Origin of the sequence: Neorhodopirellula pilleata, assembly GCF_007859915.1 — a bacterium.
Lineage (GTDB): Bacteria > Planctomycetota > Planctomycetia > Pirellulales > Pirellulaceae > Rhodopirellula > Rhodopirellula pilleata.
Map to the genome: position 1 here is coordinate 230685 of NZ_SJPM01000005.1, position 57671 is coordinate 288355.

Annotated in this window: 42 protein-coding genes and 1 tRNA gene (2 of these 43 cut by a window edge); 17 read left to right on the top strand and 26 right to left on the bottom strand. The window is 55.2% G+C overall.

Annotation, left to right across the window (positions count from 1 at the left end; translation table 11 throughout):
• On the top strand, nucleotides 1-644 hold the 3' end of the coding sequence (locus Pla100_RS13645; protein ID WP_197167922.1) for a LamG-like jellyroll fold domain-containing protein. 26800 nt of this gene lie to the left of the window's left edge; only the last 644 of its 27444 coding nucleotides appear in the window; the start codon falls outside the window, past its left edge; its stop codon occupies nucleotides 642-644.
• Entirely contained in the window at nucleotides 641-2611 is a 1971-nt protein-coding gene (locus Pla100_RS13650) for a hypothetical protein (RefSeq protein WP_146578266.1), read from the top strand. Before Pla100_RS13645 ends, Pla100_RS13650 begins: the two co-directional genes overlap by 4 nt.
• Before the next feature lie 138 nt (nucleotides 2612-2749).
• On the opposite strand, the gene Pla100_RS13655 is transcribed toward Pla100_RS13650, so the two are convergent.
• Complete coding sequence (locus Pla100_RS13655; RefSeq protein WP_146578267.1) at nucleotides 2750-3346, bottom strand: RNA polymerase sigma factor; 597 nt, start codon at nucleotides 3344-3346, stop codon at nucleotides 2750-2752.
• 133 nt (nucleotides 3347-3479) lie between these two features.
• On the opposite strand from Pla100_RS13655, the gene Pla100_RS13660 reads away from it, so the two are divergent.
• The 7 genes from Pla100_RS13660 to Pla100_RS13690 all read left to right on the top strand — a co-directional run bounded on the left by Pla100_RS13660 (nucleotide 3480) and on the right by Pla100_RS13690 (nucleotide 17758).
• The gene (locus tag Pla100_RS13660; protein ID WP_146578268.1) at nucleotides 3480-6755 is read left to right on the top strand and encodes a protein kinase domain-containing protein; all 3276 of its coding nucleotides are present in this window, start codon (nucleotides 3480-3482) and stop codon (nucleotides 6753-6755) included.
• Entirely contained in the window at nucleotides 6745-8274 is a 1530-nt protein-coding gene (locus tag Pla100_RS13665) for a serine/threonine protein kinase (RefSeq protein WP_146578269.1), read from the top strand. Before Pla100_RS13660 ends, Pla100_RS13665 begins: the two co-directional genes overlap by 11 nt.
• Nucleotides 8275-8417: 143 nt before the next feature.
• Nucleotides 8418-9764, top strand: a complete 1347-nt coding sequence (locus Pla100_RS13670) for a DUF1501 domain-containing protein (RefSeq protein ID WP_146578270.1) — start codon at nucleotides 8418-8420, stop codon at nucleotides 9762-9764.
• Nucleotides 9761-12346 (top strand): DUF1549 domain-containing protein, encoded by a 2586-nt coding sequence (locus Pla100_RS13675; protein ID WP_146578271.1) that lies wholly within the window; start codon nucleotides 9761-9763, stop codon nucleotides 12344-12346. The genes Pla100_RS13670 and Pla100_RS13675 overlap by 4 nt, the downstream gene beginning before the upstream one ends.
• A complete protein-coding gene (locus tag Pla100_RS13680) occupies nucleotides 12346-14493 on the top strand; it encodes a hypothetical protein (RefSeq protein ID WP_146578272.1) in 2148 nt (715 codons plus the stop codon). The genes Pla100_RS13675 and Pla100_RS13680 overlap by 1 nt, the downstream gene beginning before the upstream one ends.
• 101 nt (nucleotides 14494-14594) lie before the next feature.
• Entirely contained in the window at nucleotides 14595-17204 is a 2610-nt protein-coding gene (locus tag Pla100_RS13685) for a WD40 repeat domain-containing protein (RefSeq protein ID WP_231603035.1), read from the top strand.
• Nucleotides 17201-17758, top strand: coding sequence for a transposase (locus Pla100_RS13690; RefSeq protein ID WP_146578274.1), 558 nt, complete (start codon nucleotides 17201-17203; stop codon nucleotides 17756-17758). The genes Pla100_RS13685 and Pla100_RS13690 overlap by 4 nt, the downstream gene beginning before the upstream one ends.
• A 32-nt stretch (nucleotides 17759-17790) precedes the next feature.
• On the opposite strand, the gene Pla100_RS32420 is transcribed toward Pla100_RS13690, so the two are convergent.
• The 7 genes from Pla100_RS32420 to Pla100_RS13715 all read right to left on the bottom strand — a co-directional run bounded on the left by Pla100_RS32420 (nucleotide 17791) and on the right by Pla100_RS13715 (nucleotide 24770).
• Nucleotides 17791-18861, bottom strand: coding sequence for a DNA cytosine methyltransferase (locus Pla100_RS32420; RefSeq protein WP_146578275.1), 1071 nt, complete (start codon nucleotides 18859-18861; stop codon nucleotides 17791-17793).
• The gene (locus Pla100_RS13700; RefSeq protein WP_146578276.1) at nucleotides 18862-19593 is read right to left on the bottom strand and encodes an MAE_28990/MAE_18760 family HEPN-like nuclease; all 732 of its coding nucleotides are present in this window, start codon (nucleotides 19591-19593) and stop codon (nucleotides 18862-18864) included.
• Nucleotide 19594: 1 nt separating this feature from the next.
• Nucleotides 19595-20680, bottom strand: coding sequence for a DUF262 domain-containing protein (locus tag Pla100_RS13705; protein WP_146578277.1), 1086 nt, complete (start codon nucleotides 20678-20680; stop codon nucleotides 19595-19597).
• Nucleotides 20681-21232: 552 nt separating this feature from the next.
• On the bottom strand, nucleotides 21233-21445 hold the full coding sequence (locus tag Pla100_RS30770; RefSeq protein ID WP_197167925.1) for a hypothetical protein: 213 nt from the start codon (nucleotides 21443-21445) through the stop codon (nucleotides 21233-21235).
• Nucleotides 21446-21802: 357 nt separating this feature from the next.
• The gene (locus Pla100_RS32180) at nucleotides 21803-21928 is read right to left on the bottom strand and encodes a hypothetical protein (protein ID WP_261344794.1); all 126 of its coding nucleotides are present in this window, start codon (nucleotides 21926-21928) and stop codon (nucleotides 21803-21805) included.
• 668 nt (nucleotides 21929-22596) lie between these two features.
• Nucleotides 22597-24255: a LamG-like jellyroll fold domain-containing protein gene (locus Pla100_RS13710; protein WP_146578278.1), complete on the bottom strand. Its 1659-nt coding sequence runs from the start codon at nucleotides 24253-24255 to the stop codon at nucleotides 22597-22599.
• Nucleotides 24252-24770 carry a sigma-70 family RNA polymerase sigma factor gene (locus tag Pla100_RS13715; protein WP_146578279.1) on the bottom strand — a complete coding sequence of 173 codons (519 nt, stop codon included), beginning with the start codon at nucleotides 24768-24770 and terminating at the stop codon, nucleotides 24252-24254. Before Pla100_RS13715 ends, Pla100_RS13710 begins: the two co-directional genes overlap by 4 nt.
• 681 nt (nucleotides 24771-25451) lie before the next feature.
• On the opposite strand from Pla100_RS13715, the gene Pla100_RS13720 reads away from it, so the two are divergent.
• Nucleotides 25452-26741 carry a DUF1559 domain-containing protein gene (locus Pla100_RS13720; protein ID WP_146578280.1) on the top strand — a complete coding sequence of 430 codons (1290 nt, stop codon included), beginning with the start codon at nucleotides 25452-25454 and terminating at the stop codon, nucleotides 26739-26741.
• Between the two features lie 581 nt (nucleotides 26742-27322).
• On the opposite strand, the gene Pla100_RS13725 is transcribed toward Pla100_RS13720, so the two are convergent.
• The 3 genes from Pla100_RS13725 to Pla100_RS13740 form a co-directional block, all read right to left on the bottom strand.
• The gene (locus Pla100_RS13725; protein WP_146578281.1) at nucleotides 27323-28315 is read right to left on the bottom strand and encodes a c-type cytochrome; all 993 of its coding nucleotides are present in this window, start codon (nucleotides 28313-28315) and stop codon (nucleotides 27323-27325) included.
• Between the two features lie 339 nt (nucleotides 28316-28654).
• Nucleotides 28655-29608, bottom strand: a complete 954-nt coding sequence (locus Pla100_RS13730; RefSeq protein WP_231603037.1) for an alpha/beta hydrolase — start codon at nucleotides 29606-29608, stop codon at nucleotides 28655-28657.
• A gap of 445 nt (nucleotides 29609-30053) precedes the next feature.
• Nucleotides 30054-32300, bottom strand: coding sequence for a carboxy terminal-processing peptidase (locus Pla100_RS13740; protein WP_146578283.1), 2247 nt, complete (start codon nucleotides 32298-32300; stop codon nucleotides 30054-30056).
• A 292-nt stretch (nucleotides 32301-32592) separates the two neighbouring features.
• Here Pla100_RS13740 and Pla100_RS13745 point away from each other — a divergent pair, with 292 nt between their 5' ends.
• Nucleotides 32593-34551, top strand: a complete 1959-nt coding sequence (locus Pla100_RS13745) for a BBP7 family outer membrane beta-barrel protein (protein ID WP_197167928.1) — start codon at nucleotides 32593-32595, stop codon at nucleotides 34549-34551.
• Here the strand turns inward: Pla100_RS13745 and hisG are convergent, their stop codons facing one another.
• Genes hisG through Pla100_RS13760 form a run of 3 tightly spaced genes read right to left on the bottom strand, consistent with a single transcriptional unit; the run spans nucleotide 34552 to nucleotide 36818 of the window.
• Complete coding sequence (gene hisG / locus Pla100_RS13750; RefSeq protein ID WP_146578285.1) at nucleotides 34552-35412, bottom strand: ATP phosphoribosyltransferase; 861 nt, start codon at nucleotides 35410-35412, stop codon at nucleotides 34552-34554.
• A 40-nt stretch (nucleotides 35413-35452) separates the two neighbouring features.
• Nucleotides 35453-35914, bottom strand: a complete 462-nt coding sequence (gene hisE / locus Pla100_RS13755) for a phosphoribosyl-ATP diphosphatase (RefSeq protein ID WP_146578286.1) — start codon at nucleotides 35912-35914, stop codon at nucleotides 35453-35455.
• 10 nt (nucleotides 35915-35924) lie between these two features.
• Complete coding sequence (locus Pla100_RS13760) at nucleotides 35925-36818, bottom strand: RDD family protein (protein ID WP_146578287.1); 894 nt, start codon at nucleotides 36816-36818, stop codon at nucleotides 35925-35927.
• 151 nt (nucleotides 36819-36969) lie between these two features.
• On the opposite strand from Pla100_RS13760, the gene Pla100_RS13765 reads away from it, so the two are divergent.
• Nucleotides 36970-37053 (top strand) — tRNA-Leu (locus Pla100_RS13765).
• Between the two features lie 61 nt (nucleotides 37054-37114).
• Here Pla100_RS13765 and Pla100_RS13770 read toward each other — a convergent pair.
• Nucleotides 37115-37582 (bottom strand): bis(5'-nucleosyl)-tetraphosphatase, encoded by a 468-nt coding sequence (locus tag Pla100_RS13770; protein WP_261344795.1) that lies wholly within the window; start codon nucleotides 37580-37582, stop codon nucleotides 37115-37117.
• A 69-nt stretch (nucleotides 37583-37651) separates the two neighbouring features.
• Here Pla100_RS13770 and Pla100_RS13775 point away from each other — a divergent pair, with 69 nt between their 5' ends.
• The 3 genes from Pla100_RS13775 to glnD all read left to right on the top strand — a co-directional run bounded on the left by Pla100_RS13775 (nucleotide 37652) and on the right by glnD (nucleotide 41438).
• Nucleotides 37652-38281: a cob(I)yrinic acid a,c-diamide adenosyltransferase gene (locus Pla100_RS13775; RefSeq protein ID WP_146578288.1), complete on the top strand. Its 630-nt coding sequence runs from the start codon at nucleotides 37652-37654 to the stop codon at nucleotides 38279-38281.
• Nucleotides 38282-38394: 113 nt separating this feature from the next.
• Nucleotides 38395-38733 carry a P-II family nitrogen regulator gene (locus Pla100_RS13780; protein ID WP_146578289.1) on the top strand — a complete coding sequence of 113 codons (339 nt, stop codon included), beginning with the start codon at nucleotides 38395-38397 and terminating at the stop codon, nucleotides 38731-38733.
• Nucleotides 38734-38768: 35 nt separating this feature from the next.
• On the top strand, nucleotides 38769-41438 hold the full coding sequence (gene glnD / locus Pla100_RS13785) for a [protein-PII] uridylyltransferase (protein ID WP_146578290.1): 2670 nt from the start codon (nucleotides 38769-38771) through the stop codon (nucleotides 41436-41438).
• 461 nt (nucleotides 41439-41899) lie between these two features.
• On the opposite strand, the gene Pla100_RS13790 is transcribed toward glnD, so the two are convergent.
• From Pla100_RS13790 to Pla100_RS13830, 9 genes are all read right to left on the bottom strand, one after another.
• Nucleotides 41900-43930: a c-type cytochrome domain-containing protein gene (locus Pla100_RS13790; protein WP_231603038.1), complete on the bottom strand. Its 2031-nt coding sequence runs from the start codon at nucleotides 43928-43930 to the stop codon at nucleotides 41900-41902.
• A gap of 52 nt (nucleotides 43931-43982) precedes the next feature.
• A complete protein-coding gene (locus Pla100_RS13795) occupies nucleotides 43983-46541 on the bottom strand; it encodes a DUF1549 domain-containing protein (protein ID WP_146578291.1) in 2559 nt (852 codons plus the stop codon).
• The gene (locus tag Pla100_RS13800) at nucleotides 46538-49018 is read right to left on the bottom strand and encodes a PPC domain-containing protein (protein WP_197167929.1); all 2481 of its coding nucleotides are present in this window, start codon (nucleotides 49016-49018) and stop codon (nucleotides 46538-46540) included. Before Pla100_RS13800 ends, Pla100_RS13795 begins: the two co-directional genes overlap by 4 nt.
• Before the next feature lie 199 nt (nucleotides 49019-49217).
• Complete coding sequence (locus Pla100_RS13805; RefSeq protein ID WP_146578292.1) at nucleotides 49218-50537, bottom strand: DUF1501 domain-containing protein; 1320 nt, start codon at nucleotides 50535-50537, stop codon at nucleotides 49218-49220.
• 395 nt (nucleotides 50538-50932) lie between these two features.
• Complete coding sequence (locus Pla100_RS13810) at nucleotides 50933-51388, bottom strand: hypothetical protein (RefSeq protein ID WP_146578293.1); 456 nt, start codon at nucleotides 51386-51388, stop codon at nucleotides 50933-50935.
• A gap of 3 nt (nucleotides 51389-51391) precedes the next feature.
• Complete coding sequence (locus tag Pla100_RS13815) at nucleotides 51392-51838, bottom strand: acyl-CoA thioesterase (RefSeq protein WP_231603039.1); 447 nt, start codon at nucleotides 51836-51838, stop codon at nucleotides 51392-51394.
• Nucleotides 51839-51845: 7 nt separating this feature from the next.
• Nucleotides 51846-52124, bottom strand: coding sequence for a 30S ribosomal protein S18 (rpsR, locus tag Pla100_RS31600; RefSeq protein WP_231603040.1), 279 nt, complete (start codon nucleotides 52122-52124; stop codon nucleotides 51846-51848).
• A gap of 145 nt (nucleotides 52125-52269) precedes the next feature.
• A complete protein-coding gene (locus tag Pla100_RS13825) occupies nucleotides 52270-54156 on the bottom strand; it encodes a caspase family protein (RefSeq protein WP_146578294.1) in 1887 nt (628 codons plus the stop codon).
• Between the two features lie 296 nt (nucleotides 54157-54452).
• Nucleotides 54453-54764, bottom strand: coding sequence for a hypothetical protein (locus tag Pla100_RS13830; protein ID WP_231603041.1), 312 nt, complete (start codon nucleotides 54762-54764; stop codon nucleotides 54453-54455).
• Between the two features lie 159 nt (nucleotides 54765-54923).
• On the opposite strand from Pla100_RS13830, the gene Pla100_RS13835 reads away from it, so the two are divergent.
• Both Pla100_RS13835 and thiD read left to right on the top strand, forming a co-directional pair.
• Nucleotides 54924-55715 (top strand): sensor histidine kinase, encoded by a 792-nt coding sequence (locus Pla100_RS13835; protein WP_146578295.1) that lies wholly within the window; start codon nucleotides 54924-54926, stop codon nucleotides 55713-55715.
• A gap of 1 nt (nucleotide 55716) precedes the next feature.
• A complete protein-coding gene (gene thiD, locus Pla100_RS13840; RefSeq protein ID WP_146578296.1) occupies nucleotides 55717-56586 on the top strand; it encodes a bifunctional hydroxymethylpyrimidine kinase/phosphomethylpyrimidine kinase in 870 nt (289 codons plus the stop codon).
• Nucleotides 56587-56746: 160 nt separating this feature from the next.
• Here the strand turns inward: thiD and Pla100_RS13845 are convergent, their stop codons facing one another.
• Nucleotides 56747-57286: a hypothetical protein gene (locus Pla100_RS13845; RefSeq protein WP_146578297.1), complete on the bottom strand. Its 540-nt coding sequence runs from the start codon at nucleotides 57284-57286 to the stop codon at nucleotides 56747-56749.
• A gap of 86 nt (nucleotides 57287-57372) precedes the next feature.
• Nucleotides 57373-57671, bottom strand: the 3' portion of a protein-coding gene (locus Pla100_RS13850) for a PDZ domain-containing protein (RefSeq protein ID WP_197167930.1). It continues 67 nt past the right edge of the window; only the last 299 of its 366 coding nucleotides appear in the window; the start codon falls outside the window, past its right edge; it ends in the stop codon at nucleotides 57373-57375.

Here is a 57671-nt window from a genome sequence, read left to right on the forward strand (position 1 = left end):
TCGGCAACGGAACCTTGCACGTGATCGCAAGATTCGAAGACACGATCTTGCAAATCACGGGGATGAATTGGACCAACCCGTTGAACCCGTACGACGTCGACGCGTCTGGAAATGTCTCGGCCCTTGATGCGTTGAAGATTATCAATCGGCTCAACGACAACGAAGACATCGCCGGCGAAGAAGTGACGTTGGTCGATCCGGCGTTGTTGGCTGTGTTCGGTCTGGAGTTCTACGACACGTCGGGTGACGGGAACTTGACGGCATTGGATGCATTGCGGGTGATCAATGAACTCAACCGGATCGCCCCCGGCGGCGAAGAGTCGTTGATCGCCGAGTCCGAACCGATTGGCGTCCTCACTAATCGTACCCCGACTATTAGTGCCTCCGCGATCAATGTGATCGCTGATACGGCGTTGATGATCGTGGACACGCCAGCGGAACCGATGTTGTTTGCAGCGACGCGTGACGTGACGGAGGCGGATTTGTGGTCCGAACCGATGTTGAAGACCGGTGGTGCGATCACCGCGAGCGAGAGCGAGGCGTTGGATTGGGTGGAGTTACCAGACTCTGAACCGAACGAATCGCAAGCATCGATGGTGGACGAAGCGCTCGCGGATTGGTTCCTCGACGGAGAGTTGTCATGAATGATTTCGCCCCCGTAGGCTGGGTGAAGGCGCTTCGCCGCACACCCGGCATGCTGTTTCAATCGGCGCGTACTCGTTGGAATTGCCGGGTCTCCGCCGAAGCGGCTGCGACCCAGCCTACGCTGGCTGCGTGGGTTGTTAGCTTCGCTGCGATCTTGATGGCTTGGATGTTGGCCGGTTCTCCCGTAGGCTGGGTGAAGGCGCTTCGCCGCACACCCGGCAGGCTGTTTCAATCGGCGCGTACTCGTTGGAATTGCCGGGTCTCCGCCGAAGCGGCTGCGACCCAGCCTACGTTGGGTGCGTGCGTTGTTAGCTTCGCCACAACCTTGATGGTGTGGATGTTGGCTTGTTCTCCCGTAGGCTGGGTGAAGGCGCTTCGCCGCACACCCGGCAGGCTGTTTCAATCATCGCGTACTCGTTGGAATTGCCGGGTCTCCGCCGAAGCGGCTGCGACCCAGCCTACGTTGGGTGCGTGCGTTGTTAGCTTCGCAGCGGTCTTGATGGCGTGGATGCTGGCTTGTTCTCCCGTAGGCTGGGTGAAGGCGCTTCGCCGCACACCCGGCATGCTGTTTCAATCGGCGCGTTCTCATTGGAATTGCCGGGTCTCCGCCGAAGCGGCTGCGACCCAGCCTACGTTGGCTGCGTGCGTTGTTAGCTTCGCTGCGATTTTGATGGTGTGGATGCCGGCCGGTTCTCCCGTAGGCTGGGTGAAGGCGCTTCGCCGCACACCCGGCAAGCTGTTTCAATCGGCGCGTTCACGTTGGAATTGCCGGGTCTCCGCCGAAGCGGCTGCGACCCAGCCTACGTTGGCTGCGTGCGTTGTTAGCTTTGCTACGATCTTGATGGCTTGGATGCTGGCCGGTTCTCCCGTAGGCTGGGTGAAGGCGCTTCGCCGCACACCCGGCAGGCCTTTCCAATCATCGCGTTCACGTTCGAATTGCCGGGTCTCCGCCGAAGCGGCTGCGACCCAGCCTACGCTGGCTGCGGGGGTTGTTAGCTTCGGTGCGATTTTGATGGCGTGGATGTTGGCCGGTTCTCCCGTAGGCTGGGTGAAGGCGCTTCGCCGCACACCCGGCAGGCTGTTTCAATCGGCGCGTTCTCGTTGGAATTGCCGGGTCTCCGCCGAAGCGGCTGCGACCCAGCCTACGTTGGGTGCGTGTGTTGTTAGCTTCGCTGCGATTTTGATGGCGTGGATGTTGGCTTGTTCTCCCGTAGGCTGGGTGAAGGCGCTTCGCCGCACACCCGGCAGGCTGTTTCAATCGGCGCGTTCTCGTTGGAATTGCCGGGTCTCCGCCGAAGCGGCTGCGACCCAGCCTACGTTGGCTGCGTGCGTTGTTAGCTTCGCTACGATCTTGATGGCTTGGATGCCGGCCGGTTCTGCGGACGCGGCGTTCGTGATTCAATTCGATCCCAGCCAAACGACCGTACAAAGTAACGGCAGCGACCAAGTCTTCACGATTGATGTTTTAGTGACGCACGATGGTTTGGCAGGCCCGTCGGTGTTTTCCGGATTCACGTTTCGATTAAACGATCCCGGCACAGATTTAAGCTATTCCAACGCCGGAGAAGCGGATTTCGCGTTCACCCAAGCTCCGATAATCGATCTGTCCCACAACACCAATCTGTACTCACTCGGAGCGGCATCAAACAATACCGAGTACACCGTCATAAGCGGTCAAACCAAACGCTTGATGTCGGTTGATTTCCTGTTAAAAGGTTCGGTAGATAGCGGCACATTTGCGTTGGATTTAACCTTGGTCGATGCCAAACGCGGCACGGCCAACACGGGCGGAATGGTGGACATCTCTTCGTTCACCACCGTGATGGACGGCTTGTTCACGGTCAACAACGCCATCGCGGTACCGGAGCCCGGCACGCTCGGGGTTTTGGTGATCTTTGGGGTTGCCATGATGGGGTCTCGGCGCAAGCGGCTGGTGAATTACTCGGCACCAAAACCCGACGCGTGAGTTTTGAGCTTGCACTTTCTTCGTAACCCGCTGCGTAAGCGAGGGATCATTGATATGGACTCATCCCTCGCTTACGCAGCGGGTTACGATTAAATCAACACGCAGTGGCGTCGGGCTACGCGTTAGTTCAACAGCCCGTTACAGACCGATGAAATCACGCAATCTTGCAAGTACGCGAAACTTGGCTTGGCGGATCGCACCGGTCGTCATGTTGAGGCGTTTGCTGATCTCGTCGACGGGCATGTCTTCGACTGCCGACAGCCAGAATGCTTGCCAAGTGTGTGGTTCGAAATCACCTTTAATGATCTCGGCCGCACGACGAACGACTTCGCCTTCGGCGGTCTCGTCGATGATAACCTCGTCGTCGTTGATCCAGTCCGGGACCTGCGCCAAAAATCCATTCGCCGATGACCCACCGCGCGCTTGAATGGTTTCATTGAGACGCTTGAAATGACCCGCGATGGCGTTGCGGGTGATCGTCCACAACCAACCCCGAAAACTGTCACCTTCCCGACCGAAATTCGCCCGGTCGAATCCGACACAGACCGCTCGAAATACCTCTTGGGTGACATCCACCACGTCACTCTGTTGCAGCCCCGCCTTACGACACCAGTAGTGAATCAGCGGCGTGTACAAATGAACGAATTGGTGCCAACTGTCCGACTTACCCCGTTTCATGTCCTCGAGCAATCCGAAGGAGGTCGAATAGTCGGACGGTGAGTTGGATGAGGGCATTCGAACCAGCCGAGCAAGTCAAAAAAGAGCGTTTCAACGGACGTGTAGCGGTATTAGCTTACCCAAATCGGGGTGATGGTGTAAGCTATCAGTCTGTCCAAGTCCCCATGATTCCTTCAGGACCATTGATACATTGAATGATCCGAAACGTGGCGACGGTGATCCGATCGTCGATCGTATTGACGAGTCGCTCGAAGTCACTTCGGACGACGCGATTTCCCACGAGATGGGCTCCAAACTCTTCACTGAGGGAAGTGGAGTCTCGCCACTGACGAAAACGATCCAGGTTTCATCGGATCAGCGAAAAAACCGCCGATCCATCGGACAAACCGTCGGAAATTACGAGGTTCTGGAGTTCCTGGGCCAGGGAGGCATGGGAACCGTTTTCCGAGCCCGACATCTGAAGCTCGGCAAGGAAGTGGCGTTGAAGCTGATCCGTCAGCGCGCCCTGACTAGCGAAGTGGCCCTGGCGAGATTTGATCGCGAGTTGCGCGCCGTCGGAAGACTCGATCATCCCAACATCGTTCGCGCGTTGGACGCTGGTGAATTCCAAGACGTAACGTTTCTCTCCATGGAGTTGCTTCGTGGAGTCGATTTGGATGAAGTGACCGGTGAGTCGGGCACGCTCGATTTGGCGGATGCCTGCGAGGTTATTCGGCAAACCGCGATCGGGTTGAAGTACGTTCACGATCAAGGGCTAATCCACCGCGACATCAAGCCCTCCAACCTGATGCTCTGTCGCGATTCGGTCAATCGAGTCTGCGTCAAGATCATGGACTTGGGACTCGCGCTCATTCAAGCGGAACCGGAAGACGATCGATTAACCGGCGAAGGCATGGCGATCGGAACGTTTCGTTATATGTCCGTCGAACAGGCCCGCAATACTCGGTCGGTCGATCATCGCGCCGATATCTATTCACTTGGTGCCACGCTCTACCGACTTCTGTGCGGGACGCCGCCCTATTCGAAAGAGCAGTTTGAAACTCACACCCAGTTGCTGATGGCGTTGATGTCCGGTGTGGTTCCTGATTTCAAGGACAAGGCTCCGGATCTTCCGGCGGAACTCACCTCGCTGATCGCACGCATGCTCGCATCCGAACCAGGGCAGCGACCTCAGGATCTATCCGAAGTGATCGAGATCCTTGCGCCGTTCTCTCAGTCCCATCAATTGGACACGCTTCTGGATCACAGCCTTCGGCAGCGATCCGTCGACACCGGTCAAAGGAGTCGTGAGGAAGCAAGTGCCTTCGATTTGATCGAGAAACTGGTAGGTCCTCGCATGGATGATGCGGATCAATCGGAAATCAGCTTCGATGCCGAGTCGAGCAACATCGAGATCCTGCACCAACGCGTCCGTCGCATTTGGATCGACGGGGTGCTCGGCCGGACGAAAGATCATACCCATCTTTTTTCGATCAACCGTGAAGTCGTCAGCGAATGCGTTGACAGCCCTTGGGATGGGATTGCCGAAAACCCGCTGCGAGGAGTCGATACTCAAGATTCGATCGATCGTTTGTTCAAGCACGCCGAACGGTCGCTGCTGATCTTGGGAGACGCGGGCGCGGGAAAATCAACGACCATGCTGGAGCTGACGGAGTCTTTGCTGACTCAGTCGGCACGGAGTCGGTTTTCAACCGTCCCTGTGCTGTTGCATCTTTCATCGTGGTCGCCTCGGATCGGTTCCTTGGAACAATGGATCATCAATGAACTGATCGCCAAGTATCAGATTCCCAAACGAATCGGACAAGAATTCATTGATGAGAATCGACTCATCTTGTTACTCGACGGTCTCGATGAAGTTCGCCCCGCCGATCAACGTGCTTGTATCGAATCGATCAACCAGTTCATGGCGCAGTCGACACCGTCGGGATTGGTTGTTTGTTCACGGTACAGCGACTACGTCGCAATCGGACATCGACTTCGCTTGCACGATGCGATTCGTCTTCAACCGTTGACCGCCGAACAGATCGCGGCATCGATCTCGGGGTCGACCGGCGAACGAGGGGCATTGATGACCGCCTTGGCGAAACACCCCTCGTTATTAGAACTGGCAAGTTCACCACTCATGCTCAACATGATGAAGGTGAGCTTCGATAACACCAGCAAGGAGTCGATGGAAAGTTTCGGCACCATTGAGAGTGCCCGCGAACATCTTTTCAATACCTACATTGACGAAGCCTTTCGTGGAGAAAAATCATCCACGGCAAGGTTCACGAAGGACGAAACGCTTTCTTGGTTGTCGTGGATTGCCAAACAGATGCAGACGCGAAACATGACCATGTTTCAGGTCGGCGAAATTCAAGCGGATTGGTTGCCGACGATTTCCCAACGTCTGAGTTATTTGCTCGCTTTGGGGCTCAGCCTGGGAACCGTATCGGGCGTCGTTACCATGTATTTTTGGTATCGGTTGATGCCCATCATGGATACCGCAGAATCCACACCGCTGCATTCCTTGCTATGGCTCATGCTGCAATTGCCGGTGTGGTGGACGCAAGTTTGCTTCTTGGACCTTTTCGTCTTCTCCAGTCGATTGCCCCAAGGTTGGTGGAAACGTTCTTTCAGCGGTTTGGCGAAAACGCTCGTTTATTGGGCTCTTTGGATGCTTTGGCCGATCGTTGGTGGTGTTACCGGGGTCTGGACGACCGGATGGACCGTTGCGAACGTGCTCCTGGGCGTGCTGACCGGCGCGTCGGTCGGCATATTGGGGCGTCGTAAACGAGTCACCGTCGACGTCGATGTGGCGCAATCGTTGGGCATTTCTGCCTCGGGAACGTTCCAAGGTTGGGCCGTCGGTTATGCGGTGGGTTTTTGTGTTTATGCGACCTACGCGGTCTTGTATTCGCTTTATCTTTTGGAAGAGCCCCCGGCCTGGTTTCCCTATTTTTGGCAAAACGAAGAGGAATGGTGCGTAAGCGTGACTTGGCCTCTTGCATTCAGTTCGGTTGGCTTGGTCGCCGGAGGATTGGTGCCTCGTTTGAGCCGAGAGAAAACCTCGGCCGATCAAAGTGTCCGCATCTATTTTCGCAACCTCTTGATCGCAGGTTGTTTTTCGATGCTCGCCGTTTTCGTGGTCGGAATGTTCGACCTGCAGTATTGGCTATCGTTGCCTGAGAACACGCTTGAATTTTCGCTTTGGGAAAGGGCGATGTTGATGTCAGGCGGATGTGTTTATGCCTCGTTCTATATGGCTTTGTGCTTTGGCGGATTGGACCTGCTCGTTCATTCGCTGTCCCGAATCGTGTTGAGCATCGATGGTATGCTTCCCCGAAATCTTTCTGAGTTTATGAAACACTCGACCCGCCTCGGTTTACTTCGTCGGGCAGGCGGTGCCCACATCTTCGGACACCGTCTGTTGCAGGAGTACTTCGCCGAGAAAGAGAATGACGTGAATTCGTTCCATGGCTCATGAACGACATGCCAATTGCGGGCAATCGAACTTCAAACAGTGCCTACTGACTTGCTTGATGACCGCGAGTGAATCGCGTCTCGAAGATGCCGATCGTTGTGAAGTATGCCAAGTTACTTGCGAACAACTCGATCAAGAGATCCGCCGGGTTGGGGCACAGCTCGCGTCCGCCAGGGCGGAAGAACATGACGCTGATGTGAATGTTGCCATCGATCGAAACCTAACGGCCACTAGCATGTCGAACGGGATCTCGGTCGGGGCGGCGACAAACAGCGAATTGAGGCCCTTCACGTTTCCTGAAATAAACGGTTACCAACTACGTCAATTACTCGGCGACGATGGGTCCAAGGCAATCTACCTGGCAACTCACCATCGATTGCAAAAAGACGTTGCCGTTTGCATCCTTCCGGAAAGATTGATCGGCGATCCTGTGACCGCCTTTCGATTCGACCTCGACATCAAGAAACTGGCGGCCCTTGAGCATCCGTCGTTGGCCACCGTACTGGACGTCGGTTTCGTCAACGGAGATCGGTTTGTCGTGACCGAGTGGGTCGACGGAGTCGATCTGGAAACACTGATTCAAGACTTTCCCCTCGAGGTCCCCGATGTTTGCGAGATCGGTCGGCAGGTTGCATGCGTCATGGCCGAAGCACATCAACAATCACTCATTCACGGTAGGCTTCATGCGGCCAACATTGTCCTTACATCGGATCCTTTGGGCTGTCCTTTGATTCGGATTTTGGACCTTGGTTTAATACCTTGTCCAATTGGCGTTGACGAACGAACTGACATCATTTCGTTGGGGCATTTTCTTGCGTATGCCTTGACTGGATCGGTTCCCGATTTGCAAGGCGAAGTCAAATGGGAAGCGGAAGCACTGGACGTGCCATCGGACTTGTCCGACCATATCGAACGAATGATGACTGGCTCCCCTGGTCGATGCCCTGCGTCCATGGCGGAGGTCGCTGAATCGCTGGCTCCATTTGCCAGAGGGCATGACCTCCGTCGGATTCAGTTGAGCCATGCCCCGAAAGTGCGCCGATCGCTAACGAAAAAAACGCCAGCGATTTCGTTCGTAGACCAACCGGTAACAGAACGAACCGCTGAAGGAATCAACGAGGTGCCTCGAGCCCAAGCGTTCGCTGAAGCGGGGCAAATCAATCGAATGATCGGTGTGTTCATTGGGATTGTCCTGTTCTTGTCGATCGGCCTCGTGATCGCTGGCGCCACGCTTTGGTCGTACACCGACGGTGGTTACGTCTCGATCAAGCCAGATACGTCGATCCTTGGCACCCCCGTTAGCGGAGTTCTTACGGTTCTTCGCGATGGCGAACGGGTTGAGTCCGTCGAGCTCAACGCAACCACGCTCGCCGTCCCCCGGTGGTATCGCGCGGGCGAGTTCGAAGTGTCGTTTGAGTTCACCGGATCTCCGACTTCCCAGGTTGATTGGGAGCCGAAGCGATTCATTCTTCGCCGCGGCAAGAACGCTGTGATTTCGCTGCGTCAATCGATCGAGGAATAGGCATCGTAACGACTCTCTCCAGAAAGGTTGCGTGGAATCACCTAGTGCGGCTATAATGTGACTCCACACGCCGCTCGTGTCGGTGGATTTCACCCGCCCGAGTCCTACCCCATCATCCCACCTGCCTACCCCACGGCCTGATCATGTTGACGATCAAGGGTCCCTCGAGCCGTTATTGCGATGGACGCAATCGACGTAGTTTTTTGAAGATCGGCGGATTATCGTTCGGCACCGGCGGTCTCTCGCTGGCCGATTTGTACCGCGCCGAGGCTTCGTCACGATCCCCGCGATCACACAAATCGGTGATCAACATTTTCTTGGCTGGCGGTCCACCGCATCAGGACATGTGGGACATCAAGACCGAAGCCCCCAGCGAAGTGCGTGGCGAATTCCAACCGATCAACACCAACGTCCCTGGCATTCAGATCGGCGAGGTGTTCCCAAAGCTCGCCGGATTGATGGACAAGTCGGTGGTCATCCGCAGCGTCGTCGGTTGCCGCGGCGGGCACGACGGTTTGCAATGCTTGACCGGGTGGGACAACACTTCACTGAAGAGCTTAGGCGGTCGTCCTTCTATCGGGTCCGCCGCCGCGAAGGTGTACGGCCCGGTCGATCCGTCGGTGCCTCCCTTTGTCGGGCTTGCCGCGCCGACTCGACATGTCCCGTGGTCGGATTCAGGGCAGGCCGGATTCCTTGGATCGGCGTATTCGCCCTTCAAGCCCGATGGACCGGGCATGCAGAACATGACACTGAAAGGAATTTCGTTTGATCGATTGCAAGATCGTCGCCGGTTATTGAGCGAACTGGACACGATGCGACGAGACATCGACGTTACCGGCGCGATGGAAGGCATGGACGCGTTCGGCCAACGGGCACTCGATGTGTTAACGAGCAGCAAGTTGGTCGACGCGTTGGATCTGTCCAAAGAAGACCCAAAAACTGTCGCTCAGTACGGAGATGGAAAACCGTACAACTATCAATTCGACGGTGCACCGACTTGTAACGATCAATTGCTCGTGGCTCGTCGTTTGGTCGAATCCGGCGTCCGCGTTGTTAGTCTCAGTTACGGACGTTGGGACAGTCACAGCAAAAACTTTGATCTGGTTCGTGATCACGGATCGAAACTAGACCAGTGCTTGAGCGCCTTGGTCAATGACCTGGACCAGCGGGGCATGCTCGATGACGTCGCGATCGTTGTTTGGGGTGAGTTCGGACGAACTCCTACGATCAACGCCAACGCCGGACGCGATCACTGGACAAAAGTGAGTTGTGCTTGGTTGGCGGGTGGCGGATTGAAAACCGGCCAAGTGATCGGCGCGACCAACCGCATGGGAGAGGAAGCCGTCGAGCGTCCGGTCACCATGCAAGAGATCGTCGCGACCTTGTATCACACCTTGGGCATCGACACCCACTCCACCACCATCGCCGATCCGACGGGGCGGCCTCAGTTCCTCGTCGACAGTGATCCGATCGCCGAGTTGGTCGCATGAACGCAGCCGAACTGAAACACGTTCCCCGTCGTCGGATCGTTCGCACGTACTTGGCATTTGCCTCGCTGCTTTTTTGCATGTCGACGAACTTGGTTGCTGAAAACACACCCGCCGACAAGGGTCCCTCAACCGTGGACGCCACGCTGCGGATCGACAACATCGGCGATGGTGCGGCCACCGAGCTTGTCGGAACAGACGCACGATTGCAACTGATCGTTTCGCGATCCGATGCCGGCGGACTGACCACCGACTGGACACGCCGAGTCAAATTCAACACGACTCCCGACGGTTTGGTTTCAATCGATTCCACCGGCTTGGTCACTCCACTTGCCGATGGAATCGTGACGGTGCAAGCGACCGCAGACAATGGTGTCACGGCAACTTCCAAGCTGACGGTGTCCGGCACCGGACGGGAACAACCGGTCAGCTTCGTCGGGCAAGTCGTTCCGATCTTTACCAAGTTGGGATGCAACGGCGGCGGATGTCACGGCAAGATCTCCGGACAAAACGGGTTTCGGCTGTCATTGCTCGGGTTCGAAGCGGAAGAAGATCACAAACGCTTGATCGCGGAATCTCGCGCCCGACGCGTTTCCTTGGCTGCACCGGATCGAAGTCTGTTGCTGATGAAAACGATCAACGCGATGCCCCACGGTGGCGGAGCGAGGACCGATCGCGATTCACATGAATATCGTGTCATGCGTCGCTGGATCGCCCAAGGCATGAAGTTTGATCAAGGCGAAATCCGTTCGGTCAGTTCGATTCGATGCTTTCCGGAAGTCCGACGGATGGCGGCCGGTAGCGAGCAACAACTCGCCGTGATCGCGACTTATAGCGACGGCACCGTCGAAGACGTCACTCGCGCGGCCGTTTATGAATCCAACGATCTCCAGATGGCGGAAGTCGACGAGACGGGTCTCGTTCGGTGCGGGGAAATGGTCGGCGACGTCGCCGTCATGGCGCGGTACCAAGGGCATGTGAGCGTGTTCCTCGCTGAAGTCCCGCTGCATTCAGATCGACGATCGGCACCGGACATGCCGAACAAGCTGGTTTCGATCCAAGGGGATGCGAATACGCCGCAAGCAACAAATGTGGTGGATCGTTTTGTTCAGAAGAAGCTTGATTCGCTTGGCATTCCCGCATCGCCGCCTTGCGATGACGCGACGTTTGTGCGCCGCATCACACTCGATCTAACCGGCCGTCTCCCCACGCTCGAGGAAACCGATACGTTCCTTTCTAACGAGGCATCGGACAAACGTGCCCGCAAGATCGACGAGCTCTTGACCAGTGATGATTACGCGTCCTTCTTTGCTCGAAAATGGAGCGTGATCCTACGCAATCGACGCGCCGGCGGTCCACTGCAAACCTCGAACATGTTGTTTCATCATTGGTTGAAGGAGTCGTTGCGTACCAACAAGCCTTACGACCAGTTTGTCGATGAGTTACTCACCGCCAGTGGCTCGTTATTTAGCAATCCCGCCACCGCGTGGTTGTCGCAGGTCACCGACCAAAACGAACGGGTCGAAGACATCAGCCAATTATTCTTGGGCCAGCGCATTCAATGCGCCCGTTGTCACCATCATCCTTACGAGAAATGGAGTCAGGAGGACTATGCCCGAATGTCGGCGTTCTTTTCAACGATCGCAAAAAAGACCGATGGCGTGGACGTGACGTTTGTCACCCGAATCGCAACCCCGTCGGCCAACCATCCCAAAACAGGTCAGTCGGTCGCACCTGCCGGGCTCGATTCCGAACCGATTCAGCCCGACGTGGCGGCCGATCCTCGGCGGGCACTGAGTGAATGGGTGACGTCGCCGGACAACCCATTTTTTGCCAAAGCACTCGTCAACCGCTATTGGAAACACTTCATGGGGCGTGGATTGGTCGAACCCGAAGACGATTTGCGGGTCACCAATCCGCCCTCGAATCCCGAATTGATGGATGCGATGGCGGCGGCATTGGTTGAGTCGAAGTACGATCTGAAATCGTTGATCCGCTTGATTTGCAATTCGGCGGCGTATTCCGCATCCTCCGATGCCGTGGCCGACAACTTGATCGACCGCCGTAGTCATTCACGTTACTATCCCAAACGTTTGCAAGCCGAAACGTTATTGGATTCGATCGACTCCGTCACCGGCGCAACCACGACCTTCGCCGGAATGCCGACTGGAACGCGCGCGGTGGAATTGCCCGACACTGGGTTCGATTCGTATTTCTTGTCCGTGTTTGGACAGCCCGACTCAAAGACCGCCTGCGAGTGCGAGCGTTCGTCGGACGCGAATTTGGCCCAGAGCCTGCACCTGCTCAACTCGGAACAGATGCAAATGAAACTGACCCATGAGCAAGGCCGAGCCGCCATGCTTGCGTCCGACACTTCTCGACCGACCGAAGCCAAGATCGCCGAGCTTTACAAACTCGCTTTGAGTCGCAAGCCGACGGACACGGAACTCCAATCGACACTGAGTTACTTGGAATCGCCTGCGAATCAGGAATCACCTGATTCGAAAGAGCCTCATCCCCGAGAACGCTGGGAAGATTTGATCTGGGCGCTGGTCAATTCGAAAGAGTTCTTGTTTAACCACTGATGTCCCACCGACCCAAGATTAATCGAGTCGAATCGCAACCCGAGCGATCGCGACACGTTCACGGCGTGCTCGTCGCGGCGCTGTCCCTGTTTTGGGGTGGCGGCGATGCGCTCGCGCAACTGCCTGTCATCGGACTGCGATCACTCTCCCAGTCGTTCTTTGCTCCAGGCGAAACTTACGAAGTCTCGATCGCCGAGGGCGCCAACACAGATGAGGTTCGCGAACTTCTAGTATCACATCCGGGGATCACCGCAACGTTGGTCAACGGCGAGCCCAGACCGTTCACCGGCAATGACATGTCACGTTACGGTAACTTTCGCGTTAGCATCGCGGCGGATGTTCCTGAAGGGCGATACGAAGCCAGCGCGGTCGGCCGTTTCGGAATCTCGAATCCACGGTCCATCGTCGTTCAAAATGCTGTTCGCATTGTTCCCACAGTGGGAAATACCGCGACGACTGCGACTTCCATCGAAGCCGGACCGATCTATTGTCGTCGCACTTCGCCTCAGCAACGGGATTACTATTCCTTCGTCGCGGTTCCCGGCAAGCAGTACGCGTTGCGTTTGATCGCACAAGCGGTGGATTCCCAACTGATCGGTGCGGTTTCAATTCTCGATGTCGCTGGGCGGACGCTCGACAGCGCGATTGGAAGCGATCATTCTGACTTGCAGATGACTTTAACGGCCACCGATAGTCGTCCGCTAACCATCGCGGTGCATGATGCGTTATACCGAGGCGGCGCAGCCTACCAATACGGCATCCAATTGGTCGAAGGTGATGCGACGCAGAATGCATTGCAAACCGAGGATCCTAAATCGGTCAGTGTTGAAAAGCGTGATCCCACTTGGGTCGAAGAATCCGGCTCGCCGATTCCGCTTGAAGTTCCCGCCTTGGTCGAGGCGACTTTCGATTCTGCCGATGACGTTGATCAATACACGTGCCAACTTTTTAAGAATCAGCCGGTCCACATCGAAATCGTTTCGGATCGGATGGGCGAGCCGACCGACGCCCGATTGATCATCGACCGATCGGTCGCCAATGCATCGGGGGTGCCAACGTGGCAGCGGATCGCGACTTTCGACGACGGTCCCAATCTTTCGGACTCCGTTGTTCGGCTTGGCACAGGCGACCCCATCACCACCTTTCAACCTCCCGAAGATGGTGAATATCGAATCACCGTCTTCGATTCGGACACAGGCCAATCACTCGGCAACCGTCAACGCTACCAACTCGCGATCGGTCCGCCCCGAAGTGATTGGCAGCTTCTGGCCTACCAAATCTACCCGCACAAAGACGCCAAGACCTCTCAGCCTTCGGGATCGCATTTGGCCCGAGCCGGTGCGACGACGATTCGAGTGTTTGTCAATCGCCATTCGATGTCGGGGCCGATCCGGGTCTCAATCCCCGAATTGCTTCCCGGGCTTTCGTGTCGTCCGGCTTGGATTGCGGGAAACCAAAACCGGACGGACTTGGTGATCACGGCATCGGATCAGGCCCCGACGCAATACGGCTCGATCAAGATTGTCGGCGAGGCATCCCGGGATGGGCAAAACGAATCCGGCACCGCACGTGTCGCGACGGTCGTCTGGCCACAAGACGGTTATCGCACCGCCGCGCTCACTCGATTAACCGATCAATTCATGATCGCGTCATCGGAATGGGATACCGACCCGATCAGCATTCATGCCGGTGGCGACGAGACCGTCGTCGCGAAGAAGGGAACCAAGGTCACTGTACCCATCAAGGTGACGCGCCGCGAAGGCGGGGCCGACGTCATCGTCTTGAGGGCTCAAGGATTGCCACCCGGTGTAGCCGCCGGTGACCTGACGATCGCCAAAGATAAATCAGAAGCCGAATGGACGATCGACGTTAAAAACGATGCCTTCGTCGGGACCTATACATTCTGGGGCCAAAGCGAAACGAAGGTCAAGTTTTCCGTCAATCCACAAGCACTGGTGCGCGAGACAGAGTACCGCGACGCCTTGAAAACCTTGCGCAGCAATCCAGAACGGTCCAATGATCATGCCCAGATTGACAAAGAAATTGCCGAGGCGGAAAAGCGAATTGAGGCAATCAAGAAACAAGTCGCTGCCAAAGATTTGACGGTCTACGTCGCATCACCACCGATCACGCTCGAAGTGCAGTGAGCGAACGGTCGTAACGAATGCATTCACACGGGCTCCCATCATCCCTCCTTCCCACCCCGCCCAGCGCCATGATGCGTGAATTATCGCTAACGATCGGTTTGATGTTCTGCTGTTTTGGAACGAACGCAGTAGCCGAGCAAACGAACGCAACCCAATCGATCAGCTATACCCGTGACATCTCGCCAATTTTGCAGCGTAATTGCGTCGCCTGCCACCGCACCAAACAGGCCGAAGGTGGATTATCGCTCGAGACGCATCAAGCGATCGCGTCGGGTGGCGACAGCGGTTCGCTTGTGGTGGCCAATCATCCCGACGCCAGCTTGTTGTTCTTAAGAGCCACCGATGACGTCGAGCCGATGCCCCCGGACGACAACACGGTCGGTGCGAAGCGATTGACGCAGGAGGAACTCTCGCTGATTCGAACTTGGATCTCCCAAGGTGCGAACCTCGACGGCATGTCGGTCGACGACACGATCGATTGGCAACCGATCCCAGAGTCGATCCGCAGCAGCTACGCGTTGGCGACCTCGCCGAACAATCGACATCTCGCCATTGGGCATGCCAATCGAGTCGAATTCGTCGACGCCGCATCGGGACAAGTCGAGACCGTGTTGGTTGACGAGAACCTGCCACAATCAGGGACCGCTGACCTGGACGTCGTCCAGGCAATCGCATTCTCACCCTCGGGCGACCGCATCGCCACGGGCGGCTTCCGAACCGTGCGGATTTGGAAACGGGAAAACACTCAACCCGCCGTTCCACCCGCGTTTCGCCGCAGTTGCGGTCCCACCGCCCTCAGTCCGGATCGTTCGTCCGTCGCGATCGTCAATTCGATTGGTGACATCGAGGTCTGGGACATCGACGGACAAGGATCTCGCTACACGATCCCGAGCGTTGGCGTGGTGACCGACATCGATTGGTCAAGCGCGGAACGCATACTCGTTGGATATCAAAGTGGCGATATCAGCGTTCATGCGACGGCCGACGGAACGGCCACGAAACAACTGAGTTTGGACCATCCCGTCGTCACTGTCGTGCAAACCGGTCAGGACGACTTCATCGCTTCGCTCGGCACGGACGGTCGCGTTCGATTATTCAAAGGTGGTCAACCGCATCCTTCCCAAGCTTTGGCGTCCATCCAAGAGGTCACATCGATCGCGTTTTTGGCGGATGGGACTCTCGTTGTTGGCACGGCTTCAGGTGTTGCCAAGCTTGCGGATCTAAGATCGGATCGAATCTTACGCGATCTTACGCACGGGTCACGCATTGGTGCGTTGACATGCAACGGCACCTGCAAGGTAATCGCCACCGGCGGCATCGATGGGATTACAAAACTATGGAACGTTGACGACGGGAAGTTACTACAGACGCTCAGCGGCGACGCCGATTCACAGCAACGGATCGCTGCATTGGAACAAGACATTCGACGCGAGCAATCCTGGATTCAAACGTTGGAAGGCAAAACCAAAGAGCTCAATCAGTTACTCGAGAAGGAAACGGCGGCGTTTGCCAAAGTAACCGAGGCTCACGAGAAGGCGACTAAGGAACTCGAGTCCGCCAAAACCGCCAAGGCCGCAGTGATCGAAAAGGGTGAGGATCCAGCCGGAATCGAGAAGGAGGTCGAAAAGAAAACGGCCGAAGCGACCCAACGGGAACAAGCCTGGAACACCGCCAAAAAGGCACTCGATCGAGTGTCGGAGAGTTTGCCGAAACATCACGACAAACTTCGCAAGCTCAACAATCGCTTGGTCGACCTGAAGCATCGGCTCGCTATGCTGACCGATCACATAAGCCACCATTCCGCTGTTTCGTCAATCTCCTTTGCCGACGGCGACGCCGCCGTGTTCGTCGTTGATGTTGAAGGTCGCGTGAGAAGTTATCAGGTCGTCGACGGCAAGCCGCTCGACCGGCATTCGCTTCCATCGGCAACCGAGTACGGCGACATCGGCACCACGTATTTTCTCGATGCGCATCGGATGGTGATTCATCACGACTCCGGACCACCTTCGATGATCGATCGGCGGCAACGTTGGGTGCTAGAGCGAACGATTGGTGGTCCCGGATCGGACTTGATATCCGACCGCGTTGCGTCGCTCGACTTTCGTGGCGATGGCCAATCAATCGCGATCGGCAGTGGCACGCCAAGTCGTCAAGGACAAGTCTTGATCGTCGCCACGTCAACGGGCGACGTTATGAGGCAATTCAACGATCTTCACAGCGATTCGGTTTTGTGTGTGCGTTTCTCTCCCGACGGTCGACGACTTGCGACGGCATCGGCTGACAAGACGATACGGCTGATCGATGTTTCATCCAAGGAGATCGTGGGAGCACTCGATGGGCACACTCACCATGTACTGTCGCTCGCTTGGAAAGAGGATGGTCGGACGATCGCCAGCGGAAGTGCCGACAGCACGATCAAGGTATGGGACGCCGAGACCGGGCAACAAAGGCGCAGCATCAGCGGGTTCGGCGATGAAGTCACCGCAGTAGAATTTTTGGCCGACGGTTCGCGAGTGGCCAGTGCTTGCGCCGATGGTCGTGTACGTGTTCACGACACCAACAATGGCGGATCGATCGCAACGGCATCCGCCCCCAACGATTTTCTATTCACGATCGGCATCAGTGCCGACGCAAACTGCGTGTTCGCCACCGGGCAAACCGGCATTGTCCACCAGTGGCATACCGAAGGTCTCCAACCTGCGGGCCAATGATAACCCGATTGAGGAACAAAGATGGCAATCATTATCATCTGGTTTTGCCGCCCTTGGTCGATGGTGAAATGAGTCGATTCATGGGTTGGGTGGGCGGAACTCATACGATGCGTTACCACGCCCATTACCACACCAGTGGGCTTGGGCACGTCTATCAACAGCGGTACAAGAGCTTCCCGATTCAAGATGATGACCACTTCTTCGTCGTTTGCCGCTACGTTGAACGCAATGCCTTGCGTGCTGGACTGGTCCAACGTGCCGAACACTGGCGGTGGGGCTCACTGTGGCGCTGGCTTCAGAGTCCAGAGCCGAACCCCAAGTTGCTGTCACCCTGGCCACTTGCGAGATTGCCACGATGGGTACAACGAGTCAACGAACCTCTCAGCGAAAACGAACTCGATGCCGTTCGCTTATCGGCCCAGCGTGGGCGTCCACTGGGCGACGACGGATGGGTCGAGACCATCGCAAGACGGCTCAACCTGGAGTCAACCATGCGTCCTCGTGGTCGCCAGAAGGTTCGAGTTCCGCAACCAAGCACCAACAAAGAGACCTGACCCATTTGGCTTCATCCAACGCCGTTCACCGTTCACCGTTCATTTGAATCTTTGTTATAAGACGACCTGATGTTCATTCGCTGGTATTCAGTGACATGAGTTACGAAAGTTGTCCCGATCGCTAACCCAAGTCGTACTGGAACTGCATTACCAATGAGCCTCCCCATGACATTGAAAACAACCTTCTCTCCTCTCGGTAAAAAGCGATATGTCTTAGGAAACGTCTGAAGCATTGCGGCTTCGCGAAGTGTAATTGCGCGATCCTGTTCAGGATGTCCGAATCTTCCATTGCCATAACCGAAACATTGCGTTGTAATAGTTGGTGCTTGATCACCCCAACTCATTCGCCCATAAACACTTGGGTATGTTTCGCCCGAATCTTCTCTGTGGCAATAGGCACGAAGAGATTTGGGCCAGTCGCGCCAAGTGCCGCCTGGCCGTGATGCGCGAATTCGCTTAAGGTTTATCGGGCTCAGCCTGCATGCATGGTGCATTGCGTCGTTCGGATCAGCCTCACCAGCCTCCAGTTTCGGAAGCTTTGAGATTGTTGCCTTCACTGTTGGGCAACGAATTGAGCGAGCTTTCCGCAGTTCGATTGCCCCTAATCGTGATGCAAGTAAAACCAGTCGCTTTCGTGTTTGGGGCACGGAGTGATCGCGACAATCAACTATTGAATACCAGATTGAGTATTCCTTAAGCACCGAAAGAAAATCTGAAAATACGCAATGCCGAGTCAGTTCCGCAACATTCTCCATTGTGACTAGCTCAGGATTTGTCTCAGCGACGATCCTCGCGAAATGGCGCACTAGCTCCCACTTGTCATCTGATTTGTTTTTTCGGCTGGATCTACTGTAAGTCGAAAACGGCTGACACGGTGCGCAGCCAGCCAGGAGCGAGATCTCGTCAGATCGCCAATGACTCTTAATGTCTTCGGCAGTCAATGTTGAAACGTCTTGATTTACGAATACTGCCTCATTATTGGCTTCGTACGCGAATCTACATGACTCATCAATGTCGTAGCCAGCAACTACATTGATGCCTGCCTTTGCCAAGCCATGGGTTAGGCCACCGACACCGCAGAACAAGTCTACGCAAGATATCACTTAAGCACCCCCAACTGGTCTAAGGGTAGCGTCAAGATAACAGCCGTCATTCACGTACTGCTTGAACGACTGAACGACCTGCCGCAGATAATCTACAGTCCTTTGCTTAAGCTCTTTTAAGTCTGTAACAGTAACATTTTCGCCAGATTGCTCGAAGGAAATCGCTCCATGTGCTAACTTGTTTCGCAAGTCCTTAACGAATGCAAGTGCATTTTTGTCGTCTCGGAAATGGCGTTTCACTGCCGTAGCGACGGATGGTGTTATGTTCAACGTGCATCCGATTCGTTCACTGATTGCTTCTATAGCTGCCACGTCCCAGTTACCGCCGCCACCCTTTTCGATTTCCCATTCCACCACGGGCTGGTTTTGCAGCAAAAGTTCGCAAAATGCCCATGCGCTTTCGAATCTGTTGTCCTGGTTCAGAATTACGTGTGTTCGCGCTGACGTACGAACCCATTCCCTTCGAATCGTGGTGTCTAGTTGCCCTGGACTCCATGAGTTGCCGTCTGCCGTCGCCTTTGCTACTGCGGTTACACACCAAGTCGCAGTGGCCTCGACTAAATTGTAGAGCTGGAGATAGACAGACGCGAAAAGCATCTTCTGTTGTTGAGCAGTAATCACCGAGCCTCCAATTTCCGGTGGGCCCGTTTGCGACTGGCGGTTCAATGCTTCTAGTAGTTCAATGTAAGCATCAATTTCCTGTATGCGTTCTTCAAATGGTTGAGTGTCCATACTATCTTCCCAACAACCGGTCGCGAACATATTCTAGCCGCTCAGTCAAACGCTTCTTAGCGTTTGATCCTCCTGATTTGCTATACTCCTTAAATGCTTCTCCATTGATCCAGGACGAGACATCAGGCGGATTGGATTTTATTTTCGGTTCTGTAGTTATCGCCAAATAACTGCCTACAGCTAGTGCCTCGAACCGCGTGTACCTAGTTTCAGTGGCACTAGCCGTCTTTCGAAATCCGTATGGAAATGCCTTCTCGACAAACTTCATGGTTTGTCGAAAGCGATCCTTGTATACGGTGATTTTTCTCTTTGTCTTGAATACTTCGTTCATTTGCTTTGCATAGGAGAACAAGAACGCCGCAGGCCTGTCCTTATATCCGATGAAGTCATTCGCATAACCATCAGAGTAAGCGAAGAATCGAGTTACCATCTCTTCGTGTTTACGAAGGCTAACGGACTTGGCTGGTACAGGAGCGAGCGTTACAAACAGTTCATCTTTCGCGAGTTCAATGACAAGATCGAGAAATGGCCCCGAAAGTGCCCCGCGACGAACCTCTGCTTTGTTGGCTATTTTGCTGCCGGTATTGATGCGTTCAAAGATATCAAACCGCGCCTGTTCGTCAGCGTGCTCATTGAGAATAATCCCGCGAATGGATCGATTCTTAATTTTCAGCTGCCGAGACTCTGGTAGATTTTTGAATACTAAGCCTTGTAGCTCGGTCAATTCCGTTAGCTCACCAATTCTAAGTTCGCTTTTCACAAACTGCTGAATAGTTCGCAGGCGTTGAGAGCCATCCACAATTTCCAGTTTTCCGTCCCCTCTCTCCCAGAAGAAAAGAAAAGGGATTGGAAGCCCCATAAGTAACGATTCTACGAACCTTGATTTTCTCTCGTCTTCCCAAGTGTCCTCACGTTGATAACCGGGAATTTCGAACTCTTTCTTATCCATTTTCAGTGCGAGAAGTTCGACCGAGTAATCCGTAAGGTAGTACTCGATACGCTTAGACTGTTCAACAATCTGGTCCTCAGCCCTTGCGACCTGTTCAACAAGCTCTGTGCTCTCCAGTCCTTCTTCGGTTTCTGTCATCGTACCGACCGCCTAATCCATTTTTGCCAATTGCCGTTTCATCTCTTGACTTTTACGTCACGAGATTGTACGAGACGCCCCGTCCCTTCGCAACATCAGTGCTTGCTTGTTGGTTACTCCTAAATCCTGGAGGCGTCGGGTCTTTGTGAACAAAGGAAGTTCTATCGCCTGGACAGAGTTTGCATTGGTCAAACTCTTTCGACGCGAGGTGCTGGCGGACCTGTTCGTCTGATGCGGATGGTGGGCAGGCTTGGTAGTCGCGGACAAGCTGCCAGGCGGGTTCGTTATCGAGCCTTTGCTTGCGGTCGGAAACGCTTCGCTCGGAATCAGGTTCGGGTTTCGGGGTTGCCTCGAGTCTTGAGAAGGAAAGAAAGGCTCGCGCCGGGGTGAGGTTAGGTTTTCAAGAGTGACTGAGTTATCGTACTGTCGAGACGAAATCATCGGGAGCCTCCTGCACGAATCGATTTTGGCAGATCGGTCGAGATCGTCTGACTTGTTCCGCGAATCGATGAAGTGGATGGCCGAGTCGCGGAGGCACACGAGTTCGATCAATCATATCGAATGACCCTGGTCCACAAAACCGCGAACCAAACCTGACTCCGGCGTGAGCCTTGATCTTACGCCGAGGGCGTTGTTAGCCAGTAGCCGGTGGTCGAGCGAAGCGAATACCACCGGACAACGGAGAACCATCTCGACTTCGGCCCCGAACGGGTGCGCACCGCATTCACTTCGGCTGCTGCGACCCAGTTCGGGGTCGACGTTCATTCCTTTCTTCGTTTTCCACAGGTGCGCTGCGCGACCTGTGGCTAATGGCTTGGATCCCTTCGGGATGGTTGATGTCAAGGTTGTCCGGCAGCGGCTTTCGACCAGTCGTTTGAAGTGGACCAGGGGAGAGAGTACTCACTAGAGGTTGACTCATCACGGCATTCGGAATGTGTGGAATTAGTCGGTGATGCCGAGTTCCAATTCTCTCCTCACGTACTGGGTTGCTTCGATGGTTCGTTTGGCACGACGGTAAACGATCGATCCCAACGGAGTGGTGATTGCCCAAGTTGGCATTCGCATTGCTCGCAAATGTGTTCTCATGGGATAAGAAGTAGACTCAGGAAAGAATTTTGACTATCAACGGTCTGGGTTGAGGAGTATTTGCGGCAATTCGGCAGACATTTCGGTGTGGATCTGCTCGGTTTTCATGCCTGCGTCACCCCCGAAACCCAAGACCAATCCCAAACGAAGTTCATGCAGCATGCAACTCTTGATGCGATTGCTGTGTGGGAATTGAGAACGCTAATCTGAGCTAATCAAACACTAATTAGAGTCTCCGGTTCATCGTGTTGTATACTCTGATTAGTGTGCGATCAGCGGAGATTAGCGTTCCGATACTTTTCGGTAGCGAGATTCGGGGTCGAAGTTCATTCCTTTGTTCGTTTTACACTGGTGCGCCGCGCGATCTGTGGCTAATGGCTTGGATACCTTCGGGATGATTGATGTCAAGGTTGTTCGGCAACGGTATTGGAAGAGGCTCGCGCGAAGCATTTCACAGCCTCTTTGTTTGGTTCCGGCTTCCAGGACGAGGAACGCTGTTTTTCGATGACCGTACGCTCATCTGCAGTTCTGGCAGGAAAATTAGGGGCAGGAAGATGATCGGCGCCAATCTTCCTGCCCTCAATTTTCCTGCCAGAAAAGAGACAGCGCAGCAGCCGACCTAAAATCCCGAAGAGCGTTCTCCAGTCCATTTCAGCGGGAGAAACCAAATCGGTCAGGTCTCAATGAAGAATAAGCCAAGATGTACACTGGAGTAGAGAGACGCTCCAGTAATAGCCGAATGCCGAATCATGTCAGCTATCGTTTGGTGATCTTATCCAGCTCGGCGCGAACCGTTTACCGGTACTGCTGGTTTGATATGTCCAATGCGGCTATCGTTGGATGTTGGAAAGTACGCCTACGTCTTTAGCAGTGAGAGCTTTGTCGAAGATCGCCAGTTCGTCGATGCGGCCTTGCCAGAAACCTGGATTGTGTTGATCTGGTACAGGCTCGTTAGGACTCAGTTTGGCGGCGATGCCGAGTCGATCGGGGCCATCGACTGCGAGTCCATCGCAGGTGGTTGATGCGATGGATTTGCCATTGCGATAAAGCGTGAGTTCGCTTCCATCAACTACAAAAGCCACATGCTGCCACTGATGTAACGGCAGCGGCTCAATGTCTCGCAATCCAACGATCATGTTGTTTTTGTCCCGAACTTGCACCTCCAACTCCCCTTCGTCATGGTTCAAGCCGAAGTGAAATTGGCCGCCTAAGCCTTTGTTGACAGAACTGTTATCAATAAGCTCGACTGCCCAGTGCTTGGCGATTGCTGCCCAGCGAGGTCGACTTTCCGCTCGCACCCAAGCGCAAACGGTGAGTTGCTGCGTCGCTGATTTAGGGAAAGCGTCGATCCACGCGTAGGCTCGGCGTTGAGGCCCGCCAAACCGTAGCGAACCACCGGCGATGCCGGGAGCAAAGGGTGGCTCGATCATGGTTCCCGTATTGATAGTGCCCACCGATTGTGTGCTCCCCATATCGAGAATCGTTTTGCCGTCTTCTGCGATCTCCATTCGCAGGTAAACCGTGGGAGCAAAAGATGTAACCAATTGCGCATAGGAATTGAGGGCGGCGTTCGGATCGCTGAGTTCACGAATAAAACGCTCATGGTCGATATCGATGCTTTGTGGGATCACACCGGTTTTGTCTATTCGAGTGGCATGATCGGTGCGAAGTTTCACAGCCGAAGCGTTAGGATTCGCATGACGCGGTTTAACGTCTACCTCGCCTTCGAACACATGAACTTCACTACTCTTGTCCGCGAACACCTCGATGCCGAACTCGGTGCCAAAATCGACAACGCTTGCCGAGGGTGTGTCAACGATGAATCCTTCTCCGGCAGGTGCGACTTTGGCCGAAAGGCTCCCCTCGCTCAAGACCATCCGCATGGAACTCTCGATTTTAAATCGGCAAGGTGCTTCGATGATTACGTCGACTCCGGTGTTGAACCCTAGTTCGACGATGCCGCCCTTCAATTCATAGACTCCCGTCCGTGCAACATCCCCTTGGGAGAGAGAGATTTGTGCATCGGGGACTGAAAGAGTCGCACCAAAACTCTGCACAATCGTGCCAATGATATCCCGTTGCTCCCAGGGGATGCCCGCTACTTGCAAATCGACCTCTTCACTCACAACCGTTTGGTTGCGCGAGTTCTGATCACTCGGCCGATTGATCGCGGTCAGAAGAAGTGAGCAGAAAAGTAAAAAAATGGCGGCAATGGTGAGCCGACGCCAGTTCCGAATCATTCGTGCGCTGGTTGCTTGCTGGGCTTCACGCAATCGGACATTCTGTTCGTCAGGAAATACCAATTCGGGCAGCACTCCGTGTTCCCACGCTAACATCGTGTGCAGTTGGCATTGTTCGGCATAATAGACTTGAGCTTCACGATCATCGCGAAGCAGGGACTCTAGACGCTCGCGGTCCGCCATGGTAGCAGACTTGTCGATCATCGCTTCAACCAAGTCAATCAACTCCCTCTCAACTGAATCTTTCATGAGTTCATCTCCTGTTCTAAGCCTTGGTTAATACAGCGAGCTAACGCGCTGCGTGCACGAAAAAGCAATTGCTTGACCGCATTGACAGTATTTGCAGTCTCGATGGCTATAGAATCAAGGCTCGCGTTTGATTGATACCGGCGGTAGACGATCTCTTGCTGTCGTCGATTGAGTTTCTGCAAACACTGTCGCATCAGCTTTTGGCGAGACTCGAATGATTCTTCGGCCTCGCGCGAAACGTTGGCGATATCGGCGAGAAGATCACTGTCAAACGACAGTCTCTCTCGTTGCAATTGCTTGCGGTGCGCGAGCACCTGAAAATAGGCGATTTGAAAAGACCAGGCTATGAAATTACTTCCCAAACTAAACTCTTCTTCTTTCTCCCACAGGATGACGTTGGTTTGCTGCAACACGTCGTTGGCCTGATCGGCGTCGTACAGCAGCGAAAGAATGTATCCGTATAGCCGACTCTGACTGCTGGTCAATAATTGAATGAATTCAGGTGTGCGTTTCATTGTCGATTCGAACCACGGTTAACGGGATCGATAAAACGTCGCAGGAGCAATGACGGAGTGACGGAAGTTGCCGAAGTTTGCTTAAGCGAATAGCCGTGGGGTGTGATTGGTTACGCAAATTCTCGAATAAAAACACGCCAGGCGATAGTTCGGTTAACCGTCTCGGCTGGGATTGCGGCAGCGGTCGCGTACACGGTTGCTTTAAAGGCAACTAGCTCGTCCTCCTGCTCGAGGAATCAATCGCAGTGCGAGGATATCGTTCAAGTCGACAAGCTTGGATGAAAACTCAGTATTTCGGTAAATCGACCGTAACCAAACGCCGAGCGGGGCTATTTGCTTCAACGTTCGTTCTAGGCTTCACCACCAGCGATCGGCAATCCCCCTTACTGCACGTTCTGTTAGGCGCGAAATGATGAAATGTGTCTCGGTTTTTTTGCTTGTTATCGGTTCTGTGTCTTTGATCGGCTGCGGGGACAACTCGGCTATATCCGCGCCCTCTGCTAATGAGTACGAGGTTTACCTTGCTGAACATCCAGAAGCAGCGCAGGTCATGTCGGATGATTCGGACCAGGCTCAGTAGGTGTCGTGAACGCTATCGTTGTTTCTCGCATCGCGGCATTGGTTCGTGACAGATTTGCTACCTCAATTTTTTCCGTTTTTCCCAAGTAAGAGAGATTATTCATGAAAGTTTCAGGTTTGTATCGGCGCGCGTTTACCCTAGTCGAGTTGTTGGTGGTCATTGCGATCATCGGAGTTTTGGTTGGTCTGTTGTTGCCAGCCGTACAAGCGGCACGTGAAGCAGCTCGTCGCATGAGTTGCAGCAACAATTTTAAGCAACTCGGTTTGGCGATTCACAATTACCATTCCGCCTACAATCAGTTGCCCAAGCATGGCACAGGTACGCTGCAACCAGCCAGTGCTCCCCCGGCGTGGCAGAGTGGTGCGTCGGCGGCAACGGCGGCTGGCAACAACCGCTTCGACTTGTCTGGGCTTGTCGGTTTGACGCCGTTCTTTGAGCAACAGGCGATTTGGGAACAGATATCAAATCCCTACCAAATTCCAGCAGGGGATCCAGGTGCAGGCCGATTTTTCAATGCCATGGGACCTGGCCCCCATCGCAACATTGCTGAGATCAATGATCCCAGTGGTGGATCGTACCGACCCTGGGAAAGCAACATTCCGACGTTACGTTGCCCCAGCGATCCTGGTATCGGTTTGCCTTCGGCAGGTCGAACGAATTATGGGATGTGTACAGGGGATTCTTCCGACATGAGCGCCAACGGAATTCCAGACCCTCCGACTGGAATTGCCTCGAACGGTCGAGCACAGTGGCATCGCGTGAGTCAGCGGGGTCTTTTTACTTTCCGCCCTCACGGACCAAGTGCATTCCGTGATTGCCTCGATGGACTTTCCAATACGATTGCCATGGGAGAGTTGGTAACCGATATAGGCGACCGTGATAAGCGAACAGCTCCACCGAGCACGCGGAATACCGTCGACCTGGCTTTGGCTGGCGGTGCCTTGTCATGTTCGACTCTGACCGATCCAACCCGTCCTCAATTCTGGGCGCCTGGGACTGGGCTGCAGAATGGCAACGAACAGCGACGCGGATACAAGTGGGCGTTTGCGAGACCGTTGTACACTCAAGTTCAAACGATTCGTCCACCTAACAGCGAGCTGTGCTTGGGAGCGTTCTCTGACACGGTCCCTAATCCAGGCACGCATGAACTTGATATGCTCGTTTCGGTCAGTAGTCGTCATCAAGGTGGAGCACACGTCTTGATGGGCGATGGTGCGGTTAAGTTTATCACCGACTCCATTGAAGCCGGCAATCAGGGTAGTCCCATGGTCAAGTTCGTTCGTACCGCACATGCAGGCCCCTACCTGCCCGCCGGTGTCGGTTCGCCATTTGGACTTTGGGGTTCACTGGGAACCCGTGCTTCGAAGGAAACAATCGACAAAGACTTCTAGTAACGTCGACATGCTGCAGAGAAAACAAGCCACTGAGCCGACTTTGTACTTAAGGTTTCATCGCTCCGGTGGCTGGTGAACGCTTCGTTCGGGGGCAACGTTCGTTTGCCACAGGTGCGCTGCGCGATCTCTGGCAAATGGCTTGGATCCCTTCGGGATGGTTGATGTCAAGGTTGTCCGGCAGCGGCATTGGAAGAGGCTCGCGCGAAGCGTTTCACAGCCTCTTTGTTTGGTTCCGGCTTCCAGAACGAGGAACGTTGTTCTTCGATGACCGTACTCTCATCTGCAGTTCTGGCAGGAAAATTAGGGGCAGGAAGATGATCGGCGCCAATCTTCCTGCCCTCAATTTTCCTGCCAGAAAAGAGACAGCGCAGCAGCCGACCTAAAATCCCGAAGAGCGTTCGTCAGTCCATTTCAGCGGGAGAAACCAAATCGGTCAGGTCTCAATGTGGCGGCGTTGGTCAGCGAGAGTCCAAGCGATCTGGCGATCCAAGGCACGTCCCGCTCGACGGACGACTTCGGCGAAGAATTATTCGGGAGGGGGTTACTTACGAAAGCTTACGCGATCAATCGAGGCGAATTCAGTGATGATCGTGCGCGGTCGATGGCATCGGCACTAGGCCACCGTCGGTTCGTAAGTAGACCACCAGGTCTGCGATTTGTGTCGGTGTCAAGGAATCAAGCAGACCGGTCGGCATCGGCGAAACATCGCTATGCTCGCGATGAATGATCTCGTCGCGATCAATCCACTGGATTCGTTCAGGTTGAGTTGCATCCGTTTGAACAGCTAACCGGTTTGCTTGCGATCGAGTCACCCGGCCGACGAGCAATCGTCCATCCTCGGTCACGAACCGTTCTTGGCGTCCGCCGTCGTGAATGTCCAGCGACGGTGAAAGGATGTGTTGCACCAAAGTAACGTTGTCGTGACACATCCCGATTCCCTTCAAAGGGACATTGAATGCGTCATGTCCATATCCGTTGACGCGATGGCAGGCGACACAACCGGCCGACTGAAAGACAGCACGTCCGGATTCCACTACCGAATGACTCGGCGGTGGAAATTCCAGGGCGGCCAAACTTGATGGATCGTGCGGTGATGATCGCCGGGTGATCAATGCCGAGATGGTTGGACGCAGACCGAACTCATCGCTTTGTAACCAATACACGCGAAACGCCCGCCGATCCAACGCATCGGCGATCGCCGTTACGTGCGCATCGTCGATCTCTCGATCGAGCGAACCCGAGACGGCAAGGAAGGCTTCTCGCGTGCCGATTTGACCGGCCGCAACGATCGCTTTGGTCACCACGTCCAGGCTTGCGTCGTTGGCAAGTCGTCTTAAACAACCCATTGCACCGGGGATGTGTTCGTGCCACAGACGAATCCCTTCGGCGGCCAACATGCGATCGGTGACGTCGCCGGAGTCCGCCGCGGCGAGTACAAGGTCGGGGCGAGGCACGCGTTGATGCAGCGCGGTCGCTAGCTTGGTCTCATCGTTAGCGGTGGCCGACCCACAGATTCCCGTGGCGATCAAGACGATCGCAAGTCGCAGAAGTCCGTGGATTGGTGGTTTCATTGGGAATGATCAGTATTGAATCGGAAGATAGCGAAACTCGCCAAAAGTTTCGGGCTGGGCTGCCAAAAGCCGAAAGTCTTCGCGACTTTCGCTGCGACGTAAACCTGGCGTTACATTGGGGTGTAGCGATTGGTTATGGGCCAACCGTGATTGCCGGGTGTTCGTCGCAAAGCCTCCTCCACCCAGCCTACTTAAGTAGATCGCCTGGTTTAAGTGCCAGCCGTGATTGCCGGGTGTTCGTCGCAGAGCCTCCTCCACCCAGCCTACTTTGGCAGAGCACTTGGTTTAAGGGCCAACTGTGATTGCCGGGTGTTCGTCGCAGAGCCTCCTCCACCCAGCCTACTTGAGTAGCGTTCGTTGGAAGAACTCTAGCACGCGTTTTCGGGTGGTCGGGTGCATGAACGTCACCATGTGGCCTTGATTGGGGATCACGGTTAAATCCACGCTCGCTCCGGCAGTTCTGAGGGCTTCGGCAAACCTCTCGCTGGTTTGCAGGGGAACGATCATGTCGGTTTCCCCATGAATGATTTGGAACGGCGGGTCGCCGGCCGAGGCGTGTGCGGTTGGCGATGCGGCTTCGTAAAGATCAGGGAAATCTCGACGGGGGCCGTTGAGGAAATAAGTGAACGTCTCGTTATCGAGCGGCATGACTCGGAAATCGCAAGGCGGTCCGCCGGCACAAACAGCGGCCACTCTTGGCAACTGCTCCCAGCGTGGATCATCGGTGGGCCAAGTCGTTGCCGGCGCGACTGTTTCGATCGGCTCATCGCCGAGAACCCCGATGAGCGCCGAGAGGTGTCCGCCGGCCGAATATCCGAACATCCCGATACGTGAGACATCAATACATAGCCGCTCGGCGTTTTGGGTCAGGTACCGCAGACCTTCGCGAACGTCATCCGCTTGAGCAGGGAACTTCGCCTGCGGGGCGAGTCGATAGTTGATGTTCAGGATCACAAAACCGAGGCGACAGAGATCTTCGCAGTACGCCCCGAGCATCCATTTGTCGCCCGCAATCCAGCCTCCGCCGTGAACCAATAGGATCGCAGGTCGCGGGATGCCGGTCACGTCGAATGTCGCCGCATCGGCTGAATTCACTTGGTCGGCTGAATTCAACTGGTCGGCCGGAAGAACGGGGACATACAAATCGGCCAACGCCGCCGTCGGTTGATCTGGATCGACCGAGTCGTTGTAGGCAACGTTCCAAAACTTGGCGACGTTGACCCCGTCTGGTTGAGTCGCGTCCGGCCTTTGCGTGACTTCAGGCGTATCGGCTCTCGCACTGCATGGTCGCACTAATAAAATCGATGCGACGACTAAGGCCCAAAGAGCCAAGCGATTTCCTGTACCGGTTATCGCCGCATTTGGTGTGCTTTGAAGATTATCGATACACGCCCGACTCGCAAGCGATGGGATTCGCTGGTATCTGGAATTGTAAAACGCATCCCCTTGCTTGCGGGCTGTTGATTTAATTAGCCGTACCGCGTTAGCGGCGGTTACCTGGACGCCAACCGGGGCTAACGCCCATCGGCTAATTGTTGTCATTCGGTATGCGACTAAATCAACAGCTCGCTTGCGCGTCGGGCTTGTATGTTTGAGGCGTAGCCGCCTTGAAAGGCGCGTGATGGCCCCGCGTCGATGGACATATGCTGTGCGAAGAAATAACATCATCAAGAATATCCGTGCCGGGTAGGCGAGTGGAAAAGATTCACCCACCCGGCTGGCGCGTGCGATGGGATGGTCAGTTGGCACGTGCCAAGTTTTGTGCCCTCAATGCGTCGACGTATTGATGAGTGACGTTGAGCACCTCTTGGTTGTAGTAAGTGTCTTGGAACACCACTTCGGTCGCCAATTGTTGCTCGAGTTCCTCTTTCTCGTCTTCTTTTTGGGCATTCAGTTCGGCACGACGTTCCATGAACTTTGTTTCATTGATCGAGATCGTCGCCTGATCTTTTTGCTGAACGTAGAGTTCGATCCGTCGCATGAGATCCGCGAACTCTTCGTTCTCGGCAATGCGTTTCTGAGAACTAACACGCAGGTTGTTCACGACATCGGTCGGCACCATGCGGTACAGATTGTGCCTCGCCGGGTTCACTCGATCGTGTTCCAGCGCGTACTCCAGGTCGCCTTCGGCAACCGGCATCTTTGCGGTTAAACTGGGTAGCACGATGTCCGCCGGAACACCTTTGAGTTGAGTGCTCTCACCGTCGGGAAGATAGAATTGTTGTAGGGTGACCTTCAAGGCACCGTAGTTGGCACGTTTGATTCGGAACAGAGATTGGCCGATATCCATCAACGTTTGAACGGTTCCTTTGCCGTGAGTTTGAGGGTCGCCGACGACCAAGCCGCGACGATAATCCCTGATCGCACCGGCAAGAATCTCGCTCGCACTGGCGCTGAGTTTACTGGTCAAAACAACCAGAGGTCCGTCCCACACCGTACCGATTTGATCGTCGTCGTATTTTTGAACGCTTCCGTTGGCGTCCTTGACTTGGACTACCGGACCTTGATCGATGAACAATCCGGTGAGGCTGATCGCTTCGGTCAAGCTACCACCGCCGTTGCGGCTTAGGTCCAAAACCACACCGCCGACGTTTTGGCGTTTGAAGTCCTCGAGCAGTTTGGCGACATCGCGGGTGCTACTGCGGAAGTCGGTCTCGTTTCGCTTGGCCGATTCCATGTCCATGTAGAAACTCGGCAGATTGATGTAACCGAGTTTCATCGTGCCACTGCCCGGAAGCGTGTGCTCGATGACTTGGCCTCGAGCGGCGGAATCTTCCAACTCGACGCGGGCTCGGACGATTTCATAGATCTCGACGTTGCCTGAACCACCAGGTTTGACGCCCAGACGAACCACCGATCCGGCTTTGCCACGAATCAGTTTCACCACTTCCTTCAAAGGCATTTCGATGATATCGATCATCTCTCCCGAATCGCCTTGACCGACCGAAACGATGATGTCGTCGGGCTTGAGTTTGCCATGACCGTCGGCGGCACCACCGGGAATGATTTGCTTAACCTGGGTCATGCCGTCTTTTTCCCCCAGCGAGGCCCCGATGCCGTCGAGGTTCAATCGCATCGAGATCGAGAAATCCTCGAGTGTCGCTGGCGACATGTAAGTTGAGTGTGGGTCATAACTGCTTGTGACGGAAGTCAGAAACATTTCCAAAATGTCGTCGCTGCTGGTACCTTTCCAGCGTGCGGCGTAACGGTCGTAGCGACGCATCAATTGATCCCGAGCTTCCTGGCCGACGACCGGATCATCGGCGTCTTTCAGGTCGAGCAACGACAGCTTCAACTGCCGACGCCAGCGGTCGCGGGCTTCGTCGTCGTTCTTGGCATATTGAGCGGCTTCACGGTCAATGACGACGTCTTCGTCGATGTTGAAATCGAACTCGCCTTTGAGCAATTCTCGGATCGTTTCGACGCGTTGATCGACGCGGCGGGTGAACTGTTCGAAAATGTAATACGCGAGGTCCAAGTTGCCTGCTTTGACGTGATCATCCACGACTGCGGCGTAGCGTTGGAATTGATCAATGTCCGACTGCAGGAAATAAAGTTTCAACGGGTCGAATGCTTCCACGTAGAGTTGCAAAGCTCGCTGGCTTAGTTCGTCATTAAGATCTTTGCCCGAGACGTGTTCGCTGGGCATCAGCCGTGCGATCAGTCGCGACACCACACCGTCTTGTGGTGCGGGTTTGGGCAGCGCCACGGGGGCGGCTGCGTTGATCGGCGGGCGAGCTTGTTCACGGGAGGCCGATTGAGTCTCCAGCGGAACGGCTTGCGGCAATGTGGTTTCTTGGGCGTTCAGCGACGGAAGCGTTGTCCCCGTCCCCACGATGGCACCGGTGGTTGCGATGACGGCGAGGGTCGTCCGAGCGGACCGTGAGAGAAACGAGATCCATCGGCAGCTCGGAGGGGCCGCTTGAGATTGCGAGCGGTGAGCAGATGGACGACCGGGAACCACCAAGGCAGGGCGATGCAACATGAAAATTCTATCTGTGTGTTTTGGTCTGCCGTCAATTCGACCCTTCAAAGCCGTCAAACTGGCGGTTGGATGGAAATGGTCACGCCGATGGGTGAACCACACTATGGGATGGTAGGAAAGGACGGAAAGTCAGGCAACCGCGATTCCCATGGTTCTTTTGATACGCAGGGTAAGAAAACCGGTTCAGGTTGGTCCGATTGTTCCGAATTTACCGAATGTTGGTGGCCGGATGTGCCGATAACTCCGCTTGAAGCGATTCCTACGCAGGCAAGTAATGATTCAGGAAACTGGGATGAAAACTCGACCTCACTCGAACTCGAACCTCTCCGACCAGGCCCGATGGCGTGATGCCCGGCCTTGGATGGCAGCCTGCTTGGCGTTCGTAGCGACCCTCACGACGGCCGATTCGGCTGTTCAAGCGGGGCCTCCGTCGCCGGCCGATTCGATCGACTACGCCGCAAGCGGCTTTCAATTGCCGCCAGGTGTGAACCCGACGGCCTGGGCCACGGCGTCCGGCGTTAGTTCAGCGGGCGGCATGAATTTCGCCAGCCAACCAACGATCAGCGGCCCCATGATGGGCATGCCGATGATGGGCGGCCCCGCTCCCATGGGGAGCCCCGCCAGCATGATGGCGATGGGAATGCCCGGAATGGGACCCAACGGACCGATCATGGGACGCCCCGGAATGCAAGGGCCGATGTACCAAAACCAATCCGCAATGCAGCCGGGCGGTTCGATGCCGGGTGCCAGTTCGATCCCCACATCATTCCCTTCTGGGCCGATTCCCGGATATGGACCTGGGCAATCTCCGGTCGTTTCGACGGGACTGCAGGCTCCTTATGGACCGGCCGCTTACCAATCCGCGATGCAGGCTCCCTATGGCGTGATGCCGGTCGGTTTCCATCAGGGTGTTGGATGCGACGGCTCGTGCGGCGATCCCGCTTGTGGAGTCGAATACATGGAGTGTGCGTGCGATGGCGGAGCGTGTCCTCCGCGTCGTCGCTTTCGAGGTTTATTGTCGGCCTTCAAGGGCGATTGTCGTCAATGCCAAGGGGCAGGATGTGCGTCGTGTGCGGAACGAGCGTTGCAGAACGATTGCATCGGCTACGGCGGCGCACTGGGTGATATGGTTAGCGGTAAGTGCATGGATAGCGATTTCGGGATCCTGATGGGATCGATCGGCGGCGGCATGGCCGGGCTGGCCGAATGCTTGTCACCCTATACCGAAGCGGGACGGTGTGCGCAGCGATGGTATGATGTTTCGGCCGAGTACATGGGGCTGACATCGAACTTCAGCCAAGGAGGTCAGGTCTTCGCGACTCGCGGTGTGGGTGGTGATCCGGTCTTGCGTTTAAGTGACGTCGACAGTTCGGACCTGGCTTCAGGCGTGCGGCTATCGTTGGCCGTCATCATGGGCGTGGGCGGCAATCTGGAAGTCACGTATATGGGCGGTCACGAATGGAGTGACAGCGCACGGGCGATCGGAGATGTCAATCTCGCGGGCGAAGGCAACTTGTTTTCATACATTAGCGCATTCGGAATCACACCGGCCGGTGGCTACGACGATACCGATCGCTCACTCAGCCAATCGCTCAGTGCGGAATCTCGATTCCACAGCGGCGAACTCAACTATCGCCGACGCCTCGTTGGGCCGTATTGCAAGTTTCAAGGCTCATGGCTCGTCGGGATGCGATACCTTCGCTTCGACAACGATCTCGGATATTCGACTGTAGGTTCATTCAACGACGGTGCTGGCATTACCGGAACACTAGGCGGCGATCTTGGCAACGAACTTCGGTTCTTCAATTCATTAACCCAAACCAAGAACGATTACTTCGGTGCTCAGCTTGGTTGCGACTTCTGGTGGAATGTCGTCCCCGGCATTCAGTTTGGTGTTGAGATGAAAGGTGCGTGGATGCAGAACGACTGGGAACGCAACTACACCATCGCGGCCAACTCGGCCGGTCCTGGGGCAGTCGCGGGAACGGCGTCACGACGTGATAGTGACAACAAGGGTACCGTCATGGGCGACCTGCAAACGACGTTGCTCTATCGATTCTCCCACGAGTGGACCTTCCGGTCATCGTATCATCTGATGGCGATCGACGATGTGCTCGGCAACACGTTGCCACGCAACGCCATTGTCGGTGCGGTCGACGGAAACCCGCTCACGGACCCGGCTGCTGCTCCGGTGGTCTTCAACAGTGCCGTGTTGCAAGGCTTCACGGTCGGTTTGGAATACTTGTGGTAATCACAGCCGGCAATTGTTGAGCGTCATCTCAAAGATGGCCGTCGCCCCGACGGCTTTGAGTTGATCCATCACCTCGACGACATCCTTTCGCTTGACCATCACTTGAACACTGCACATGGCGGGGTCTTCGAGTGAATTGATGGTCGGCGAATTGAATCCCGGAGTGATCTTTTCAGCCGCTTCGAGTTGCGTGCGGGCGATGTTGTACTCCAACAACGAATAGTCTCGGGCGATCACCACGCCTTGCAAACGTTCGACCAATCGATCAGCGATCGCGGGCAAACGCGGTTGATGATTTTGAATCAGCACGGTTTCGTACTGGCCGATCTCTTCCAAGATTCGCAATCGGTTTGCGGCGAGCGTGCTGCCCGTCTCGACGAGGTCGACGATCGCGTCGGCAACCCCGAGTTGGATCATCGCTTCGACGCTACCGGCGAGCGACACCAGATGCGCGGCCGCGTCGCGTTTGGATAAGTATCGCCGCGTGACGTGAGGAAAACTGGTCGCGATCCGCTTGCCGTCGAGTTCGGCCGCGGACTGAATTGGTGCATCGTCGGGAACACAAAACGCTAGGCGGCACGCGCCGACGCCGAACTTCATCCGTTCCAAGACGCCGGCCCCGGCTTCTTCGACCAAGTCGCTGCCGGTGATGCCCATGTCGATCGCACCTTCGGCGCATAACGTCGGGATGTCATCGGTCCGCAAGTAGATTAAATCGATCGCCAGACCGCTGACGCGGGCGAACAGTCCTCGGTCTTGACGGCGAAACCGCAAACCCGCTTGGGTCAACAATTCGGTGGCCAATTCACTCAGTCGGCCTTTGCTGGGGATGCCCAACCTCAGGTGAGTTTCAGAAAGCAATTCGGTATCCCTTTATCAAGGCAAGGTTCAGCGAGTGGTTTCAATTCTTCCGAGCAGCCTTCTCGGCCAATCCGGAGACCCCTTCGCGACGTGCGAGTTCCGCAGCGACTTCGTCCAAGGTGATGCCGCGATAGGCCAACATGACTAACGTGTGATAGATCAAGTCACCGGCTTCATAGATGGCGTGTTGCCGCCCCTCTTCACCGTCCTCGCCGACCGCTTCGATTAGCTCTTCGGCTTCCTCGCGGATCTTGCCACCGATCTTCTCCGCACCGCCATCGAGCAATTTGGTTGTGTAGGAACCCGGCGGGCGGGTCGCCGCACGATGGGTCAACGTCGCCATTAAACGCGTCAAGGGTTCGAGTGGTGATTCGGGCAAAGATTCAGACGCGGGATCGGACACGGCAACGTCGAGGGAGATTTGGCTCGGTTGAAAACGCAAGATGTTAGTCCGCAGAGCATGTTTCGGCAACGGACCCGGCTTGTTGCGAAGCCTCTTCATGAAGGCATCGTTACAAAGGCATCGCCTTTCGCAACGGACTGTATCCGGCCAACGGCCCCAGATCGGCGGGCTCGGCCGAAGCGTCGACCAAAAACGTCCGATAATAAAGCGCCACCATCAATAAATCCGCGTCGACTTTGGGATCGAAGTTGAAACGATCGAGCAAGGGAATCGTGAGGTGACGGGCAATCTCGGCACGCCGGGCCGGAGTCAAATAGTGACGCCGCTCGACATAAATTGCGAGCGTCCGGGCCATGCTGCGCGAGACCGCGTAGTCGCCGGGAATGAACGTCGACAGCGGAGCCACCCTCGGGTCGTCGATTTTCGCCGTCGGCAATCGCCACGTCTTTTCATCAATGATGACCATCGTGCCCGCCGCGATGTCCCCCAATCGTTGCATCCGGCGGGTGCAGATCACGCATACCAAGCCGATCATCCCCGTCGGTATAAAAAACACCGGCGGGACGTCTTCGCCGAACGAACTCAGCGCCGCCAACGGTGCCAAGTCCGCAATTCTTAGCAGATTCCGGATCACCGCGCGACGCCCGGTGATCGGACATCCGTCGACATCGATGACCCGGATTCCGCAGCTCCACTTGCCGACCGTGCGGCCGTTGAAATACGTCTCCATCGCCGCGCCATAAAACCAACTGATCAGAAAATAGCTGACCAACCCGAATCCGATCGCGAACGCTCCGAGCGTGTCCCAATCGATCATTCCGACGACGAACATCAACGAAATCGCCAAAGCGAAAATGATCGAGTACCGCACCAAGACGTCGATCAAGTACGCCGGCAGACGTCGAAACGGACCGGCGAGTTGATACTCGAACGCAATGTTTTCGGGGGTGATCACACCGATCGTAGTATCCAGTGGCCCGGTCCCGGCGCGTTGTTCCGACATCGCATCCTCTTAAAATGGGTTCGACAAAACGATCCGCGTCACGGATCGAGCGCGCAGTTTAACCGATTCCCGCAAACCACTTGTGGCCGAAATATCGTTTGACTAGAATTCCCGCTTCGCGATCGGAAAAACGATTGCGACGAAATCAGCAGCCGAAGTGGCGGAATTGGCAGACGCGCCGGATTCAAAATCCGGTGAGGTAACACTCGTGTGGGTTCGAGTCCCACCTTCGGTATTGAGTTCAATCTCAACAAACGAATGAAGCACGCGGACGGTTCGTCCTCGTGCTTTTTTTGTTAAATGGGCGTCCGGTCATGCGCGTCATTCGGACGGTCTTTCAAGAACGCCTCCACTGAGGCGAGCAAGGGATCGATCGTTTGGATTTGGATTTGATGTGGCGGTTGCCATGGTGTCCATTGATATCCTTCATGCTCGGTGACCTCGATTTTGACTTCGTTAGGAATCCACGCCAAAAAATATCGAATCTTTTTTTGGAACACTTGTCCCGGCGATTTCTTGTAGGTTACTTCGTATTGGATATCAAACTGAAAGTCGGCTTCGAATCGGCAAGTTGATGCGGGGATCCCGGTTTCCTCTTCCATTTCGCGGTGAGCCGTTTCCAGGTAAGTTTCATTTCCGTCGCAATGTCCTTTGGGCAGATCCCAGCGGTCTTTGTGACGCATCAGTAGAAACTTCTGCGGTAATGTTTCCGTCATCAGCAACACACCCGCTGCTCGGACCGGATTCGTTCTTTCTTTCTTCAAGGCTTGATTCCTTCGGACAGTGAGGATGAACTCGAAACGCCGGGAGCCTTCAGCAACCCAATCGACCTCATGAAAATTTACACTCGTACCGGCGATAGCGGCACCACCGGATTGTTCGGTGGTCCTCGCGTGGCCAAAGATGATTCACGTATCGAAGCCTACGGAACCGTCGACGAACTCAACGCGGTTTTAGGCTGTGTTCGTGCCGCGATCGATGACACCAAGGTCGATGACACCGCGAGCGATGACAACGCGGGCGATGGTCAGATGCGAAATGGTGAAAAGGGCTCGCTGTCGGATTTGGATGCGAAGATCGTGCGGATTCAGCACGAACTGTTCTCGATCGGGGCGGAATTGGCGTCTCCGCATCCGGACGAGTTCAATTTACGCGTCATTGGCAAGCCCCACATTGATCGGCTTGAGGCATGGATCGACGAATCCGAAGGGCGACTGCCTCCGTTGAAGCAATTCATTCTGCCAGGTGGTTCGGCGGTCGCGTCGTATGTGCATTTGGCACGGGCCGTTTGTCGCCGGGCCGAGCGACGTGTGATCACACTCGCCGATGCGGTCGAGTCCGAAACACCGATCAGCGATGGCGTTATCGTGTATTTGAATCGCCTGAGCGATTGGTTGTTCGTCGTCTCTCGCGATGTCAACCGTTTGCTCGGCCGTCCGGACCAACCTTGGGAAAAGCCCTGAACCGCAATTGCCCATCTGGTGAGATGCGGTCGCAAGTGTAGAATAAAGCTTGTCGTAGAAATCCTGGTCCCTGTGTCCCCTCACTCTCGTTTTTCCTTCCGGAGCCGCACGCCGTGAAAAAAGTCGAAGCCATTGTTCGCCATTTTAAGCTCGAAGACGTGAAAAACGCGTTGACCGAGCAAGGGATTCACGGGATGACGGTCAGTGAAGTCCGTGGGTTCGGCCGTCAAAAAGGCCATACGGAAATCTACCGAGGGACCGAATACGCGATCGATTTTGTGCCGAAGGTCAAAATCGAAGTCGTTTGCACCAGCGAGAATCTGCAAACGGTCATCGACACGATCTTGCAAACCGCTCAAACCGGACAAATCGGTGACGGCAAGATCTTTGTAACCAATTTGGAAGATTCCGTCCGCATCCGAACCGGCGAACGGGGCGAAGAGGCTCTGTAGCCAGACGTCTCTGTCGATTTCCCATTAGCATTCCCTTGGCACGCACGAATTCGCTGGCATCGTCGGCGCTGCGTTATCGCGATCAGCTCAGCGAGGGGCGATCGCGGATCGAAGCCCGCTTTCGAGGCGGTCTGCCAAGTGTCCAGACCGCCAATGCACTGACGGATCTCTACGATCAAGTCGTGACGGATGTGTTTGCGAATTCGATCGCCCAGGCGATCGCCAACGGTGTCAAGCCGACTCATGCGGGACGACTCGCTCTGGTCGCTCACAGTGGCTACGGTCGCCGTGACTTGTCGCCCTTTAGCGATGCCGATTTGATGCTGCTGACGCCGCGCGTCGTCGCCTCGGGCGCCGCTCCGGTTGCCGGGACGTTGGTTCGCGATTTAACCGATGCGAACATGGACGTCGGCTTTTCCGTCCGCACGCCTCCCGAAGCCTGCGCGCTCGCGTGGACGGACCCGAAGATCTACACATCGCTGACCGAATCGCGGTTCTTAGCGGGCGATGAGTCCACGTTCGAGCGTTTTCAGGAAGCGTTTCGAACCGGTGCCAAACGGCGTTGGAAATCGCTCAATCGGAAGGCCATTCAAGTACGTCGCGAGGAGCGTCGCAAATGGGGCGAGACGATCTACCTGCTTCGCCCCAACGTCAAGCGATCTCGTGGCGGTCTTCGTGACATTCAATTGGTCCGCTGGTTGGGGTATGCCACCCACGGAACGACCGATTTATCTCGACTTCACAGCCTCGGGGCTCTTTCCAACGAAGACCTTGAAACGCTCCGTCGCGCTCACGCGTTCATGTTGCGATTGCGGCACGAACTGCACTTCCGCACCGGTCGAGCCCAAGACGTCCTCGACCGCCCGACCCAAATGGAAATCGCAAAAGCTTGGGGGTATCACGGAAAAATCGGCGTGTTGCCCGTCGAAGCGTTCATGCAGGACTATTTTGAGCACACGCGTGGCGTACGCTATGTGTCGGCGTTCTTTGACGATGAACACCGGGCAAGGTCCAAGATGGCGATGCTCGCCGAACGCGTTTTGTCACGCCGTATCGATGACGCGATCCGGATGGGACCGACTCACATTTGGGTCAACGGATCCAAACTTGAACAGTTTGCGAGCAACCTGCCGGACGTGTTGCGTTTAATGCAGGTCGCCAATGAGCACCGTCGGCGGATCGCTCACCCGACGTGGCAAGCGATCCGCGAAGCGATGTCCGAACGCCGCGTGAAGTCGCTCGATCCTCGTAGCGTTAATGCCTTCCTTGCGCTGTTGAGCCGTCCAGGAAGATTGGCATCGCTGCTTCGTCGGTTGCATGAACTGAGAATCATTGAGCAATTGATTCCCGCGATGCGACGGTGTCGTGGACTGTTGCAATTCAACGCCTACCACAAATACACCGTTGATGCGCATTGCATCCGTGCGGTCGAAGCGGCGACCGAACTCGAAGACGAAGACAGTGCGATGGGGCGCCGTTACCGTCGAATGAAAGACAAGACTCTGCTCCATTTGGCTCTCTTGATTCATGATCTTGGAAAAGGATACGAAGAGGATCATTCCGAAGTCGGTCGACGGATCGCCGGTGAGGTCGCCGATGCTTTCGAGTTCGATCCTTCGCAGAAAGAAACGTTGCAGTGGCTCATTCACAAACATCTGCTCATCAATGAAGTCGCCTTTCGGCATGATCTCAATGACAACGACGTCGTTCATGATTTTGCGGCCGAGGTCGGTTCGGTAGGGCGTTTGGAATTACTACTCGTTCACACCGTGGCCGACTTGATTGCTGTCGGTCCTGATGTGTTGACGGACTGGAAGATGAAGTTGATCGAAGACCTCTATCTGCGGACGCGAAGGTTCTTTGATACCGGAAACCTGCCTGGCGAAAACGATCCTGAACTCGATCAACATCGTCAAGAAATCGTATCACTGATTCGAAAGAAAGGCGGGAACGACTCGGTCACCGAATTGGTTGATGAGTTGCCGCTGTCATTGTTGCGTCACCGCGGCAGCGATGAGATCGCCATTGAACTATGTGAAGTCGGTCGCTGGCTCGAGAACGAGCAGGGGTGCTACTGCGCGGGAACCGTCGAACCGGAAGGCGAAGCGATCCGCTACAACGTGGTCGTTCGGCAAGGCGAAAAGCGGATCGGAACCTTCGCAAGAATTACCGGCGCGTTGTATGCCTGCGGATTGACTATCTTTAGAGCTAATATCGAAACGGTCGGCGAAGACCTCCTGTGGGACGCATTCTGGGTCAGCGATCCGGATTTTGTCGATCGGCCGCCTGCCGATCGAATCGAGAAAGTCTGTACGGTTATCCGCAAAGCGATCAACGACCCCGATGCCCCTTTGCCTGTTCCGCGACGCGTTTGGAAGACCAAGGGCAATTGCGAACCCGCCAGCGTGAATCTCTTACCAACCAAAATCATCTTTGATAACGACACGTTTGATCATCAGACGATTCTGTCGCTGTTCACCTATGATTGTCCTGGGCTGTTGTCCGAAGTCGCTTCGGTTCTGTTTCAGCATGGCGTGTCGATCCAGTTCGCAAAAATCGACACGCACTTGGATCAAATTGCGGACGTCTTTTATATCGTCGATTCGAACAACGAACCGATTCTATCGAACGAGTACCAACACGAGCTTCGTGAGGCACTATTGGCCGTTATTCAAAAGAACACGGAACGACGACTGGGAACGTGACCAGTTGCTCGATTCGATCAGCGAAGGGTAACCGGAAGTCCATCCAGCCTTTCGGACTAGTGCTTCGACAATATTTAATTTTAGGGTGAGCTGAACGCGCTAGCGGGCTGTTGATTTAGTTTGGATCGTAACCCGAAGCGTGAGCGAGGGATGCATACGAAGGACTTAATGGCGATGAATCCCTCGCTCACGCTTCGGGTTACGATTAAATCAACACGCCGCTAGCGTCGGGCGTCGAGCAATGCCCGCGGCTAGCGGGCTGTTGATTTAGTCCTCATCGAAACCCGAAGCGTGAGCGAGGGGTGCATACGAAGGACTTAATGGTGATGAATCCCTCGCTAACGCTTCGGGTTACGATTAAATCAACACGCCGCTAGCGCCGTCGGCTCACTTCACTAACCCTAATTTTAAACTTTGACGAAGCACTAGGTAAACGGGCGGTCTTTGGCCCTGAAACTCTCCTAGGAATTGACTGCGGAGACCAATTCTTGTTTCTTGCGTTCCTGTTCACTTAACTGTCCGGCGACTGCATCGTGGGCTGCTTTAGCGGCTTGGAAGGCTTTGTCTGCGGCATCAACTTTCAGTTTGAGATCGTTCACGCTCGCCTCGGCCGTTTTCACCTTATTTTGCAAGTCGACCACCTGCTTCTGGAATTCGGCTACCTGTTTCGCGGACTCCGTAATCGCCCTTCGCGACTGAGCCAACGTGGTCAAAGTCCCTGCCAGTTTCGTTTCGGCAGCGGCAATCGATTCGGACTTTGCCGGGTCGGTTGCATCACCTAGGGCAAGTCGAGCGGCGATGATGGCGTCGTGCTGATCACGTGATTCGGTGACCAACTTGGGGATCGAATCTTGTTTTTGTTTCGATGCAGCGACGGTGTCGGTGACCTTTTGCTGTGTCGCGGTGACTTCGCCTCGATACTGGTTCAATTGGGTTTCCGCATCAGCGGATGCTTTTTTGGCTGCATCGAGATTCGCTTGAGCCTCGGCTTGTTTTTGGATCAATGGCGCGAGCTGTTCACGGATGCCCGCGAGAGTCTGTTCGACATGCTTGAGTCGTTCCTGCGCGGGCGGCGGATTGGCCGCGATCGCCATGGCTTTGGACGGATCGGCCACCGGTGTCAAGTTGACCTCTCCACTCCAATCGCCGTAGACGACGTGTTGAGAATCGTGGGAGATCGCGGCTTCCAACGCGGCCTCTTTCATCGGCGGGAACTCTTTGATTTGAGTTCCGTTTGCATCAAACAAACGAACCTTACGGTCGCTCGTCGCGGTGACTAATTGTCCTTTGTGATCAAAACGGACTGACATGACGGCGCCGCCATTGACACTAATTGACTTGATCGCTTTGCCCGAAACCATATCCCACAGTTTGACGGTACCGTCGCTACTCGCACTGGCCAAAACGTTCGAGTCATCTCGCCATGAAACGGAATTCACCGCACCCTTGTGATCGGTCAAGTCCAAATACAATCGGCCGGTATCGGCCTCCCAAACACACAAGCCGCCGCTACGATCCGACGACGCCACGAGCACACCGTCTGGGCTGAAGGCAACGCCATAAATCCAATCGGTATGTTTCTTCAGATCAAACAGCAGCGTGCCATCGGTTGCATCAAAGATTCTCAGCATCTTTTGCGGCCCACCGAGTGCGATGCGGCTCATCGTATCATTGCAATCGGCGTCGAAAACGGTGTCCAGCTCATCTCCCACGGACGCCATTCTTTCGCCGGTCTCGATGTTGTAGACCGCTGCAATTCCGTGAACGCTATGTTCACCACCGCCGGCAACGAGGTAACGCCCGTCCTTGCTAAATCGCAGCGATTGCGGAATGCCTTCGTCGAATGGAAGGATCCCTAATAGTTCACCGGTTTCGGTGTGATAGAGGACGATCTGCTTTTGGCCGGCCACCGCGACGAGTGGGGCCCATGGGCTCGTGCCGATCGCTGTAATTGCGGCGGCTCGGGGAGTGACCACGGGTACCGATTGCGGCAACGACTTGGGCATCGGCGGCGGCCCTTCGGGTTTGCCGGTCGAAGGCGTTGCCATTGCCAAGGCGTTCTTCTTCTTTTCTTTGGCTTTTGATCCGGAGTTTTCTAAGATGCCACCTTCGATCCAAGCTCGAAGCACTTCCAGTTGTTTCGCGGGGATCTTAGGTTGGTTCGGCGGCATGACCGGGGTGTCGTCGTGGTTGACGAGTTGCCATAGGCGGCTCGCGTCGGCATCGCCGTCGTCGTAAACAACCTCGCCGCTACCGCCGCCTTCCATCAATACTCCGTAGGAGTCCAATGCGAGACCGCCGCGTTTATCACCTTGATTGTGGCAGGTCAGGCAGTGTTCGCGGAAGATCGGTTTGACATGGTCTTCGTACGTGATCTTGACGGCTGCCTCAGGCGATTTTTCGGCTTCCGCCCAAGCGGGTGTGAGCGTCGTCAAAACGCCGGCAGCTAGCAGTACGTGTCGGATCGCGTTGCCATGGATGCGAATTTTCATCGTCCGATTCATTGTAAAGTACATCGTGGGAAGGATTGACATTGAAAGTCGATCAATGATTGAAAACAAACTCGCGACCATTGAGCACCGCCCATAAAAGGTCCTCAAGAACCTCTTGTGGCTTCGCACCCTCGACGGCGAGCATTCCCTCGGCCGCCTCGCGTTCACTGGCGTCCGGGCTGCGGGCGAGGCATCGCACGTAAATACGATCGATGGCTTGGCCTGGCGCTAACTTTTCTTCTTCAAGCCATTTTTTGATAACCCGGCTGCTGACGATCTTATTGTGCACGGTCTCGCCGTTGAGCAGATGCAATGCTTGAGACAACGAAGGTTCCGTAGAGGCTTCGCAGTCGCACACGGTCACGCGAGGCGACCGCCCGAATGTGTCGAGGAAGTAATTCGAAACGGATCCATCACCGATCTGGACCGCGCGGCTTCCCAGCGGCAAACCACTGAACTTGTCCGGCGACTCGGTGACTTGGCAGATACAATCGAGAAGACTTTCCGCCGGAATCCGCCGGATCACGGCGTGGGCAAAGTTGCGAGTATCGTGCGCATTGGATTCGTTCGTTTGGCTGCTACGCGAGTACGCACGACTGGTGCAGATATCACGAACCAGTTTCCGGAAGTCGTAGTTGTACTCGACCAATTTGTCGCCGAGCATGTTCAACAATTCCGGGTTGGACGGCGGGTTGCTGACCCGGAAATCATCGACTTGATCGACGATCCCCATGCCCATGTAGTGCGCCCAAACTCGGTTCGCAACGCTGGTTGCGAAATAAGGGTTCTCGGGCGATACGAGCCACTTCGCCAACACTTCGCGACGATCTTTTCCGCTGGTATCGGGTACTTCGCCGCCAAGAAACTTCGGCGCGACGTTTTGGTTCGTCACCGGATGCTTTGTTTCGCCGGAGGCGCGGTTGTAGACGATTCGTTCGCGATAGTCTTCGGCTTGCTTGCGTCCGATTTGGGCAAAGAACGCGGTAAACCCGTAGTAATCATCCATCGTCCATCGGTCAAACGGATGGTTGTGGCATTGGGCGCACTGCGTCCGAATTCCCATGAAGAGTTGCGCGACATTCTCGGATGTCTTGAGCGTCTCTTGTTCGATCTCATAGAAGTTCGTTTGCGGTTGCGTGAACGTACCGCCGGTGCTGGTCAACAGTTCCTCGACCATTTCACTGATCGGAACGTTGCGTGCGAATTGGTCGGTCAACCATCCCGAGTACAATAGTGCTGACTTTTTGAAGACTTGGTTGGTCGTTTTGATCATCAACAGTTGAGCGAACTTCATCGCCCAGATCTCGCTGAACTCTTTTCGTTCGAGCAGTTGATCGATCAGCGCGGCACGTTTGTCAGCGGCCGGATCATTCACAAACCGATTGACCTCTTCTTCGGTCGGTAGCAAACCAGTGATATCGACCGTCGCTCGACGAACGAACTCATGATCGGTGCATGGACCACTGGGCAGAATCCGCAATTGCTGCAGCTTTTTATCAACCAGTTCGTCGACGTAGTTGCTCGGCTCGGATGCCGGTGGCGTGTATTGCAAACCGGCAGGCAACGTGAGGACCTGACTGCCCACGGTGTGGGTGTCGAAGCGAGCCATCACAAAGGCTTCGCCGCGTTGGCCCGCCACCACCAATCCGTCTTGATTGATTTCGGCAACGGATGCATTGTTGGTGGAAAAGGCAGCCAACCGACTCAGATCTCGAGTGGTCCCATCGGCATAAGTCGCTACGGCGACCATCTGTTGTGTCGCCGCTTCTCCTTCGAGCACCGCTTGAGGCGGGAAAATTTCGACGGAGGTCACGGCGGGCGGTTGCTGGTCAGCAGGGTCGTTCTTGGCTCCGGCTTGAAGCCAAGTCAATAGCGTTTGGTAGTAATCGCTATCAACTTCAAAGAGTTTGCCGCCGGTGTGGGGAACCGAACCAACCGCTTTTTTGAGGAACAAGCTTTCCGACGGGACTGCCAAATTAATTCGTCGCACACCGATTTCGCGGGTGATTCGAGTGTAGTCTCCTTGCGGATCGAACCCGAATAGACTCATTCGGAATCCGTCTTTACCCTGAGCTGCCCCGTGGCAGGAACCGGTATTGCAACCCGAGCGTGTGAGGACGGGCATCACGTCTTTGACAAAGCTGATCGGTGGATGAACCGTCGCTTGGGCGACCGTGACGTCGACCTTGACGGTCGCATTGCGGAAACGAGCGGTCAAGGACGTCTTGCCGTCAGCGATCGGCAGCAACTTATTACCGTCGATCTTGGCCAATTTTTCGTCATCAATATTCCAACGGACTTCGTTGGTCACGTCGACCGTCACTCCGTCTTCACGACGCAAAACCGCGATGAAGGTTTGGAAGTCGGCACCCGAGTTGAGCGAGATCGACTTGGGGTAAACATCAAACTGCACCGGAGCTTGTGGCTCGGACTTGGTGACGTTCGCGTTCGGAGCGGCGGCCTGTGCCGAATGGACGACCAGTGCGCAGACGACGGTTGCTAGTAAAAAGAAACAAACAATCGCACGATGTGAGCGGCTTTCCGAGGTTTCAAAGTCCAAACAAGACGTGCCGGCGGCAAGTCCAGATCGGTTCCGTGATACAAGGGTCATGGTGCTTCCTTTTGTTGACGAAGCTGTTCGAGACGGCTCAGTGGTTTGGGGGCGGCTTTCGTTTCGGGTTTCGGTTCAACCTTCTTCGGTTCCGCTGTGACTTCTTTTTTGGGTAGTGGTTTGTCGATGCGAATCTCTCCCGTGCCGTCGGTCTGCAAGAACGTTTCGCCGTCTCTCGTGATTCGAGTTTGGACGACCATCGTCTTGTGAGTGCCTGTCTTGGCATCGGCGGCGATCACTAACGGGAACGTGACGGCGGTATCGCCGAGTGTTACCTTCTTGGTCGCTTCCGGGCACGTCACGCCGTTGGGAATGCCGACTAATTCGACTTCGATTTCGCCTGTGATATCGCGAAGCTTTTCCATGCCGATTACCAGTTGCAATTCTTGCCCCGTTTCGGCGGCCGAACGCGGGAACGAGAAATTGAATACCGGTTCTTCGACATCCAACATGATCGGCTGAGTCGAGAACGTCGCGGTGCTGCGATTGGTTCCGTAGCTAACCTGCATGATAATTGGCCATTGGCCCGTGGCTGCACTTCCGTTTGCCGTCATCGGGATCGTAACTTCGTTTTGACCTTTGTCGATCTTGCGACTGTTGTTGACCGCGATCCCTGGAGGATTGTACAGCGTCTTAAAATACACTGGATTATCGAACCCTTCGTCACGCTTGATCCGAACGAGCAACTCTTTGCTGCCGCGACGTAGGATCGGGGTTTTCGGCTGGACGAGTTCAACTTCGAACGGCATTTTCTCGCAGACCGCTGCGGCAGCTCGGTCGGTGTAGTGATCTCGCATCGCACGTTGATTTTGTCCCAGTAAAATTTTGTGATACTGGAGCAGTTCTCCGTTAACGGCTTGATCACCAAGTTTGCCAACGCCAACGATGTCGAACAAGCTTGCTCCGTATTTCGCGTCCGCCGTCGCCGTCAAAACGACCGGGATTTCCACTCGTCCGCTGGGAATCGGATAGGTCGTCGCGGTAACGCCAGGGGGCAAGGCATCGAGTGTCAATTGAATTTCTTCATTGAAACCATCCCGCGATGCCGTCACTACCATCGCACTTTGGCCACCGACCGGGATGGGCATCACGACCGCTTCGTCACGACGGAGTTCTTGTAGAGCGAGCGAGAAACTGGGTTTCTGCCGCGTGACCTCGATCGCGTAGTTGTGCAATGGACTGCCTTCTCGCAAATGGTCATACACACGGATCGTGTGCGTGCCATCGACGGCGGCGGAGAACGTGAAGTAACAATCTAGCTTCCCGCCCATGTCGTCCCCGCTCTTGATCGTCTTTCCATCGGGTCCAAAAACGTTCACGACACCATCAAGCGGCGAACGGAGCGTTTCGCGTGCGAATAGCTGAATTCGAAACGATTCCCCTTTCTTGCAGTCAAAGCCAAAGCAATCGTAGTCGTTCGGTTCACGCAATACGCCGCAAAGCAAAGCTGGAACGCTGCACTTGGGAGGTTCGCGGTAATTGTCGTTGGGTTCGACTTCGTTGACGATCGGAAGGTTGCCGACGCGAATGTAATTGGGCGTTGGCGAAACACCGGAGGCGTTCGCTGTGACCACGGGCCAAGGTTGTGTTCGCTCTGCATTACTCGAGTTGGGATCGATCAAGTCCGTTGGTAGTTGCAAGGTTGCTTCACTAACGGTTCCGTCGATATCAATGACTGATGCTTTGAAAACATCTCCTTGGACACCCCCGGAAGGGATGATCGTCGTCGGCCTCGGGAACGAACCGACATGCAATCGGTAGCGACAGTGGTCTCGGTTACCACCGAAAGAGCTATCACGGACAAGGACGATGTACTTTCCGTCTTCCTGTGGCGTGAAGGAACACACCCCGTCTTGTTGGAACAGTGTTGAATCATCACTGACGGCAACTTCGAACCGCTTGTCATTCAGGATCGCGATGAACGGGTCGAGCGTGTCGCGGTTTTGTAAATCGGAACGATGTCGAGTGCCTTCGATTTCCACCGTCAGCTTTTGGCCTGCCTTCAAATCAACCTGAAAATAATCAACATCTTCCCGATCGATGTTGCCTTCGATGGTGTGGTCCATCTTGACTAATTGTGGGGCGGCGAAATCGTTGTTCGGCTCAACTTCGTCGATAATAGGCATCGTGCCAACGCTCAGAAAACGCAGGTTGGCCACGCCGCTATCAGTCACCAAACGGTAAGGATATTGCCCTGGATCTAAATCTGCGGGAGTCTTCACCTTGATCTCGACCGACTTCTCATCGATCGCCTTGACCTCCAACACCTCGACGCCGGGAACATCGAACAGAATTTCACGGGCGTCGCCGAGCTGCTCACCGACCAGTTTAATCGTCGCTTCGCCACCGCGAGTCACGCCGAGCGGTTGGTGATAGACCACCTTCGGAAAGGCCGCCTGAGCATCGCCAACGGAAAAGCAAACCGAAACGAAAATTACCGAGAAACCGAGAAGGCGTTGGATTCGTTGGGACTTCACTGAGAAATCTCCCTTCGAGGTAATGCGAGAATGAGGTGAATTAATAATCAAGGTGTAAGCCACTAAACCATCAGTGGTTCATTCAAACTTGACCTTGGATTTAGACCTCGGCGATAGCACGTGGACTTTCGACGATTGGCAGTCCGGGCCGAAACTCTTGGCGAGTTTCGCTACCCTGAAATCAAATCTTGGTAACACGCTAAGCGAGAATGTTGTTGATGACTTTTCCGCCGTCGACAATCTCGATCGGACGAGCACCTGGTGCCATCAACTCCTTGTCCGCCACGATCCCGAGTAAGTGATACATCGTGGTCGCCAAGTCTGCGGGCGACACCGGATCGGAATCCGGTTCGGTAGCAGTGGAGTCCGACGCACCATGGATCATTCCGCCCTTGATTCCACCACCGGCGAGCATCACGCTGAACACCTTCGGCCAGTGATCCCGACCGGCGTCATTGTTGATTTTCGGCGTGCGACCGAACTCGCTACTGACCATGACCAACGTTTCATCAAGCATGCCACGTTCGGAAAGATCGTCGAGTAATGCCGACAGTCCTTGATCGAGAGCAGGCATCTGCGATTTGATGCTGTTGGTGATCGAAGCGTGCATGTCCCAGCTTCCGTATGTCAATGTGACCAACCGCGAGCCGGCTTCGACCAAACGCCGAGCCATCAGCATGCGGGCACCCGCTTGATTGCGTCCGTATCGGTCGCGCATCTTAGCGTCTTCTTTGGTCAGGTCGAACGCCTCCTTCGCCGCAGGCGTGTCCAGCAAATCGTAAGCGCGTTCATAGAACGTGTTCATCGCAGACACGTTGTCGGCAGCCGTCATCGAGACAAAACGCTGGTTAATCTTCTCGAGGGTCTCGCGACGACGGACGAAGCGCTGGGCATCCACGCCACCGGCCAAGTTCAAATCGCGAACCTTAAAGTCATCACGAGCCGGATCCGAGCCGAGCGCGAATCCGCTGTACTTGCTCGGCAGATAGCCCGTTCCCGCGAACTCATTGGGAACGTTTGGAATGCAGATATAGGCTGGCAAATTATTGCGTGGGCCGTATTCGTGACTGACCACGGAACCGAAGCAAGGATACTGAATCGCCGGACTCGGCTTGTAGCCCGTGAACATATTGTGAGTGCCGCGTTCATGAGCGGCCTCACCGTGGGTCATCGATCGAATCACACAGTACTTGTCGGCGCGTTTGGCCAACTCGGGCATCGAATTGCAAATCGTCTCGCCGGTGTTGGTCTTGACCGTGCCCATCTCGCCGCGGTATTCGAGCGGGCTATACGGCTTCGGATCCCACGATTCTTGCTGCGCCATCCCACCGGGCAGATAGATGTGAATCACGCTCTTGGCTTTGGCTTGAATGAAGTCGTAGTGCTTCAGTTCGGCAGCCGCCCGCCGCATCAACAGATCGGGAAGCGACAATCCGAGCCCGGCGGCGGCACCCGCCATTAAAAAGCCTCGTCGACCAAACATACCCGGCTGGGTCAAAGGATTTCCTTGACAAAACATCTTGCCATCTCCTGCTTGCGATCGTGTGAAAGAATTCTGTTAGCAAAACAAGTCAATCGCTTTACCCAGCGGAAACTTTTCTTGCAAACAAAATGGTGGGTGGGAATTCGCTGGCAATCGAGACTGAAGGAGCCTGAAACAGACGTTCAGTTGGTCCGAGTACCAATGAATTGTTAGGTGGGAGCCCTTCTTATCGGCCACATTGCGGCCGTCAGAATTGCCAAAACTCTCCTGATGGTAGCAAAACCTCACCCCCTGTCAAATATAAGCGGTGAATTTCCAGCGGATTTTTCTGAGTGGATCGACGTACGCAAAGGCGAGGCTCTAACCAAAAGTTCCAGCCGACGAGGTGAAAAATGGTTGCTGTGAAACTAAAAAAACAATTGCAGGGCTGTTTATTCGGTGTCGCGAATCTGTTTCAGAAGCGCAGCAAAGACAAGTTCGTTGGCCTCGAAGTCGCGGATTTCGGCTTGCATTTGAGCCAAGATCCGACCCGCGATCGGCATTTGGTCTCGCGTTGAAATGGGAGCATCCAGTAGCACAACCCGCGACAAGATGACCAAATCAAGGTAATAAAAACGCAAGTCCATCGCTCGCTCGTCATCACCCGCCCCAGGCAAAACGACGTTTTCTCGCTCGACATCCTCGTATTGCTCGCGGATCATCGTATCGAGTTCGTTGAGGATCACCTCATCTTCTCGGGTGATCGGAAGCGTCTCCAACGATACAAATCCGCCGCTGGGTAGCTCAAACGTCACGCCTTGATCGCCTTCGTCCTTGGCGCGTGCGACCAAAGACCAATTGTCGGGATAGAGCAGTTTCAGGCCGAAGCCTTCAAACGTCGATGGCATGATTCAGAGGCCCTGTAAACGAGATCGAATGGGATCGGGGATCGACGTTTTGGTCAATCGACCGCCTTCAGCCAAGCGACAGCAAACAACGACGATCTTGCCGGTGGCGATTCGGCGAGTTTGGCACTGGATTTCGAATCGGTATATGACACTGCTATCGCCAATTCGATCGATGTGGAGGTCAAGTTCGAGCACATCTTCGAACCGAGCGGGACCGTGGAAATCACAGGCGACCGAAATTCGAGGCCACGTCACACGGTGGTCGTCATCGTGCGACGGCATTACCGCAACGCCGATCGAACGCAGAAATTCGTGTTCGACCGATTCCATCATCGGAAAGAACGCCGAAAAATGAACGATTCCCGCCGCGTCGGTATCTCGAAACTCGACGCGGCGTTGGGTTTGAAAACGGGGCGACGAATCGCCGCCGCCTTCGATCGAATCACTCACGCGGCGACTACTCGCCAACGAATGGCAGCAACGCCATGAATCGGGCTCGCTTGACAGCCGCCGTAACGGCGTGCTGGCTCGCGGCAGTGCAACCGCTCTTCCGGCGACCCATGATGCGGCCTTGGCGATTGACCATCTTGGACAACAACTCGATGTCTTTGTAGTCAACGTACATCGGTCGAGGGCGATGGCCGTCGACGAAAATCGGATCTTTTTTACGGGTACGGCTGCGAACGCGTGACCGCTTACGGGCACGACTTCGCGTGCTCATCGGACGTGGGGGCATGGTTTTCCTGAATTGAAAAGGCGAATGGTCTAGTACGGTCGGTTCGATTCGCTCATCACTGAAACAATTTCAACCGACTCGCCGGTCCCGCGACGAATTGCGGGCCGAGTATTGTGTGTTGCCGAGCAATAATTTGCAATGCGTCTTATCGAACTAAGCCCTGGGCACGTAATCGTTTGATTTGGGCCGGCGATTCCCATTGGGGAGTTTGCCAAATGCTGGGTGGGCGATTGTTCTTTTGCATGAATTTCTGAGTGAACGGTGACGCCCCGCTGGGAACGTTTGAACGACTGTTCCCAGAATTGGAAAACTGGTTTCGCTGATTGCTTTGGTTGGATTGTTGAAATCCGTTGTTGGACGAAAACTGATTCGATGTCTGCGGGGTCGCGCTGCGGAATTGCGATTGAACCGGGGCCGGCTGCTGTGAGAATCGTTGCGGCTGCTGCGAAAACTGAGATTGGGACGACGCAAAGCCGTTCGATGGGACCGACGACGTCGGCTGGGACGACGATGGCTGGGTCAACGAGGAGGATGTCGATTGTGAAGGCGAAAACGAGCCGGAATTGCTGACGACGGATGATGTCGGTCTCGAGACGCCCGAAGCGGGTTGGGCTGCCGATTGGACCGTTTGAGCCGAAGCGATCGGCGAGGACGCTGTTTCGGAGGACGGCTTTCTAAACGCATCCTTGGAAACCCAACCTTGAATCGAATTGTTGTCGTGAATCGACTCGATCCACAGCCAATCTCCCTGCGATAAGGTCACCAACGCGATTTGGTTTTTTCTTGCCGTGGCTTTGGACTCATTGCCGACCTTGAGGCTTACCGAATCCATCAGGATTGACATGTGGACGCCTTCTTCGCCACATGCTTGGTAATCCAATATCGCCCGCTCAATGTCCCGATCTTGGCGTCGTGTCAAATATGCCACACCTCGGTTGCGCCGCACCTTGAGTTGTTGTTCCTTGCTCAGGCTGGAGTCATTGATCAGCACCGTGTAGGCTTCGATGGCAAGATCATAATCCCCCTCGTTCAGGAATGTATCGGCTTGCCGCATCAGGGAAGAATCCAATAACAAAGTGTCTGGGGAAGTGGCTTCAGACGTCGGATTCGGGAGGTCTCCCAAAACAGGCGCCGGAATTTCGAGATCGGAAGTGTTTGCTGATTGCAAAGATCCGCTCTCGATTTTCATTGCGACCTGGTTCAACTCCACACGGTCGACATCGACTTCAGGCGGCCGTAAATAGAACGCGTCGAGCGATGCGTCCAGGTTCAACCAGGGGCGTTGGCCGGTTGCCTTTCGCACGGCCGCGCTGGCGGTGAAAAACACGTCTCGCAATAATAGTCCGGTCGATGGACGCTGTGAGAACGCTTTGGCCAACTCGGTCGTGTACGGCGAGTTCGCCCCTGAGCCATCGAGGGCCGTATCGCCAGGGGAGGTGGCGTAAGCGATCAATGTCCCCTCGGGAATGACTTGGGCGGGTGCCAATCCACGGTTCGCCGAACTGCGGTTCCAGGCTCGCTGAAACGGATTGTCTCGGCAGCAGTCCAGGACGACGACATTCATGTTGCTCGCCGAAGAATACAAGGAGTCGACAACGTAGTTTTGCGACACCGTTTTGTATTTCACTGCCGTTTCATCGTGCAGTTTGGCGTCGATCGGCACTAAGTAGTTTTCGCCATTGATTTGCAAACCGTGCCCGGCAAAGAAAAACAGCGCCAATCCGTTCTTGGGAACCCGGTGGCAAAAACCGGCGATCTCCTGGTCCATTTGTTGTTGCGTTTGATCAATCAACGTCGTGACCTGAAAACCGAGGCTTTCCAATGTTGACCCCATCAGGCGGGCATCGTTGGCCGGGTTGGCCAAGGCACCGTTGGGATACGACGCATTGCCAATGACTAGCGCGTGCATGGACTCCGCGCTCGCCGACGGGCTGGCCAACGCCAAAACGCATGTCCAAAAAGCGATCCAGAATCCGGCCGCGTTTGCCCGCCAGACGTGGGTGGACTGACGACTTAAGTACAGCGTGTTCATCTTCTAGTCTTCCGAAGTTGGTTCTGCTGGGAAATGGCGGCAGTCTGTTGGGATTGATTGCCCTACTGACTGCCCCCTCTAAGAGGGTATCGCATTTTCCTCGGGCTTTGAATCCTTTTCTTACAAAAATTAAATGCAAAAAAAAGAGGCTTACCGGCCAAACTTGCAATCTTTGGGTAGCGAAACCCGCTATGAGTTTCGGCCCGGTGTCTTGTTCCAACGTTAAGTTCGCGTTGGCATATGGTGGCACGGCGGTCCCCGCCGTGTTTCACGGTGGAGACCACCGTGCCACGATGCTAGGCGGCTCGGACCGGTGGTGCGGCGTGAGGACGCACGCTGGCGGTCTCTTCCAGGATCTCGCGGATCGCGATCGCCTGCTCCGCAGCCGGTTGAGAAAGATCCAAGAACAGGATGCGGCGACCTCGAATCTCGCACCACGTGCTGCCGCCACCACCCTGCGAATTGCCCAGCGGCTCGCCGCGAACTTCAAATCCGTGCTGGCGTGCGATCCGGGTCAGCCGAGCTAATCGGTCCAGGACGTTCTCGTCTTGCGTTGCCGCTGCGGACTTTGGAACTTGGTAGCGAATGGTTCGAGTCGGGTCAGGCAATCGGGCGTCCCCCGGTAAGGTTTGACGGTCACACGATTGCGGTTTATCAGATCACACACGGTCGTCGATAGATAGGTCAGACGGGATTGTCCGGGTCGCAACACCTTGCATTCCTATTCAGAATTATCCGATTGAATCGCCTTAGCACCCCAAGCTCTCATGCCGGACACCCATCCCATCACGCCGCCGGACGCTCAGACGCAAATCACAGCGCTGAAGAATCAAGTCCGCCACATGCAAAGCCTCGCGTCATTGGGCGAACTGACGGGCACGGCGACTCATGAGTTCAATAACGTGCTGATGACTGTCATCAATTACGCCAAGTTGGGATTGAGAAATCAAGACGCCGAGAGTCGTGACAAAGCGCTAACGAGAATCCTGGCGGCATCGGAGCGGGCGGCCAAAATCACAAACACGATCCTCGCCCAGGCTCGCAATCGAACCGATGCCAAGGAGCCGACCGACTTGGTCGCCCTAATCAATGACACGATGATCTTACTGCAACGTGAAATGCAAAAGTACCGCATCAGTGTCGATACCGAACTGGCTGCGGGCCTGCCATTGGTTCCGGTTAGCGGAAATCAGATCCAGCGATTGCTGCTCAACTTGATGACGAACGCACGTCAAGCGATGGGCGAAGGCGGATCTCTTCTGATCCGCTTAGCGCCAGTCTTCGATGCCAGCGGTCAAACGGTTTCGGTCGAGTTGACCGTTCGAGACTCCGGCACGGGCATTCCCGCAGATGTATTGCCGCGAATCTTTGATCCGTTCTTTTCGACTAAATCCGGTCCCGACGAATCCGGCAAAGGCGGCACGGGCCTGGGATTGGCCGCTTGCAAAGAAATCGTCGACGAACACGACGGCAAGATTCGGGTGGAAAGCTCGGTCGGCCGCGGCACGGCGTTCATCATTCGCTTGCCAATCCAATCTCAGCAACAAGCGGCCGCTTGACATGGCGGGTTCTGAAGACCGCAAGGTTGAAATCGCACCGCACGCGATCGCATTGACGATCGCCGGTTCCGACCCCAGCGGCGGTGCCGGTCTGCAAGCGGACTTAAAGGCGTTTCAGCAAAACGGTGTGTACGGGATGGCGGTGGTCACCTTACTGACCGTGCAGAACACCTTGGGAGTGGGTAAGGTCGAAATGCTATCGCCGGAATTGATCGGCGAACAAATCGATGCAGTGTTGTCGGACATACCGCCGCGATGTATCAAAACCGGCGCACTCGGGAACGCGGCGATCATCGCATGTGTCGCCGACAAACTCCACGCGATGCGAGAACGTATCGATCCATCAGACTGTTTGATCGTCGTCGACCCGGTTATGGTCAGCAAACACGGCGATCGATTGATCGACGATGACGCGGTGGCCGCCTATCACGATGAGCTTTTGCCGCTCGCCGATCTGATCACGCCGAATCGTTTCGAAGCCGAACGATTGTTGCAGCGCGGCATCGGTACCAAGATCGATGACCTGCTCGCCGCAACCCAAGACTTGCAAGACTTCGGACCCACCGCCGTGCTTCTTAAAGCCGGCGCAGTCGACGGGCAGCAAATGCATGTCTTTACCGAACCAGAACAGTTGGTCACGCTCACGGTCGATCGCTACTCCGACGCCCACACGCACGGCGCGGGCTGTTCGCTTTCGGCGGTAATCGCAGCTCGTTTGGCGTTGTCGTCACCGCAAGACGACCAGGCGACTCGGATGCGCGAGGCAATCGACTTTGCGATCGCGGCAGTCAACCACGCGATCCACTTTGCACCCAAATACGGTCACGGCTGCGGCCCCATCGAATCTCGATTGCTGCACTTCGGCGACTAGTGGTCTGTCACAGCTTCGGGTTTCGATGAGGACTAAATCAACAGCCCGCTAGGCCATCGGCTCACAAAAACTGACGAACGCACTAAATCAACAGCCCGCTAGGCGTTCGGCTCACACTAGAATTAAATTTTGACGAAGCGTTAGATACTTCCGGCAGCCCTTACCACCAGACGCCGAAGTTTCCGAAGCGGAGTCCCCCGCCGTCGTAGCCGTAACCGTATCCACGTCCGAAATTGCCATAGTAGGGACGACCGCCGTATCGATAGTACGAATTGCCGTGTCGGGGGCTGCGATTGAGGCCAGAATGATAACCGCTGCGATAGCGGCTTCGCCAATCGTAGTAGTCGTTGTCCCAGTCGCGGCCACGATTCCAGCGTCCACGATCCCCGTTCCAACGGTCGCGATTCCCGTCCCAACGTTCGCGATCTCCGTCCCAACGTTCGCGATCTCCGTCCCAACGGTCGCGATCTCCGTCCCAACGGTCTCCGCGACGTTGATCACGCTGGACGACTAGCATCGTTCCATTGGCCGGCGTCGGTGAGTGCAGGCGGAACGATACGTCATCGTTCGTCCGCATCTCTTGGACTTGCTGTTCTAGATCGCGGATGCGTTGCCGCATTTCATCGAGCGTCTCGCTAAAGAATTCCGACGACTCGCCTCGGTTTTCGTTGGGGATCGAATCGCCACGCGATGCATTCATCGCTTGCTGTCGAAATCGCAAGGGTGCATCTTCTTTATCGCCCAGTGTGACATTCAGCTGGCTTGGTTCGCCGTCGCGTTTGACCGTTAGTTGAATTTTCGAGCCCGGCCCCATCTCTTCGATGCTTTCAGCGAACGACCGAATATCACGGACATGACCCCAAGCCAAGCTTGATGACTCGCCGGTGGTCGCTCGGCACGAGTAGCGAGGGTGACTTCACGTTGAATCGTGTTGCCTCGTCGCCACAGCGTCACATCGACCTTGTCACCGCCCTTTACTTTTTTCAGCGAGGACACCAGTTGTTTCGGGGTTGAGACGCTATCTCCATTGACTGAAAGAATGTAATCGCCGTGGGTGATCCCGGCTTCGTCGGCGGGGCTGGCCC

What these genes read in the sequence shown, in the direction of transcription:
- Pla100_RS13650 (WP_146578266.1), top strand. Translation starts at nt 641, where the DNA reads ATGAATGATTTCGCCCCCGTAGGCTGGGTGAAGGCGCTTCGCCGCACA.
- Pla100_RS13655 (WP_146578267.1), bottom strand. Translation starts at nt 3,346, where the DNA reads ATGCCCTCATCCAACTCACCGTCCGACTATTCGACCTCCTTCGGATTG.
- Pla100_RS13665 (WP_146578269.1), top strand. Translation starts at nt 6,745, where the DNA reads ATGGCTCATGAACGACATGCCAATTGCGGGCAATCGAACTTCAAACAG.
- Pla100_RS13670 (WP_146578270.1), top strand. Translation starts at nt 8,418, where the DNA reads ATGTTGACGATCAAGGGTCCCTCGAGCCGTTATTGCGATGGACGCAAT.
- Pla100_RS13675 (WP_146578271.1), top strand. Translation starts at nt 9,761, where the DNA reads ATGAACGCAGCCGAACTGAAACACGTTCCCCGTCGTCGGATCGTTCGC.
- Pla100_RS13680 (WP_146578272.1), top strand. Translation starts at nt 12,346, where the DNA reads ATGTCCCACCGACCCAAGATTAATCGAGTCGAATCGCAACCCGAGCGA.
- Pla100_RS13685 (WP_231603035.1), top strand. Translation starts at nt 14,595, where the DNA reads ATGTTCTGCTGTTTTGGAACGAACGCAGTAGCCGAGCAAACGAACGCA.
- Pla100_RS13690 (WP_146578274.1), top strand. Translation starts at nt 17,201, where the DNA reads ATGATAACCCGATTGAGGAACAAAGATGGCAATCATTATCATCTGGTT.
- Pla100_RS13700 (WP_146578276.1), bottom strand. Translation starts at nt 19,593, where the DNA reads ATGGACACTCAACCATTTGAAGAACGCATACAGGAAATTGATGCTTAC.
- Pla100_RS13705 (WP_146578277.1), bottom strand. Translation starts at nt 20,680, where the DNA reads ATGACAGAAACCGAAGAAGGACTGGAGAGCACAGAGCTTGTTGAACAG.
- Pla100_RS30770 (WP_197167925.1), bottom strand. Translation starts at nt 21,445, where the DNA reads ATGAACGTCGACCCCGAACTGGGTCGCAGCAGCCGAAGTGAATGCGGT.
- Pla100_RS32180 (WP_261344794.1), bottom strand. Translation starts at nt 21,928, where the DNA reads ATGCTGCATGAACTTCGTTTGGGATTGGTCTTGGGTTTCGGGGGTGAC.
- Pla100_RS13710 (WP_146578278.1), bottom strand. Translation starts at nt 24,255, where the DNA reads ATGAAAGATTCAGTTGAGAGGGAGTTGATTGACTTGGTTGAAGCGATG.
- Pla100_RS13715 (WP_146578279.1), bottom strand. Translation starts at nt 24,770, where the DNA reads ATGAAACGCACACCTGAATTCATTCAATTATTGACCAGCAGTCAGAGT.
- Pla100_RS13720 (WP_146578280.1), top strand. Translation starts at nt 25,452, where the DNA reads ATGAAAGTTTCAGGTTTGTATCGGCGCGCGTTTACCCTAGTCGAGTTG.
- Pla100_RS13725 (WP_146578281.1), bottom strand. Translation starts at nt 28,315, where the DNA reads ATGAAACCACCAATCCACGGACTTCTGCGACTTGCGATCGTCTTGATC.
- Pla100_RS13740 (WP_146578283.1), bottom strand. Translation starts at nt 32,300, where the DNA reads ATGTTGCATCGCCCTGCCTTGGTGGTTCCCGGTCGTCCATCTGCTCAC.
- Pla100_RS13745 (WP_197167928.1), top strand. Translation starts at nt 32,593, where the DNA reads ATGAAAACTCGACCTCACTCGAACTCGAACCTCTCCGACCAGGCCCGA.
- hisE (WP_146578286.1), bottom strand. Translation starts at nt 35,914, where the DNA reads ATGAAGAGGCTTCGCAACAAGCCGGGTCCGTTGCCGAAACATGCTCTG.
- Pla100_RS13760 (WP_146578287.1), bottom strand. Translation starts at nt 36,818, where the DNA reads ATGTCGGAACAACGCGCCGGGACCGGGCCACTGGATACTACGATCGGT.
- Pla100_RS13775 (WP_146578288.1), top strand. Translation starts at nt 37,652, where the DNA reads ATGAAAATTTACACTCGTACCGGCGATAGCGGCACCACCGGATTGTTC.
- Pla100_RS13790 (WP_231603038.1), bottom strand. Translation starts at nt 43,930, where the DNA reads ATGAAAATTCGCATCCATGGCAACGCGATCCGACACGTACTGCTAGCT.
- Pla100_RS13795 (WP_146578291.1), bottom strand. Translation starts at nt 46,541, where the DNA reads ATGACCCTTGTATCACGGAACCGATCTGGACTTGCCGCCGGCACGTCT.
- Pla100_RS13805 (WP_146578292.1), bottom strand. Translation starts at nt 50,537, where the DNA reads ATGTTTTGTCAAGGAAATCCTTTGACCCAGCCGGGTATGTTTGGTCGA.
- Pla100_RS13810 (WP_146578293.1), bottom strand. Translation starts at nt 51,388, where the DNA reads ATGCCATCGACGTTTGAAGGCTTCGGCCTGAAACTGCTCTATCCCGAC.
- rpsR (WP_231603040.1), bottom strand. Translation starts at nt 52,124, where the DNA reads ATGCCCCCACGTCCGATGAGCACGCGAAGTCGTGCCCGTAAGCGGTCA.
- Pla100_RS13825 (WP_146578294.1), bottom strand. Translation starts at nt 54,156, where the DNA reads ATGAACACGCTGTACTTAAGTCGTCAGTCCACCCACGTCTGGCGGGCA.
- Pla100_RS13835 (WP_146578295.1), top strand. Translation starts at nt 54,924, where the DNA reads ATGCCGGACACCCATCCCATCACGCCGCCGGACGCTCAGACGCAAATC.
- thiD (WP_146578296.1), top strand. Translation starts at nt 55,717, where the DNA reads ATGGCGGGTTCTGAAGACCGCAAGGTTGAAATCGCACCGCACGCGATC.
- Pla100_RS13845 (WP_146578297.1), bottom strand. Translation starts at nt 57,286, where the DNA reads ATGAATGCATCGCGTGGCGATTCGATCCCCAACGAAAACCGAGGCGAG.